Source organism: Virgibacillus alimentarius, from assembly GCF_017874635.1.
GTDB lineage: Bacteria > Bacillota > Bacilli > Bacillales > Amphibacillaceae > Virgibacillus_B > Virgibacillus_B alimentarius.
In genome coordinates this window covers 1-57,671 of record NZ_JAGIKX010000011.1, presented here as the reverse complement: position 1 = coordinate 57,671, position 57,671 = coordinate 1, and the positions used below count along the sequence as shown (strand labels likewise).

At 39.4% G+C, this 57,671-nt stretch carries 62 protein-coding genes and 5 pseudogenes (1 of these 67 running past the window's edge); 57 read left to right on the top strand and 10 right to left on the bottom strand.

Features of this window, described 5'->3' with window-relative positions:
- A pseudogene (locus J2Z81_RS07990) lies at positions 1–160 on the top strand (SDR family NAD(P)-dependent oxidoreductase) (its annotated part extends 26 nt beyond the left edge of the window); the annotation flags it as partial.
- A gap of 345 nt (positions 161–505) precedes the next feature.
- Entirely contained in the window at positions 506–2,344 is a 1,839-nt protein-coding gene (locus J2Z81_RS07985; RefSeq protein WP_029270301.1) for an alpha/beta hydrolase family protein, read from the top strand.
- A 487-nt stretch (positions 2,345–2,831) separates the two neighbouring features.
- Here the strand turns inward: J2Z81_RS07985 and J2Z81_RS07980 are convergent, their stop codons facing one another.
- A complete protein-coding gene (locus J2Z81_RS07980) occupies positions 2,832–3,278 on the bottom strand; it encodes a MarR family winged helix-turn-helix transcriptional regulator (RefSeq protein WP_029270303.1) in 447 nt (148 codons plus the stop codon).
- Between the two features lie 146 nt (positions 3,279–3,424).
- Between J2Z81_RS07980 and J2Z81_RS07975 the strand changes: the two genes are divergently transcribed.
- From J2Z81_RS07975 to J2Z81_RS07905, 15 genes are all read left to right on the top strand, one after another.
- On the top strand, positions 3,425–3,853 hold the full coding sequence (locus tag J2Z81_RS07975) for an organic hydroperoxide resistance protein (RefSeq protein ID WP_226371088.1): 429 nt from the start codon (positions 3,425–3,427) through the stop codon (positions 3,851–3,853).
- Positions 3,853–4,878, top strand: a complete 1,026-nt coding sequence (locus J2Z81_RS07970) for an NADP-dependent oxidoreductase (RefSeq protein WP_226371087.1) — start codon at positions 3,853–3,855, stop codon at positions 4,876–4,878. The genes J2Z81_RS07975 and J2Z81_RS07970 overlap by 1 nt, the downstream gene beginning before the upstream one ends.
- Before the next feature lie 42 nt (positions 4,879–4,920).
- Positions 4,921–5,850, top strand: coding sequence for an NADP-dependent oxidoreductase (locus J2Z81_RS07965; RefSeq protein ID WP_029270309.1), 930 nt, complete (start codon positions 4,921–4,923; stop codon positions 5,848–5,850).
- 237 nt (positions 5,851–6,087) lie between these two features.
- Positions 6,088–6,726, top strand: coding sequence for an SDR family oxidoreductase (locus tag J2Z81_RS07960; RefSeq protein WP_226371086.1), 639 nt, complete (start codon positions 6,088–6,090; stop codon positions 6,724–6,726).
- Positions 6,727–6,850: 124 nt separating this feature from the next.
- Positions 6,851–7,972 (top strand): NADH-dependent flavin oxidoreductase, encoded by a 1,122-nt coding sequence (locus J2Z81_RS07955; protein WP_226371085.1) that lies wholly within the window; start codon positions 6,851–6,853, stop codon positions 7,970–7,972.
- 681 nt (positions 7,973–8,653) lie between these two features.
- Positions 8,654–9,103: a DUF4181 domain-containing protein gene (locus tag J2Z81_RS07950; RefSeq protein WP_319023829.1), complete on the top strand. Its 450-nt coding sequence runs from the start codon at positions 8,654–8,656 to the stop codon at positions 9,101–9,103.
- Positions 9,104–9,299: 196 nt separating this feature from the next.
- Positions 9,300–9,557 carry a GNAT family N-acetyltransferase gene (locus tag J2Z81_RS07945; protein WP_226371094.1) on the top strand — a complete coding sequence of 86 codons (258 nt, stop codon included), beginning with the start codon at positions 9,300–9,302 and terminating at the stop codon, positions 9,555–9,557.
- A gap of 28 nt (positions 9,558–9,585) precedes the next feature.
- Positions 9,586–10,875 (top strand): WD40/YVTN/BNR-like repeat-containing protein, encoded by a 1,290-nt coding sequence (locus tag J2Z81_RS07940; RefSeq protein WP_226371084.1) that lies wholly within the window; start codon positions 9,586–9,588, stop codon positions 10,873–10,875.
- 279 nt (positions 10,876–11,154) lie between these two features.
- Positions 11,155–11,385: a hypothetical protein gene (locus tag J2Z81_RS07935; RefSeq protein ID WP_029270915.1), complete on the top strand. Its 231-nt coding sequence runs from the start codon at positions 11,155–11,157 to the stop codon at positions 11,383–11,385.
- Positions 11,386–11,539: 154 nt separating this feature from the next.
- Positions 11,540–12,610 carry a DUF1835 domain-containing protein gene (locus J2Z81_RS07930; protein WP_226371083.1) on the top strand — a complete coding sequence of 357 codons (1,071 nt, stop codon included), beginning with the start codon at positions 11,540–11,542 and terminating at the stop codon, positions 12,608–12,610.
- A gap of 32 nt (positions 12,611–12,642) precedes the next feature.
- Positions 12,643–13,149, top strand: a complete 507-nt coding sequence (locus tag J2Z81_RS07925) for a hypothetical protein (RefSeq protein WP_226371082.1) — start codon at positions 12,643–12,645, stop codon at positions 13,147–13,149.
- A 96-nt stretch (positions 13,150–13,245) separates the two neighbouring features.
- Entirely contained in the window at positions 13,246–13,392 is a 147-nt protein-coding gene (locus J2Z81_RS07920) for a hypothetical protein (RefSeq protein WP_226371081.1), read from the top strand.
- Positions 13,393–13,486: 94 nt separating this feature from the next.
- Entirely contained in the window at positions 13,487–13,684 is a 198-nt protein-coding gene (locus J2Z81_RS07915) for a hypothetical protein (RefSeq protein ID WP_226371080.1), read from the top strand.
- 224 nt (positions 13,685–13,908) lie between these two features.
- Positions 13,909–14,229, top strand: a complete 321-nt coding sequence (locus J2Z81_RS07910; RefSeq protein ID WP_029265659.1) for an ArsR/SmtB family transcription factor — start codon at positions 13,909–13,911, stop codon at positions 14,227–14,229.
- A gap of 11 nt (positions 14,230–14,240) precedes the next feature.
- The gene (locus J2Z81_RS07905) at positions 14,241–16,832 is read left to right on the top strand and encodes a heavy metal translocating P-type ATPase (protein WP_226371079.1); all 2,592 of its coding nucleotides are present in this window, start codon (positions 14,241–14,243) and stop codon (positions 16,830–16,832) included.
- A 125-nt stretch (positions 16,833–16,957) separates the two neighbouring features.
- On the opposite strand, the pseudogene J2Z81_RS16065 reads toward J2Z81_RS07905, so the two are convergent.
- Positions 16,958–17,110 (bottom strand): annotated as a pseudogene (locus tag J2Z81_RS16065) (arsenic resistance protein); the annotation flags it as partial.
- A 556-nt stretch (positions 17,111–17,666) separates the two neighbouring features.
- On the opposite strand from J2Z81_RS16065, the gene J2Z81_RS07900 reads away from it, so the two are divergent.
- The 14 genes and pseudogenes from J2Z81_RS07900 to J2Z81_RS07835 all read left to right on the top strand — a co-directional run bounded on the left by J2Z81_RS07900 (position 17,667) and on the right by J2Z81_RS07835 (position 25,120).
- The gene (locus J2Z81_RS07900; protein ID WP_029270891.1) at positions 17,667–17,954 is read left to right on the top strand and encodes a TIGR04104 family putative zinc finger protein; all 288 of its coding nucleotides are present in this window, start codon (positions 17,667–17,669) and stop codon (positions 17,952–17,954) included.
- Positions 17,955–18,129: 175 nt separating this feature from the next.
- A complete protein-coding gene (locus J2Z81_RS07895) occupies positions 18,130–18,444 on the top strand; it encodes a YfzA family protein (RefSeq protein WP_226371078.1) in 315 nt (104 codons plus the stop codon).
- An 85-nt stretch (positions 18,445–18,529) separates the two neighbouring features.
- Complete coding sequence (locus tag J2Z81_RS07890; protein ID WP_029270894.1) at positions 18,530–18,757, top strand: hypothetical protein; 228 nt, start codon at positions 18,530–18,532, stop codon at positions 18,755–18,757.
- Positions 18,753–18,959 (top strand): annotated as a pseudogene (locus tag J2Z81_RS07885) (GNAT family N-acetyltransferase); the annotation flags it as partial. The gene J2Z81_RS07890 and the pseudogene J2Z81_RS07885, both read left to right, overlap by 5 nt.
- A gap of 158 nt (positions 18,960–19,117) precedes the next feature.
- Positions 19,118–20,152, top strand: coding sequence for a flavin-containing monooxygenase (locus J2Z81_RS07880; protein WP_029270896.1), 1,035 nt, complete (start codon positions 19,118–19,120; stop codon positions 20,150–20,152).
- A 67-nt stretch (positions 20,153–20,219) separates the two neighbouring features.
- Positions 20,220–20,417 carry a hypothetical protein gene (locus tag J2Z81_RS07875; protein ID WP_029270898.1) on the top strand — a complete coding sequence of 66 codons (198 nt, stop codon included), beginning with the start codon at positions 20,220–20,222 and terminating at the stop codon, positions 20,415–20,417.
- Between the two features lie 99 nt (positions 20,418–20,516).
- On the top strand, positions 20,517–20,687 hold the full coding sequence (locus J2Z81_RS07870; protein WP_156947745.1) for a hypothetical protein: 171 nt from the start codon (positions 20,517–20,519) through the stop codon (positions 20,685–20,687).
- Positions 20,688–20,853: 166 nt separating this feature from the next.
- Positions 20,854–21,702 (top strand): aminoglycoside phosphotransferase family protein, encoded by an 849-nt coding sequence (locus J2Z81_RS07865; RefSeq protein ID WP_226371077.1) that lies wholly within the window; start codon positions 20,854–20,856, stop codon positions 21,700–21,702.
- A gap of 334 nt (positions 21,703–22,036) precedes the next feature.
- Positions 22,037–22,234 (top strand): DUF2281 domain-containing protein, encoded by a 198-nt coding sequence (locus J2Z81_RS07860; RefSeq protein ID WP_226371076.1) that lies wholly within the window; start codon positions 22,037–22,039, stop codon positions 22,232–22,234.
- Positions 22,200–22,352 (top strand): type II toxin-antitoxin system PemK/MazF family toxin, encoded by a 153-nt coding sequence (locus J2Z81_RS07855; protein ID WP_319023827.1) that lies wholly within the window; start codon positions 22,200–22,202, stop codon positions 22,350–22,352. The genes J2Z81_RS07860 and J2Z81_RS07855 overlap by 35 nt, the downstream gene beginning before the upstream one ends.
- A gap of 88 nt (positions 22,353–22,440) precedes the next feature.
- Positions 22,441–22,626 carry a hypothetical protein gene (locus J2Z81_RS07850; RefSeq protein WP_226981283.1) on the top strand — a complete coding sequence of 62 codons (186 nt, stop codon included), beginning with the start codon at positions 22,441–22,443 and terminating at the stop codon, positions 22,624–22,626.
- A 322-nt stretch (positions 22,627–22,948) separates the two neighbouring features.
- The gene (locus J2Z81_RS07845; protein WP_029270904.1) at positions 22,949–23,383 is read left to right on the top strand and encodes an SMI1/KNR4 family protein; all 435 of its coding nucleotides are present in this window, start codon (positions 22,949–22,951) and stop codon (positions 23,381–23,383) included.
- A 147-nt stretch (positions 23,384–23,530) separates the two neighbouring features.
- Positions 23,531–24,598 carry a serine hydrolase gene (locus J2Z81_RS07840; RefSeq protein ID WP_226371075.1) on the top strand — a complete coding sequence of 356 codons (1,068 nt, stop codon included), beginning with the start codon at positions 23,531–23,533 and terminating at the stop codon, positions 24,596–24,598.
- Positions 24,599–24,823: 225 nt separating this feature from the next.
- Entirely contained in the window at positions 24,824–25,120 is a 297-nt protein-coding gene (locus J2Z81_RS07835) for a hypothetical protein (protein WP_226371074.1), read from the top strand.
- Here J2Z81_RS07835 and J2Z81_RS07830 read toward each other — a convergent pair.
- Complete coding sequence (locus J2Z81_RS07830; RefSeq protein WP_226371073.1) at positions 25,117–25,293, bottom strand: hypothetical protein; 177 nt, start codon at positions 25,291–25,293, stop codon at positions 25,117–25,119. The two genes, J2Z81_RS07835 and J2Z81_RS07830, sit on opposite strands and share 4 nt — an antisense overlap.
- A gap of 222 nt (positions 25,294–25,515) precedes the next feature.
- Between J2Z81_RS07830 and J2Z81_RS16200 the strand changes: the two genes are divergently transcribed.
- The 8 genes from J2Z81_RS16200 (at position 25,516) to J2Z81_RS07790 (ending at position 31,438) form a co-directional block, all read left to right on the top strand.
- Positions 25,516–25,821 (top strand): TIGR04104 family putative zinc finger protein, encoded by a 306-nt coding sequence (locus tag J2Z81_RS16200; protein WP_226981282.1) that lies wholly within the window; start codon positions 25,516–25,518, stop codon positions 25,819–25,821.
- A 98-nt stretch (positions 25,822–25,919) separates the two neighbouring features.
- Positions 25,920–26,087 carry a hypothetical protein gene (locus J2Z81_RS07820; RefSeq protein ID WP_156947713.1) on the top strand — a complete coding sequence of 56 codons (168 nt, stop codon included), beginning with the start codon at positions 25,920–25,922 and terminating at the stop codon, positions 26,085–26,087.
- Between the two features lie 133 nt (positions 26,088–26,220).
- Positions 26,221–26,589, top strand: a complete 369-nt coding sequence (locus J2Z81_RS07815; protein WP_226371071.1) for a hypothetical protein — start codon at positions 26,221–26,223, stop codon at positions 26,587–26,589.
- 85 nt (positions 26,590–26,674) lie between these two features.
- Positions 26,675–26,989, top strand: coding sequence for a TIGR04104 family putative zinc finger protein (locus tag J2Z81_RS07810; protein ID WP_226981288.1), 315 nt, complete (start codon positions 26,675–26,677; stop codon positions 26,987–26,989).
- A gap of 184 nt (positions 26,990–27,173) precedes the next feature.
- Positions 27,174–29,054 carry a molecular chaperone HtpG gene (htpG, locus tag J2Z81_RS07805; protein WP_226371070.1) on the top strand — a complete coding sequence of 627 codons (1,881 nt, stop codon included), beginning with the start codon at positions 27,174–27,176 and terminating at the stop codon, positions 29,052–29,054.
- Positions 29,055–29,360: 306 nt separating this feature from the next.
- Positions 29,361–29,726: a hypothetical protein gene (locus J2Z81_RS07800; RefSeq protein ID WP_226371069.1), complete on the top strand. Its 366-nt coding sequence runs from the start codon at positions 29,361–29,363 to the stop codon at positions 29,724–29,726.
- Between the two features lie 503 nt (positions 29,727–30,229).
- On the top strand, positions 30,230–31,186 hold the full coding sequence (locus tag J2Z81_RS07795; protein WP_226371068.1) for a DMT family transporter: 957 nt from the start codon (positions 30,230–30,232) through the stop codon (positions 31,184–31,186).
- Between the two features lie 48 nt (positions 31,187–31,234).
- A complete protein-coding gene (locus J2Z81_RS07790; RefSeq protein ID WP_226371067.1) occupies positions 31,235–31,438 on the top strand; it encodes a hypothetical protein in 204 nt (67 codons plus the stop codon).
- 193 nt (positions 31,439–31,631) lie between these two features.
- Here J2Z81_RS07790 and J2Z81_RS07785 read toward each other — a convergent pair whose 3' ends face one another.
- Positions 31,632–31,946: a DUF378 domain-containing protein gene (locus tag J2Z81_RS07785; RefSeq protein ID WP_029268649.1), complete on the bottom strand. Its 315-nt coding sequence runs from the start codon at positions 31,944–31,946 to the stop codon at positions 31,632–31,634.
- 142 nt (positions 31,947–32,088) lie between these two features.
- Here J2Z81_RS07785 and J2Z81_RS07780 point away from each other — a divergent pair, with 142 nt between their 5' ends.
- From J2Z81_RS07780 to J2Z81_RS07765, 4 genes are all read left to right on the top strand, one after another.
- The gene (locus tag J2Z81_RS07780; protein ID WP_029268651.1) at positions 32,089–32,346 is read left to right on the top strand and encodes a transcriptional regulator SplA domain-containing protein; all 258 of its coding nucleotides are present in this window, start codon (positions 32,089–32,091) and stop codon (positions 32,344–32,346) included.
- Positions 32,339–33,367 carry a spore photoproduct lyase gene (splB, locus tag J2Z81_RS07775; protein WP_029268653.1) on the top strand — a complete coding sequence of 343 codons (1,029 nt, stop codon included), beginning with the start codon at positions 32,339–32,341 and terminating at the stop codon, positions 33,365–33,367. The genes J2Z81_RS07780 and splB overlap by 8 nt, the downstream gene beginning before the upstream one ends.
- Before the next feature lie 159 nt (positions 33,368–33,526).
- Positions 33,527–33,943 carry a YugN family protein gene (locus J2Z81_RS07770; protein WP_029268656.1) on the top strand — a complete coding sequence of 139 codons (417 nt, stop codon included), beginning with the start codon at positions 33,527–33,529 and terminating at the stop codon, positions 33,941–33,943.
- Between the two features lie 36 nt (positions 33,944–33,979).
- Positions 33,980–34,402, top strand: a complete 423-nt coding sequence (locus J2Z81_RS07765; protein WP_226371066.1) for a pyridoxamine 5'-phosphate oxidase family protein — start codon at positions 33,980–33,982, stop codon at positions 34,400–34,402.
- A 118-nt stretch (positions 34,403–34,520) separates the two neighbouring features.
- On the opposite strand, the gene J2Z81_RS16195 is transcribed toward J2Z81_RS07765, so the two are convergent.
- Positions 34,521–34,679: a pyrimidine dimer DNA glycosylase/endonuclease V gene (locus J2Z81_RS16195; protein WP_198020924.1), complete on the bottom strand. Its 159-nt coding sequence runs from the start codon at positions 34,677–34,679 to the stop codon at positions 34,521–34,523.
- A gap of 318 nt (positions 34,680–34,997) precedes the next feature.
- Here J2Z81_RS16195 and J2Z81_RS07755 point away from each other — a divergent pair, with 318 nt between their 5' ends.
- Both J2Z81_RS07755 and cudC read left to right on the top strand, forming a co-directional pair.
- A complete protein-coding gene (locus tag J2Z81_RS07755) occupies positions 34,998–35,579 on the top strand; it encodes a DUF4256 domain-containing protein (RefSeq protein WP_029268660.1) in 582 nt (193 codons plus the stop codon).
- 568 nt (positions 35,580–36,147) lie between these two features.
- The gene (cudC, locus tag J2Z81_RS07750; RefSeq protein WP_029268662.1) at positions 36,148–36,714 is read left to right on the top strand and encodes a choline uptake/conversion transcriptional regulator CudC; all 567 of its coding nucleotides are present in this window, start codon (positions 36,148–36,150) and stop codon (positions 36,712–36,714) included.
- 147 nt (positions 36,715–36,861) lie between these two features.
- On the opposite strand, the pseudogene J2Z81_RS16275 reads toward cudC, so the two are convergent.
- Positions 36,862–37,059: pseudogene (locus J2Z81_RS16275) on the bottom strand (transposase); the annotation flags it as partial.
- A 424-nt stretch (positions 37,060–37,483) separates the two neighbouring features.
- Positions 37,484–38,464, bottom strand: a complete 981-nt coding sequence (locus J2Z81_RS07740; protein ID WP_226371065.1) for an ornithine cyclodeaminase family protein — start codon at positions 38,462–38,464, stop codon at positions 37,484–37,486.
- Between the two features lie 459 nt (positions 38,465–38,923).
- Between J2Z81_RS07740 and J2Z81_RS07735 the strand changes: the two genes are divergently transcribed.
- The 6 genes from J2Z81_RS07735 (at position 38,924) to J2Z81_RS07710 (ending at position 47,234) form a co-directional block, all read left to right on the top strand.
- Entirely contained in the window at positions 38,924–40,102 is a 1,179-nt protein-coding gene (locus tag J2Z81_RS07735) for a CdaR family transcriptional regulator (protein WP_226371064.1), read from the top strand.
- Between the two features lie 194 nt (positions 40,103–40,296).
- Positions 40,297–41,466, top strand: a complete 1,170-nt coding sequence (locus J2Z81_RS07730) for an NAD(P)/FAD-dependent oxidoreductase (RefSeq protein WP_226371063.1) — start codon at positions 40,297–40,299, stop codon at positions 41,464–41,466.
- Between the two features lie 27 nt (positions 41,467–41,493).
- Entirely contained in the window at positions 41,494–42,828 is a 1,335-nt protein-coding gene (locus J2Z81_RS07725) for a sodium-dependent transporter (protein WP_226371062.1), read from the top strand.
- Between the two features lie 24 nt (positions 42,829–42,852).
- Entirely contained in the window at positions 42,853–44,025 is a 1,173-nt protein-coding gene (locus tag J2Z81_RS07720) for an aminotransferase class I/II-fold pyridoxal phosphate-dependent enzyme (RefSeq protein ID WP_226371061.1), read from the top strand.
- A complete protein-coding gene (locus J2Z81_RS07715; protein WP_226371060.1) occupies positions 44,022–45,683 on the top strand; it encodes a thiamine pyrophosphate-binding protein in 1,662 nt (553 codons plus the stop codon). The genes J2Z81_RS07720 and J2Z81_RS07715 overlap by 4 nt, the downstream gene beginning before the upstream one ends.
- A 54-nt stretch (positions 45,684–45,737) precedes the next feature.
- Positions 45,738–47,234 carry an aldehyde dehydrogenase family protein gene (locus J2Z81_RS07710; protein ID WP_226371059.1) on the top strand — a complete coding sequence of 499 codons (1,497 nt, stop codon included), beginning with the start codon at positions 45,738–45,740 and terminating at the stop codon, positions 47,232–47,234.
- 207 nt (positions 47,235–47,441) lie between these two features.
- Here J2Z81_RS07710 and J2Z81_RS07705 read toward each other — a convergent pair whose 3' ends face one another.
- On the bottom strand, positions 47,442–48,374 hold the full coding sequence (locus J2Z81_RS07705) for an AEC family transporter (protein WP_226371058.1): 933 nt from the start codon (positions 48,372–48,374) through the stop codon (positions 47,442–47,444).
- 193 nt (positions 48,375–48,567) lie between these two features.
- A pseudogene (locus tag J2Z81_RS07700) lies at positions 48,568–49,906 on the bottom strand (short-chain fatty acid transporter).
- A 291-nt stretch (positions 49,907–50,197) separates the two neighbouring features.
- On the opposite strand from J2Z81_RS07700, the gene J2Z81_RS07695 reads away from it, so the two are divergent.
- The 4 genes from J2Z81_RS07695 (at position 50,198) to J2Z81_RS07680 (ending at position 52,905) form a co-directional block, all read left to right on the top strand.
- Positions 50,198–50,959, top strand: a complete 762-nt coding sequence (locus J2Z81_RS07695) for a class I SAM-dependent methyltransferase (RefSeq protein WP_029268680.1) — start codon at positions 50,198–50,200, stop codon at positions 50,957–50,959.
- Between the two features lie 309 nt (positions 50,960–51,268).
- Complete coding sequence (locus J2Z81_RS07690) at positions 51,269–52,033, top strand: SDR family NAD(P)-dependent oxidoreductase (protein ID WP_029268682.1); 765 nt, start codon at positions 51,269–51,271, stop codon at positions 52,031–52,033.
- 24 nt (positions 52,034–52,057) lie between these two features.
- Positions 52,058–52,507, top strand: coding sequence for a MaoC family dehydratase N-terminal domain-containing protein (locus J2Z81_RS07685; RefSeq protein ID WP_226371057.1), 450 nt, complete (start codon positions 52,058–52,060; stop codon positions 52,505–52,507).
- Positions 52,504–52,905 carry a MaoC/PaaZ C-terminal domain-containing protein gene (locus tag J2Z81_RS07680; RefSeq protein ID WP_226371056.1) on the top strand — a complete coding sequence of 134 codons (402 nt, stop codon included), beginning with the start codon at positions 52,504–52,506 and terminating at the stop codon, positions 52,903–52,905. Before J2Z81_RS07685 ends, J2Z81_RS07680 begins: the two co-directional genes overlap by 4 nt.
- A gap of 273 nt (positions 52,906–53,178) precedes the next feature.
- On the opposite strand, the gene J2Z81_RS07675 is transcribed toward J2Z81_RS07680, so the two are convergent.
- Positions 53,179–54,624: a sodium/proline symporter gene (locus J2Z81_RS07675; RefSeq protein WP_226371055.1), complete on the bottom strand. Its 1,446-nt coding sequence runs from the start codon at positions 54,622–54,624 to the stop codon at positions 53,179–53,181.
- Between the two features lie 735 nt (positions 54,625–55,359).
- Here J2Z81_RS07675 and ahpC point away from each other — a divergent pair.
- Positions 55,360–55,929, top strand: a complete 570-nt coding sequence (gene ahpC / locus J2Z81_RS07670; RefSeq protein WP_226371054.1) for an alkyl hydroperoxide reductase subunit C — start codon at positions 55,360–55,362, stop codon at positions 55,927–55,929.
- 12 nt (positions 55,930–55,941) lie between these two features.
- Positions 55,942–57,501, top strand: a complete 1,560-nt coding sequence (gene ahpF, locus J2Z81_RS07665; RefSeq protein WP_226371091.1) for an alkyl hydroperoxide reductase subunit F — start codon at positions 55,942–55,944, stop codon at positions 57,499–57,501.
- Positions 57,502–57,671 lie beyond the last annotated feature (170 nt).

Sequence of the window (57,671 nt, the reverse complement as noted above, 5' to 3'; positions counted from 1 at the left end):
ACTTGCCAAAGAAGGTGTTAATGTTCTTATTAATGGCCGGAATTATGAAGAAGTAGAACGAATTGTAAATGAAATTAAATCAGATTTTCCGATTACCTCCGTATGGGAGAAATATTTCCGTACCAATGTTCTTGCTGCAAATGGTTTATCTAAATTTTATTTTACCTAAAATGTTTGGCTAGACTTAAAAATACTCAACAACAAGAGATAAATAGTAAAATCAGCAACCCGGACTAGATCCTTTTGAGAGATTGACAGCGTTTGCACAAAAGGCTATAATAAATTCGACAAGTTAAAGTAATGGTGGAGTTATGGAGACCCATGCTGTAATAGTACTTCTTTCCTGAAGTGCGTCTATTGCGGTGTGGGTTTTTGTCTTTTCACATACTTGTTTGTTTAATAGAAATTAAGTGAAGGAGGGGCACACGTCCGAAGTTTTAGCAGGTGACGGATCTTGGTGAGGACCATATAGACTAAGTTACAAATAAGGAGGAAAAGGGGAAACATGGAAAATGGAAAAAGAAAATCTAAGCTATATTTAATAATATCATTAATATTAGTTGTTGTTAGTATGATTGGCGCATCTTTGGTTCAGACTTCCGGTGGTGAAGTAGAGGTCAAAGAAATGCAATGGGAGACTCCATCTGGCCATATGATGAGTGCGTTTTTGTTTGTGCCTGATGGTGTGACTGAAGATAACCCTGCTCCGGGCATAGTTACTAGTCATGGCTGGTATAATAACAAGGAAATGCAGGATATGAATTTCGTTGAATATTCCAGAAGAGGCTATGTTGTTATGTCAATAGACATGTATGGACATGGGGAGTCCGAAGCTGTTAGGCCCGATGAGTGGCAAGAACGAGGAACAGGTATGTATGATGCTGTTGAATTAATGGCTGATCTCCCATATGTAGACACTTCAAAGATTGGAATAACAGGTCATTCTAACGGCGCTCGAGCTGCCAACTGGTCTATTGATGCGGACAATGAAAAAGAGAACCCATTGATCTCTTCGGTACTATTGGTAGCAAATGATGCGGACTATATAAACCCGGAAACTGGAAAATACTATAATAAATACGGAAGCAGAGATGTCGGAATTGTAGCAGCCCAATATGATGAATTCTTTTTCCGAACTGAAAATCCGGACGGTACAATGACTGCACCGAGAGATTTTATGGGCACGGATAATGCACAATCGTTTCTCCATTTTGGTGAATCCCCTGACAATATTGAATCAACTCGCTCCAGTTATGAGATGTATGAAGAAGAAATAAATGGAGAATCAGCTACACGCGTGATTTACAATCCGGCTCAAACACATCCGTGGAATCACTTTTCCGGTCATGTAGCAACACAGAGTATAAACTTTTTTGACGAAACACTGGGAAACCCAGAGCCGATACCAGCAGATAATCAAGTATGGCAATTCAAAGAGTTCTTTAACTTATTAGGCCTTATCGGTTTTGGGATGTTTCTCGTAAGCTTTACAAAGGTGTTGCTATTTACCCGGCCATTTGCAGGGCTCCGTGCATCACAAGACCCGTCACCAGCTGAACTCGCAACGAAGAAGCAAAAGGGGTGGTTTTGGGGAGGACTTGTGGCAAGTGCTATCTTTTCAGGAGTTTCCTACATCGCCTTATTTAACTGGGCGATGGTGAATCGTCCGGATTTCTTTCCACAGGCATATACATTTTATGTTGGAACATGGGCTGCATCGAATGGGTTATTTGCTATACTGCTAGTGTTCCTGTCCCGTAAATTTGCGGATAGTGAGCATAAATCCACGTTGAAAGATATAGGTGTATCCATTAGCTTAAAAGCACTTGGAAAAACGGTGCTTTTTGCTGTCATTGTAAGTGTAGCTGCGTTTGGTTTGGTTTTTGTCAGCGACTATTTGTTTAATACAGACTTTCGAATCTGGTTCATAGCGGTTACGGACTTTTCGCCGGATAAACTTATTATCGCATTAAAATACCTTCCATTTTTCTTAATATACTTTGTAGCCAATTCCGTAGTGGTAAACAGTTTCAATTATTACAGGAATGGAAAAAAAGAATGGATTAATACCGCTTTACTAGCTCTTTTTAACACACTCGGGCCAATAGTAGTACTCGCTATTCAATACATCACATTCTTTATTACGGGACATGTATTTTTTGAAAATGTATCGGCTATCGTAGGCATTTGGCTAATTAGTTTCCTGGTCATCTTACCTGTAGCTGCGATAATTTCAAGGAAAATTTTCAGAGCAAGCTTGAACCCTTATTTAGGAGGGATAATTATTGCCATAGTCGTTACATTGATTTCTGTGACTAATACTTTAACACAACTTCCAAACTAATTAGTAAGAGTGAATATTTGCAATAGCCTGCCGCACTTGGCGGTAGGCTATTTTTCTGTAGCTCACAGGATTTGCGGTATGCTGACGGATATGCCGCGCGGCTGAAAAACTGGAGATAACTTTAAAGGCTTAACTATTGCTAATAGTTATCGAATAAGAGCTGTGCCCGTCTTGCTCATAAAGGCCAAATAGTTGAATAAGATATGTTAAAAATAAACGGATTGGTATTTTAATGGAATGCATAAAAAAACAATACGCTAAATAGAGAGAATGATAAGCTTTTAACGATAGCTGAGGAAGAAAAGTAGTTTAACCTTAGTAAGGAAGGAGGGGTTGTCACCTTTTTTTTATTGTTGATTTTGGATTTTTTTCAGGAGCATCAGCCATCCCGGATACAAGAATTTTCTAGTAAGCGAAAGATATTGAAACTGTGGAAAGGAAAGAGGGGCCTGTTGCCTTTTCTTTCCTTTTTGCTGAGGCACATGATTTACTCTGTATTCGCTTGCTGAATTTGCTGTAATAAATTTGTGAAGTCAAAAAGGGTCTTCGAAAATTCCTCTTCACTAAGACCACTCTTGTTAATAAGCTTACCGGGAATCTCCGCTGCCGTTTCCTTTAATTGTTTTCCTTCTTCAGTTAAGGAAATTAAAACACGCCTTTCATCATCGGGATCTCGTTTTCGGTATGTTAACGCTCTTTTTGTAAGGCGCTTGAGCACTGGGGAAAGTGTTCCGGAATCGAGAAAAAGACTGTCTCCCAACTCCTTCATTGTACAGGAGTCTTTTTCCCACAAAACAAGCATGACAAGATACTGTGTATAAGTTAAATTGAGTTCTTCCAAAAACGGACGATACAATTTATTTATTTCTCTTGATAATGAATAGATAGAAAAACACAGTTGGTTGTTTAATTTTATTGCTTCATCTTTCTCCATTAATATTCATCCTTTCAGTACTTCCCTACTTTAAACTATATGGAAGTTCATAAAATGTCAAACTTATTTTTTGACGAGAAGAACTTTCTATGTTTCAATAAGTTTTGCGCAATTGAATTGTGTAAAATTAAATTGAGGTGATAAACTTGAATCCTTTATATACTGCTTCATCCACTGTCAGAGGTGGACGTAATGGACGTGTGATTTCAGATGATAAGATAATTGATATGCCATTAGTAATGCCTAAATCACTTGGCGGTGGAGGGGGAGAAGGAACCAATCCGGAACAATTATTTTCTGCTGGGTATGCGGCCTGCTTTGACAGTGCGTTGAATCTGGCTGCCAGAAAACAACGAATTAAGATTGACGAAACAGCGGTGAAAGCGCAAGTATCGATCGGAAAAGATACCGATGGAGGTTTCGCTCTTACTGTTGCATTGGATGTTAAAATTCCAGGGGTTGAACAAGAAGTAGCTGAACAACTTGTTGAATCCGCCCATCAAATCTGTCCATACTCCAAAGCAACCAGGGGTAATATTGCAGTCGACTTGAAAGCTAAAGGGGTGGAAAGATAATGACATTAAAAGAAAAATTGAAAAATAGTCAGATTCTATTGGCAAAGCGCCCAAAAGGGATGCCAACAAAAGAGAATTTTACATTTAAAGACAGTCCAGTACCACAACCGGAAGAAGGACAGGTTCTTGTTAGAACAATCTATTTATCTGTTGATCCGTATATGAGGGGGAGGATGGATGATGCAAAATCGTATGTGAAACCTTTCGAATTAAATGAGATGATCTGTGGCGGAATTGTTGGAGAGGTCATTTTGTCTGATTCAGATCAGTTAAGCGTCGGTGATAAGGTAGTCGGGACGCTTGGATGGCAGCGATATAACGTTATTAAGGAATCCAAGGTACGTAAAATTGATGAAACAATCGCTCCTCTGAGCGCATACCTCAGTGTCCTTGGCTTAACTGGTTTGACTGCTTATTTTGGTCTGCTTGATATTGGTCAGCCAAAAGAAGGGGAAACAGTTGTTGTATCCGGTGCAGCGGGAGCGGTTGGTATGATCGTTGGACAGATTGCCAAAATTAAAGGAGCTCGAGTTGTTGGAGTTGCTGGCTCCGATGAAAAGACAACCTATTTAAAGCAGGAGCTTGGTTTTGACGAAACGATTAACTATAAAACCTCTCCAAATATGGAACAGGCGCTTGAGAAAGCCTGTCCAGATGGAATAGATATATATTTTGACAATGTCGGCGGACCAATTTCTGACGCAGCGATAAATCTATTAAATGAATTTGCACGCATCCCTCTTTGCGGTGCGATTTCGTCTTATAACCGGACTGACGGTGATCTAGGTCCGAGAATTCAGACAAAACTCATTAAGAGCCGTGGATTGATCAAAGGCTTTCTCATTGGTGACTATGCTGACCGTTTCAGTGAAGGTATCCGAGATCTTTCAAGCTGGTTAGCCGAGGGGAAACTGAAATATGAAGAAAATATTGTGGAAGGATTTGAGAACGTACCAGAGGCTTTTCTCGGTTTGTTTAAAGGTGAGAATCTTGGCAAGCAACTTATAAAAGTTGATGAGGAATAACGAATTAGAAATAAGGAAATGTATAATGAAGGAGGACCTAAATTGAAAGCAGTTATGATTGAAAATTACGGCGGGATTGATGAGTTAAAGTATACGGAAATAGACAAACCAAGTTTGAAAGACAATGATGTTTTGATTGAGATAGCAGCTACGTCCGTAAACCCCGTTGATTGGAAAATACGTGAGGGGTATCTAAAAGGAATGCTGCAATATGATTTTCCATTTGTTCTAGGTTTGGATGCTGCAGGAACAATAAAAGAGGTAGGAAAAAAAGTGACGAAATTCAGGGTCGGAGACAAGGTATTTACCCGGCCGGATATAACCCGTAATGGAACTTATGCGGAATATGTAGCTGTTGATGAAAACCTTGTTGCAAAAAAACCGGAAAATCTATCTTTTGAAGAAGCTGCATCCATTCCGCTCGTTGGATTAACATCGTGGCAATCTCTTTTTGACTTTGCTGACATCAAACAAGGTGACAAAGTGTTAATTCACGCTGGATCAGGGGGAGTTGGAAGTTTTGCCATTCAACTCGCAAAATCCTTGGGTGCCTGGGTGGCAACGACATGCAGCACGAAAAATGTTGAATTTGTTAAATCGTTGGGGGCAGATAAAGTTATTGATTACCGCAACGAAGATTTCAGACAGGTTCTTGCCGATATGGACATTGTGTTTGATACGCTTGGCGGTGACATCCAGAAGCAAAGTTATGATGTTTTAAAAGAAGAAGGTGTTCTGGTTTCTATTGCTGATCAGCCTAATCAGCAATTAGCCCAAACGAAAAAGGTGAAAGCGGGCTTTGTTTTCCTTGAGCCTGATGGTGAACAGCTTGCTGAGATTGGGGAAATGATTGAACAAGGAAAGATCCGCGCAAATGTAGGGACAGTGATGAACCTTGAGGAGATTCAAGAAGCACACCGATTAAGTGAAACACATCATGCCAAAGGAAAAATTGTCCTCCGTGTGAGGTAAGGAAAGTGGACGAATCTTACTAACGATTTTTTCAGCAAAGGAGTGACAACGCTGGTCCTTATTTTGAATAGGGGCTAACGCGTAAAATAGTGCAAAAGTTCAGTGCCGCATCCATACTTGATAAATTCGGTATTGATTCGATTGTTTAATCTTTTTGGAAAAGACAAAATGAAATATTGGGAATGAAAAATAATCATCAGTTAGGGCTGTGAATTTATTAGATGAGGAGTTGTTTGCATGAAAGTATTAGTGATTGGTGCATATGGACAAATTGGACAACATATTTTATCTCTCCTGAACAAGAGTGAACATCAAGCGAAGGCGATGATTCGCAACGAAAATCAGGCGAGTGAACTAAAACATTTAGGGGCGGAGATTGTTGTTGGTGATTTAGAACAGGATTTTTCTTATGCATTTGAAGGTTGCGATGCGGTGATTTTCACCGCTGGTTCCGGTGGCCATACCGGTCCTGAAAAAACGGAATTGGTGGATCGCCTAGGTGCTATGAAGGCGGTGAAAGAGGCAGAAAATAATCATGTAAAGCGTTTTATCATGGTCAGTTCAATGAATGCCGATACTCCTGATAATGGTCCGGAGTCTATGAAGCATTATTTCAAAGCAAAAGGCGATGCGGACAAAAACTTGCAAGCCAGCCATTTGAATTATACCATTCTCCGTCCTGGAAGGTTATTAAACGAACCTGCCAATGGGACCATTACCGCGGCGGAACATATCGAAGACCGTTCCAGTGGCATTCCGCGTGCTGATGTAGCGCAAGTTGCTGTCACTTCACTAGATACAGAAAATACATTCCACCGGGTGTTTGAAATTCTCTCAGGCGATGTTCTGATTGAAGAGGCACTAAGGAATGTTTAAGGAATTTGCAGGTAATGCAAGTATTTATATGATATGCGATTGGTTGTTTTTATGATAGGAAGGTACATTGATTTTTGTAAAATAATCTTTTTTAAGGTGAAGTTATAAAGGGGTGGCAAAAACGTTGAATGAAAAATACCAGCCATTATTTGAATCCTTTTCTTTTCCGAATGGTACCCGATTGAAGAATCGTGTGGTCATGGCCCCCATGACCAACTGGTCCTCAAATTCGGACGGAACGGTTTCTGATGATGAAGTGAAATATTATAAACGTCGTTCAAAAGGGGTCAGCATGGTCGTCACAGCCTGTGCCAATGTGACAGCAGGTGGCAAAGGATTCTCCGGCGAAATTGGTGTGCACAATGATGATATGATCCCGGGATTAAGGAGGTTGGCGACAACGATTCAAGAGCAAGGCGCCAAAGCGGTCTTGCAAATTTATCATGGCGGACGGTTGTGTCCACCGGATTTAGTCCCAAATGGGGACATTGTCAGTGCTAGTGCAGTTCCACCGGGAGAGAACGGACCGGTTCCCCGTGCATTAGAGGATGGGGAAATTAAGGGAATCATTCATGCGTATGGGGAGGGCACCCGTCGAGCTATTCAAGCCGGATTCGACGGTGTTGAAATCCATGGAGCGAATGGCTACCTGATCCATCAGTTCTTTTCTCCCCATTCAAATCGTCGTGACGACCACTGGGGTGGAAGCCTGAAAAAACGAATGAACTTTCCACTGGCTGTCATCAATGAAATCCAGAAAACCGTGAATGACCACGCAAAAGATCCATTCATCGTAGGTCACCGGCTTTCTCCGGAAGAACCTCAAACTCCGGGTATTACAATGGCGGACACGTTGGAATTCGTTGATGTGTTATCCGATAAGGAACTGGATTACATTCATGTTTCACAAATGAATTTTTGGTCTCGCTCTAGACGTGGTGTGGAAGATACACGTTCACGCATAGAAATCATCCAAGATCGTATAGGGAACAAAGTCCCAGTTATCGGAGTAGGCTCCATCTACTCAGCCGAGGATGCCCAATCCGCAATCCAAAGCGATGTACCTTTGCTAGCTTTAGGACGCGAACTTATTATAGATCCTGACTGGGTAGGCAAAATCGAACAAGGAAAGGCTTCCGACATTGAGACCATTTTAGATACAAATGGTCAAGAACGGCTGGTCGTACCAAATCCTCTTTGGAAAGCGATTATCCACACCCCTGGATGGTTCCCTGGTGTCGATTAACAAATTTAAATTCTTTCTTCAAAAAGCCACCTACAAAAGGTGGCTTTTTATACGATTAATTCCAATAATAATGGTTACAGACTTCTTAAAAACCTTTCATAACATCATTATACTCACAAACTGTATATCTTACTGGTATTCTGGTAGATTGCCTACCCAGTTTTTCAGCCGTTCAAGATATCCGTCGACATACCTTCTCTCGAAGAGCGGCTTCATCCCTCAGGCATTGATGTACTCAGGATTGTTGACGAGATGAATTCGGGAAACGTAGCTTCGGCATTTCGCGTTTCAAAGTGTTTATAGCAGAACTTGTCGCGTCGCCCGTTGCAGAAGATAGGTAATTAATTTCAGTATTATTGTAAGGCTACCAACTTTGTTGTTAAATGACTGAAAGGGGCAGATTGTTTGATGATACTATGCTAAAATGGCACCAGATAAAAATTGTTTTAGAGGTGGGGATTGAAAATGCAGCGAGGTAATGCATAAAAAATGGATATTGTTGTTCATACAGTACTTTTAATGCTTGGTTTAGCAATGATCATATTATCCGCTTTTGATATTTTTACTGCGGATCATTCTACGATTTGGATTATATGAGGGATTCTGTTTTGATTGATGGTGTATCCCGGTTTTTTTACATAAAAAAAACATAAACGAGACGAACAGTATATATGTTAAGCGATCGGACGCGATTATGAAACAAACAATTGCCATTTACGCTTTGAATCAGGGGAATGGCTTACAACAAGGAGGGTATTTAAGATTCTAACCCTTATTATCATTCTAGTATCTATTCTAGTTTTAGATCAATTTATCAATCGAAAACTAATAATGAAATTGAATATAGAGGAATCTGACTTAGGTAAAAAATACGTAAATAAACTACATAAATATGGTGAAGGAATACTCTATTGGATTAGTTTAATTGTGATAATTATAGCAGTAAATGAATTCCCACATCTCAGAATACTTATTTTTGTTGGTATGACTGCTGTGTTCGCTTTTCGTACCATAATGAAATGGATTTATGCAAGAGAAAGTAAAACATACCTCTTAAGTGCTATAACTTGTGTTTTATTCATTTTAGGATCGGTTATTTATGGGGTGACAGATTACTCTAATTTAATTTAATACGAACGGGCGCCTTCCCCTAATAAAGTTAGGCGCCTGTCTTGCTATATAAGGGCCATGGGAAAACATGCAAAGAAGATATCACGTCTTACCGAAAACAAATCGGGTATATACCTAAGCAGCCGATATTGTATGATAAACTAACACTTCACGAATATTTGAGATTAACGGCAATGGTTTATGACGATGCGGAGTTATATCTATAAAGGCAGACAATTGTATAATCGATATACATCGGCTAATGGTGCATCCGAAGCATTTCAGAAAAGGAATTGCCCGGAGGTTATTAAATTGTATTGAAGGCAAAATGGAAAACTTTGTAGCAGTAGTAGCGTCAACCGGGACTAAAAATGCACCAGCAGTAGCCTTCTATTTGAAAAATGGACTTTTAAAGACAGTAGAAACAAGAATAACCGAGCACCTATCTCTAACTTTTTTTAAAAAGCAACGATAATAACAAGTCTGGTAAAAGGAGAAACTGGATGATTTTCACTAAAAAAAGAACCGCAATAACTGGCGTTGTGCTTATTCTCTTATTGGCGGCAATTGCATTGATTTATTACTATTCCTATTATGAAGAAGACCTGAACAAACCGCTGCCGATGACTATCACGGTAGATGGGGAAGACGATCAAGAACCGGAAACCATTGCTTATCGCTTCTGGTTTGATTATATGAATCAGTATCAGGGGGATGATGTGAGTTCCTGGAAACGGTTGACGGACGTACGTTATAACGACTTTCAATTATTGGCTGGTGATGAAAAAGAATTTGCTGTTGAGGTAGCATTCTGGGTACAGTTGGAAAAGGGAAAGTGGTCCACCCATCATCGTTGGGGAGAAGTGCAAGAGGACGGTAAGGTAAAAAATCTCCAGTGGACCTTTCGGATCAGGAAAACAGGCGAAAACGAGTATACGCTACTTAGAATTGATGACATATCTAAGGCCACTGGCGACTTACCTCCGTTAGAAGATACCTATCAAAAAGAGGCTGGAATAGAAGTTCCCGATGAGAACAATCGTTACCGGATCGGAAATGACACGCTCGAAGTCACATATAATAACGGTGAAAATTGGACGGCAGTTCCAGTAGACATTGATCAATTATTTGAAGGCGATTATAACGGGCCAAAAGATGAATTGATTGATGACAGTTATCTGATAACACCAGAAAGGACAGCTTTCGTTGTCGGCGGTCATCAGGATATAAAAGTATTGCAATCAACGGATCAGGGAGAAACCTGGGATACAGCAACGATCCCTAGCCCATTCCAAGCAGTACGGATGCGTATGCTTGATTTTGTATCTGAGAACAACGGCTTTTTGATTCTAACTGGAGGCCGTACGATGAGCTGGGAAGGCAATATGATTTTCAAAACAAATGATGGTGGCACAACTTGGGATGAAGTCGGAAATGTACCGTTAGAACGACAAGTAACAAGCGGCGGATTTATCAATGAAAAGCTCGGATTCGTGTCATTTGGGGCAATTTCCAGGAACAGTAATCCGGAAGTGCCTGACTTATATCGGACAGCAGATGGCGGCAAAACATGGACACAGGTGGAAGTGCCAATCCCAACAGAGTATAAGGGGATTTTCACTGTTGCGGAAATTCCAACATTTGACGGATCCCAGGGCACATTGCTTGTGAAACAGGGCCAAAACGGCGATTATCAAGGGGGAAAAGTTATGGCTAAGTTTGTCTCTGTTGATGATGGTGTAACGTGGTCATTTGCGAATTTAGTTGATCCGGATGATGTGATGGAAAGGTGATTAGGGGGGAATGGAAAAAGGCTTGAACCTGGCATTCCTCTTTGACGATATCCAGGCCGATAAAAGGGTCCATATGTGATCACCACTTCTTTCATCGATTTGCCGATGCGCCCCTTGCATCACTCATAATTTCATAGCTTCGCTTGTTATACGGAATCGGTGCCACGCCGGCCAAATCGTCCTCCCCCGGCTACCTTAAGCATCAAACTTATTAAAATAGATCAACCAGAAATGACTGGCTAACCTTATAAAAAATGAACGAAAGGGATGAATTTTTCGATGTTATGGATTGCTACACAAGATAAACAAAGTTTGGTGAATGTAAAAGAAGTTACTGTAAATGGGAAAAAAATAGAAGGTGTTATTGGTAGTGCAACGTTAGATGAATGGAGCAAAGTTTTGGGGAAGTACGAATCAAATGAAAGAGCATTAGACATTCTTCATGAAATATTTATGAAAATGGAAGAAAGCAGTGGTATTTCTGTGACATACATGATGCCTAAAAAATAAGTATCAACTGCTGAGTAATCATTGTATCTGCCGTTACCAGTCGCTTTTCACCTAATTGACAGAATAGTTTGAGTGAAGTCATAGACTTTGAATTTGATCGCCTGTTCCGGCCTTTCATACAAAAAAGCAATCAATGAAGAGGAGTGTTCCATAAATGAAATTAAACGCAGATAAAATATTGCAATCTCTAAACGAGGAAGAAGTTTACTCCTTTATGCGAAATGTCCTATTTCGGTTGGATTATTTAGATACTACTGCATACCCAGAGAAACAATTCATAACAGATGTAAGGGATTTGAAAAAGAGATATTGGCAGTTACATCAACAACGTACCAACCCGAATAGAGAATATGAAGAACAACAAGTCAGCAAAGTGCATATTGTCTTCGATCTTTCTAGTAGTGGGTCTTTAAAAATTGCGCTACGGGAAATTCTAGCAGCAGAGGGAGAAAAGGTTATCGCTTTTTCCGATATATTTTCAGTGGGTCCGATTTGGCGGTTACATACGGAAGAAGGTTTGAAAAAACGAAAAGAATGGTTGTTCTATCATATTAATCTAGAGGAAGAATATATCGATGACTTTGGAGAAGAGTTTGTAAAGATTCGTTCGCAAATTGATGCCATTCCAGATGCTATTCCGATTCACATTTGGTACGGGGATAATGCCCACGAACAAACGGGTCTGCGGGTAGCGCTTTATTTATTGAGAGAAAAGTTGAATCCAGTCAAGCTAATCAATACCACCAAAGCGTTTCGTACTGTTTTTGCAGAGAAAAAAACAGACGATTATCCAAGGAATACAGCCGAAATCGCATCGGAACAATTAGCAGCTATCTATCAAGAGACATCAGCTAAAGAATTAACACCTGTGCAGCGCAGGGAACTAGCGAAAGAATGGGTCACTCTATCAAAAGGTGATAAAAAGCTTCGATTATGGGAAAATGGTCACATCCATTCTGTGTCGGAGGACTACCTGGATGATTGTATCATTCGATCATTGCAAAAGCTTAATAAAGAACGGGGAAGTAATGATTTTATCAAATCGGCTAGATTAATCGGTGAGGTCATTGGCCACTCTTTGCATGTTGTAGGTGATGGATTTATAGAATACAGAGTCAGGGAGCTTATCGTAAACGGGATATTTGATATAAAAGGTGTACCCAAAGCGATGAGATACTACGAAGTTAAGTTTCGGTCTCCCCAGATGCTGACTGGTATAGATTAATGAATGCTTGAAGTATAACAGGGAGTATGTTTATGAAAATAGTTGTATCGTTCGTAACTGTATTTATTATTTCGTTTTTATTGATCTTTAAATTAGTTTATAACGGAAATAAACAAGAACCCGAGGGAGAAAAAATAGGTTTCTTCATGGTTATTTTTGTTACAGTAATGCTTGCCTTACTTCCTACGGCTGCAGTAGGACTGATGTTATTTCTTTTACTTGGTTCCGCAAATGCTGTAAACATGATTTTTTCTTTAAATCTAAGCGTGGATCAGTTAGTTGTTTTAGCCATTTGTTTTTTGGTTTATTCATTTATCATTGAAAGCATTATTGAAATAATAGTGAAGTATATATTAGGAGAAAATGTATTTTATCATAGTACTGTACTACTTATACGGATAGGCGTTTTTTATGTTATTGGAAAAGGTATTGGTCTGAATCCAAAAGTTAGTTTCTTCATTGCAGCAGGAGTTGCAATCATGATCCTTTTGATTGAAACCTTATATAATTGGAGAGAAAAAATAAACAAAAGGATTTAAAAGACGAATAAACCGGTCTTCAACGATCGGGCTAATCGAATCGTACGTCTTTCTGAAAACGGCCATTTTAATGGAATCATTAAGGGAGGATGTATCATGAACGAACATAAGATTTATACAATGCGTGTCGCAAAAGTCTATCCTGTGAGTTGGCAAGGGGAAAGCGATGAAGAAGATTTTGCGGAAATAATAATGAAAAACGACGAAACACCGATTTCATGTTATAGCTTTCATTTTAAGTAATGATTAAACAATCGGGTGCTCTTCCAAAAGAGCCCTTTCTTGGTTCATCGGGCCAGATTGTAGGGAATGAATTTTAAGAAAGAGGTGGACAGAATTGATTCTTTTAGCAGAAATTTTAAAGGCAGTAGCTAGCTTTATGCTTATTTTAAGTTCTGGTTTTTATTTAAGGCATCTAGAGAAAACTAAGAAAAAAAGAAAGCTTTCAGGTCCTGAATTTGCAATGTATCTATTCGTACAAATTGCGTTTGCTTTCTTTGCAATCGGTTTACTGATTGGAGTGTTTTTTAGATAGAAAAGCAACTCAAACTTTATCATCATTTACCAATTTGAAGGTGGAAGACAATGAAGAAGTTAACAACTTTTCTCGCCATTATCTGCTCACCGATTATTCTGACTGCATGTAGTGATGAAGTGGCTCTTTCGATTGGATATTTTTTTTGACACACATATTAGATAATGCTAATATGATGTAAATAAAACATATTAGTTTATTCTAATATATAAGGGGAGAAATACATGTCAAAAATAGATCTTGATACGAAGGTGAAGTTTATTCATGGGTTTTCCCACAAAACAAGGATACAAATTCTTGACAGCATAAAAGACAACGAAAAAACTGTATCGCAAATTGTTGATGAGATAGAAGGTAATCAATCAAGTGTATCACAACACTTAGCTTGTCTCAGAGGTTGTGGTCTTATTGTTAGTAGACAAGAGGGGAAATTTGTCTATTATCAATTACGAAATGAAAAAGTACGTCAATTGCTAGCTATGTTTGATGACGTTCTAATAGACATCCATATGGATATAGGTACGTGTAAAAATCACATAATTTAGGGGGTGATATGATGAGCTGTTGTTCTAATAGTCAAGAAAAAATAGTAACAAATAGCAGTTGTTGTGGTGCAGAGGGTGCTAAAGAAAGTACTAATACACATAGCTGTAGTACTGAAGCGGATAAAGCCACAGCGTCGTGTTGTAGTAGTGAAGAAGGATCAAAAGGGATTGGTGGATCCAGTTCTAAATCAGATACAGTCAACAAGAGTTGCTGCAGTACAGTAGAAGAGAAAACATCTTGCTGTAGCAATCCTAAAGGGGCGACTGTTGGCGTGGATTCAGCACAGGAAGGGGAGGAAATTGAATACAGAGTTTATGGTATGGATTGCCCTTCATGTGCATCAACCATTGAGAAAGGGTTACAACGCCTAAAAAATGTCATTAGTGCAAAAGTTAATTATAACACCGAAAAATTACAAGTTGTTGCAAATGGAAACTATTCATCCGCACAATTAGAGAGCACAGTGCAAAATCTCGGATTTACCGTTGAACGGATATTTCAAAATAACAAGATGCGGATTTATGATGTTCAAGGGATGGATTGTGGTAGTTGTGCGAAAAGCATAGAAAACCATTTAATTAAAATTCAGGGAGTAAGTGATGTTCAGGTAAGTTTTGCTGCTGGAAATATGAGAATAGAACATACAAATCCAGTAGATGACATTTTAAAAGAAGTTTCTAAAATTGGATTTCATGCATCCTTACAAACGAGAGACAGAAAGCCTGTGGAGAATAAACGAAATAAACATGAATTATTAAATACAATTATTTCGGGGGCATTTATTGCGATTGGCTTTGTCGGTTCTTATATTGGTTTTCCAACGTTTGTTTCTACTATTCTATTTGCTAATGCTATTGTAATCAATGGTTATCAACCAATTAAAAGTGCTTACTATGCAGTGAAAAGTCGTTCTCTTGATATGAATGTATTAATGTCTTCGGCTGCTATTGGTGCGGCAATTATTGGTGAATGGTTCGAAGGGGCAACAGTCGTTTGGTTGTACTCTTTGGGAATTTACTTGCAAAACCGTTCAATGGATCAAACGAGAAAGTCTATACGAAACTTAATGAATATGGCCCCTTCAATGGCATGGATTCGAGTAGACAATGATTTAATAGAAAAACCTGTAGAAGAAGTTTCAGTTGGCGATACAATTGTTATAAAACCTGGTGATAAAATACCTTTAGATGGAAACATTATACAAGGTGAATCAAGTGTTAATCAAGCACCTATTACGGGAGAATCCCTTCCGGTGGATAAAATTATCGGGGATGCTGTTTATGCGGGTACGATGAATGAAAGTGGCTCATTAGAAGTTGAGGTAACTAAATTAATTGAAGATACAACGCTATCTAAAATCATTCACTTAGTAGAGGAGGCCCAAGAGCAAAAAGCACCAACAGAAGCATTTATTGATCGATTTGCAAGTATTTATACACCGATTGTATTTGTTCTTGCCATATCGGTTATTGTCATTCCACCGTTATTTGGATTTGGCTTATGGAGTGAATGGATATACAAAGGGTTAGCTTTATTAGTTGTCGCTTGCCCGTGTGCGCTCGTTATATCAACACCAGTTGCTATTGTTTCCGCTATAGGTAATGCTGCCAAAAACGGTGTTCTCATCAAAGGTGGCACGTTTTTAGAAATTGCTGGTAAAATTAATGCTGTAGCCTTTGACAAAACTGGCACACTGACGGAAGGGAAACCAAGAGTATCTGAAATTCATCCGATAAATACTTCTGAGACGGAGCTATTGTCCGTCGCTTATGCATTAGAAAGTCACTCGACACATCCAATTGCAAAAACGATTGTACAATATGCTCAGGACCGAAACATTTTACAAGCTGAAGGATCACTATTCAAAAACATTGTCGGTAGAGGGGTTAAAGCGACAATTAATAACAAAGTTTATTATGCTGGGAATCATCGGTTATTTGAAGAAATGAATATTTCGCTTAGTAGTGTGGACCATATAATTCAGTCGGTACAACAATACGGATCAACGATTGTAATCATTGGAAATAGGGAAAAGGTTTTAGGAGTTATCAGTGTAACAGATACCTTACGCACTACGACTGTAAAAACATTAGATCATTTACGTAAGGTTGGGATGGAGCAAATTGTTATGCTAACAGGTGATAACGATGGAACGGCAAAACGAATTTCAGGACAAACGAGTATTAATCGTTATTTTACCGAATTACTGCCTGAAGATAAGGTGACAGCATTGAAACAACTACAAAGAGAGGGTAATAAAGTTGCTATGGTTGGTGATGGAATTAATGATGCACCAGCTCTTGCAACGGCAGACTTAGGGATTGCAATGGGTGGAACAGGAACAGACACAGCGATGGAAACAGCAGATGTTGTTTTAATGGCCGATAACCTTGATAAATTACCGTATACGATTAAATTAAGTAGAAAAGCTTTAACAATTATCAAACAAAATATTTGGTTTTCTTTAATTATTAAATTTATTGCATTAGGATTGATTTTCCCAGGGTGGTTAACCTTATGGATGGCGGTATTGAGCGATACAGGTGCAGCAATTATAGTAATCTTAAATGCATTACGCCTTTTAAAGTCGCCAAATCATTAAATGATAGTGCCTATTCTATGGATAGTTCTAAATAACAAACATTCTGTAAGAAAATAGTATTAAACTAAATATTGTTTATTTAGCAAACTTGTAAGGTTTGTTGGATTAGATAAGGTTATCTTGGTTTATATAGGATAGCCTTTATTTTTACTCTTTTTCCTTGTGAAAAGCAGCATTTGGGAGACAACGGAATGTACGGGTAATTCAATCAAAGGTCCAGTTACTAAAGCTCAAGCAATGAGAGGCAGATGAGGAAATGCCGTCACAGCTATAGCTAAACCATTTATCTTATCCGCAGCAGCATTTATAGGTGTCATGTACCTTCCCTCACGCTTTACAGCAATTCTTGTTGATAAAATTGGTCGTCCTGCTATAGCGGTTGCTTCTGGAGTTACATTTTTTCGGTATGGAGCCAGGAAATTGAATAATAATTTAAATGAAAGGAAATTTTCAATTTCCATTTTGTGTTAAAATGAAGGTGCTTCCATAACCTCATCAATCCAAAGGGGTGATGGTAATCACATTTTCATTAATATTTGGATTTCATATGGGGCTTTGGGTCTGTTGGTTATAATTGGTTGCTTTTCTTGCCTGGATCCTACACATTGTTACCTACGAATATTGCAGACTTAATATTTATCCCTGTATGGTTCGTGTTATGTGCGGCCTGTTACTGGATTAATAACCATTAGTTTCTAATTTGGCTTTTTGGCTAGTGGAACTCTGCAGATGTAAACAACTTACCCGTAGTGAACAGTCTTGTGTGAACGGACGTAATAATTGAATCGTGTGCATTCTTCTAATAGGGTTATATTGCTGAAGGAGGGTTATTGAATGCCGATTTGTCAGAATTGTGGTGAAAAATGGACTTGGACACAAACGATTAAAACGATATTTAGGTTAGAATGTCCTTATTGCGCTAAAAAACAATACGAATCCGCATCATCAAGAATACGCAGTGGTATGTTTTGGCTAATCCCGTTCATATTTCTTCCTATTAATGCTGGATTCGAATTCTCAGTTGATTTGTCCCTATTAATTGCGGTCCTACTGGGTTTCGTAATACTTGGTTTATACCCATTTATTTTAAAATTATCTAATGAGGAAGAACCCTATTGGTAATTTTATCGACTTTTCCATTATCGGGCGTACGCATTGGAAAGCCAGTTGACACAATAAATGGTGTTTCAATCTAAATAGAATTCATTAGGCGTCCAAACTGAATAGAAGGGCCATTAGATGGAAAAACGCCTTGGCGTGATAACAGAATGAAATGAAAAAAAGGGGAAATGGTCAAATGACAGACGAACAAAAAAAGGGACGTCTCCATCGGATAAGATGGTGGATTATTGCCCTCGGCGTATTTTTCATTGTGCAATTAATTTTTTTTACTATTGACGGAACATCTTTGGAACCAAACTTAAATGATTCGGACAACATAGTTGGTAAGTACGCAGATTGGCTTTTAGAATCGAGACTTTTTAATGAATGGATCACTCTATATAGCTTCCCATGGTTTAACTTAGCTACAATCCTTTTTGTCATTTTTTTACTTGCAAATGCAGTAACAGATATATTTTCTATAAAGGAAATTAAACAGTGCCGAGGTTAACACAAATCTTAATTTAACCTACGACACAAAAATATGAAGGTTTATAATACAATCGGCCAGATTGTGAGGTTAGGGAAGTGATGTTATGAAATTATTCAAGTCGATGAATGAAAGAGAATCACTTCATTGGAAAAAGGGGGCTTTTTTTGGTTTTTATACTTACTTGCTGATATCAGCGGTAAATTATTTTTATTATTTAGCAACGGAAAATGTTTTATTTTCTCCCACCTTTGTTTTTTGGAGTGGTTTATTAGGTGCCTTTGTATTTGAACTAATTTTTAATCTTAAATATAAATATCGATCCGATAATTGATTTTCTTTTCGAATCTACTGGGATACATCGATTGGGTATGTCTACCTTGTCGGGAAATGTAAGAATGATGAAGGTAGCCGAAATGATTGGAATGCAGGAAGAGGCGCGAATAAGGAATGCGAGAACGATAGATGGTGAATACTTTGATGCAATTAAGATGGGAATATTACGAGAAGAATGGGAAGGGTTAAAAAGTAAATAATGGTCATTTTTCAGCTATCAATCGTTGTGCCAGAATCGGGCGAGATTGTTTAATAAATTATCGTGTGGAACTGATGAATGATGCATAAGGGTAGCCCTCGATAACTTAATAATGTATATTAAAATTAATACCACGTGGGGGTATGTCAATTGGGAAATATATATGATGTTATTATTATTGGGGCTGGTCAAGCTGGAATTGCAATGAGTTACCAATTAAAACAAAAAGGTATTAATAATTGTCTTATGATAGATGCACAAAAACGTATCGGAGACTCTTGGCGTTTCCGTTATAAATCACTTGTACTATTCACTCCAAAATCATATTCTGCTCTTCCAGGATTAGAAATGAAAGGTGATTCCAATTCTTATCCAACAAAAGATGAAATGGCTGATTATTTGGAGGGGTACGTAGCTTACTTTAATTTGCCAAACAAAATGGATACCGTCGTTACAAGCATTGAAAAGAGGAATAATTATTTTAGCGTATTTACATCGGAAGAGAAGTATCAATCAAAGAAGGTAATTGTTGCTTCAGGTGCTTTTCAAAAACCATATGTACCACACGTGATTAAAAATGAGGGTAATGTAGTATCACATATGCATTCCTCTTTATACACTGAACCAAAAGACCTTAATAATGGAACCTCATTGGTTGTAGGAGGAGGCAACTCGGGAGCGCAAATTGCGGTTGAGCTGTCGAAGGATAGAGAGGTTATCCTTGCTATATCACACAAGCTAAAATTCCTCCCTTTGGAGATATTTCGGAAAAGTATTTTTTATTGGTTAGAGAAACTTCAACTTTTGTATGCTGGTACAGATACAATTAGGGGCAGACTCTTTCAAAAAAGAAATGATCCCATCTTTGGAAAAGAGTTAAAACAAGCCATTGAAAGTCGGAAAGTAAAAATTAGACCAAGGGTAACAGAGGTTGACGGCAAAAGAGTAACTTTTTCCGGTGGTAGTTCACTTGAGGTAAGTCAGATTATTTGGGCTACTGGCTTCGTTCCATTGTATGAAATAATTCGTATTGATGGGGCGATTGATAAAAAAGGCAATCCTATACATAATCGAGGTATTAGTCCAATTAATGGATTATATTATATTGGGTTGCCTTGGCAGCATAGCCGTGGTTCTGCTCTCATTTGTGGTGTTGGAAGAGATGCTGTGTTCTTGGCAGATAAACTTTTTTGATTACAGCAATCGGGCCATTTAATCGAACAACTATGTCCCAGAATAGGATTATAGGAGATGAAAACTATTGAAGAAGATTCATATTTACCACATTACATTAACAAACGGTGAACTACTTAAGGATATTAAAATCAAGGGATCGCTTGAACGAAAACTTTCTGGTGTTGGAGTAAATTTTATCTCCGCAGAGGATGCTGACGGAAAAACAGTTACGCTTAGTAAATTTCATATCATCAAAGCAGAACTTGTTAAAATCGAGGAGTAATCACGTAACTGCAACAATAGGGCGCAGTTGTGGAACATAGGCTTTCAGGAATCAGTCTATATTGTTGAAGGTTATTCGCTTTTGGGGGAGGGGAATCAAATGAAAAAAATACACATATTCAATATTGTTTCAGGGGTAATTGTGTTATTAATTTTGGGTTCAGCGATAGCAACAGGTAGCAATTTATTACCGTATGCTTTAATAGCTTTGTTTTTTATTATTTACAAGTTCAAAACAGAATTAGAGCAATCGCCTTGTTGGGAAACATAATCATCCTTCTTTTTTCGCTAGCGACCTTATTGCCCTTCCTATTGGCTCCTTAGCTAATAAAAGATTATGCCGTAATCGGGCGCAATTGTTTATTAAATGATTACGCCGATATTGAACAAAAGGACCATTTTGCTGCATAACGCTTTAAAGAAAAAGGAGGGGTTGGATGTTAAATCGTGTCATTCAACAATTTGGATTGAATGTGTTATCAATTAATGAGGTTGAAGATTCCCATAGTTCCACAGTCTATAAATGCAATTTGCTTAACGGGGAAAATATTTTTTTAAAAATACCTTACACGAAGCTGAAGTGTCAGCGAGAGTTAAAAGCCTATGAAATCTTAAAAGAAAGAGTTTCCATTCCTAAAATGTTGGATTATTGGTCTGGTGATGAGGAGTGTCCTGGCGCATTTTTATTATCTGAATTAAAAGGACAACCGTTAACAACAGTAGCGTTTCAGGTTGGGGTCCTTCATGCCTCGATGCATCAAATTCAACCGCCTACCACGCCGAAGTTAACCGGTATACAAAATGAATTTCCGAACTGGTCTAATTTTGTTGAACGTCAATTTTATAGTTTTGCTGAGGATGTAAGAGAAGTTTTGGATGAAAATTTATACAAACAAGCCGTTGAAAAGTTTGAGAAAATGAAACTACAGCTACCTCCTTCAGATGGTCCAAGCTTTATACATATGGATTTTCGTCCAGCAAATATAATTGTTGATGAAAATAAAGTTTCAGGCATGATAGATTTTGAAAGTGTACGATTTGGTTCAACAGAAATCGACTTCACCAAACTGTACCGGGATTTTTTACGTTTCGATTTTACCTTGTATCAGTCCTATCAAGAAGGCTATAACACTATAAGGTCATTAATTGATTTGGAAGTTGTATTGCCTTTTTATCGATTTACAGATGCCTTTAATAGTATTGGCTGGTGTAAACGACGTGGAATTGAAAAAAACGCTTCATTTCTTGAAGAAAATTTATCAAGCCTAAAAAAAATGTTACTATAAACCGCAATCGGGCGGTTGTTTAACAAGTATTATCTCCAATTTTAATCAGAGAGGATGATAAGTAGTGGGTAGAAATAAATTAATGGTGTTATATCCTAACATTAATCGGAATATTTGGATTGGTAGCAATGGTTTTAGGATATACTGAACCATCTTTAATAAAAGCTGTCTTATTCATTGTCGGAATCACTTTGTTAGTTATTTCTTTGTTTAAAGAAAAAACGAAGCTAAAAAATATCTAATAAAGTTCTTTCAACAACGGGCAGATTGTCTTTTGGTTTTGCATAGATAGTGAATCGTAACTGAAGTGATATAATGGAAGAGGTGTTATTACATGGATACAGCTAAGGATCGTTTACTTAAAATTATTGTTGAAATACCTGAACAAGAAGTGGATAAAATTTTGGGTTTTGCAGAGTATTTAAAGGCTAAAAGAGATAAAAGAATGTCTGAGGATTTAACAAAAAATAGTGGGAGTAGCTTGGGTTTTTGGGATAATGACATCGATGACGAGGTTTGGAACAATGTATAAACAAGGTGATATTGTTTTAATACCAGTTCCATTCAGTGATTTAAAAACCCACAAGCAACGTCCAGTACTTATTATTTCAAATGATAGTTATAACATAATAAGACGGTGTTTAAAATGAGTATTAACCGTGAAGAACTTAAAACGGCTAATTGACTTTATTCACGAAGAGGACGGCTGAGGTATATGACTTTATTGGTTATTTAAATATGAACCGTGAAAGAAAAGCCATTGATCAAATGGATTTAGACCTTTTTTCTAAGGATAAGGAACTCATCCAGCAAGTACAGAAAAGTCGGGAAGATCGTGAAAGAGGACGTATTTATGACCAAGAGCAGGGACTAAAATATCTTCAGCATAAAATCAGGGAGTTTGAAAGTGAACAAAACTTATAATGTCTATTGGTCACAAACTGCCTTGATGAATTAAGCAATATTTTTGCATATCCACCAGAAGTTAAGGAACGGATATATTTGGATGCTTATAAGCGATTATCATATATGCCTGTTTTGACTGCAAAGCAAATACCCTATGGGACTTTAAAAGGTATTGAGTAAGACTTGGTTTATATCAAGAAATTCTAATATTTGAGGTTAATGAAGAAGCATCTGTCCTTTACCGGGGCATCGGCCTATTTTGTTGAGTCATGATTTCGAGTAAAAATGGTTGAAAGCAGAATGATTATTCATATGAATTTAATAGGTGATAGCATTGATTATGTGGAAAGATTATATAAACAGCATTTCAAAAGAATGTCAGTTTAAAGCACCTGCGACTGCAACAGCGTTGTTATCAATTAAAACTGAATTGAATATTAAATTACCTAAAAAGTTAACCGATTTATATAATGAAACAAATGGTGTATATGGTAACTATGGCATCTCTTTTATTTGGCCAACAGAACAGGTGATCAAAGAAAATATATTTTTTTGGACTATTAACGAACATAGAGATTCTATGGAGCTATTAGATACTTTTTTATTTTTTTCTGATGCTGGTAATGGTGATTTATTTGGATATTCAATAAAAAATGGAAGTATCCAGAATGAAGATATTTATGTCTGGAATCATGAAGATGATAGTCGAAGTCTAATTGCATCATCGTTAGAAGAGTTCCTCAGAGGTTGGATTATTGGGGAGATTTCTATCTAATTTTTTAATATTAAAAATGGATTAACCGAAATGACTGGCTGAGCCTATAATACGATGCGCAATTGTTTATTAAATGATTACGCCGATATTGAACAACAAGGCCATTATGTTGAAGTAATTTTATTAAAATAATACCAAGGAGTTAAAATGAAAGTTATTATAGTAAGTATTGCAGTAGTATTAATATTATTTCTTGTATTTATTGCCTTGGGAATTGCAGTAAATAAGCGAAATATGAAGAAAGATAAGTATGATCTATTAAATTATTTCAAAAAAAATAAAGATAAATTATCTATTACTCTAAAAGAGAACGGCCAAGATACCTTGGTTTTAAATTCAGAAAGGAATTTTCCATTAGCAAGTACATTGAAAATAATAATAGCGTTTAATTTCGTTAAAAGTGTAGCAAATAACAAATTTTCTATTACCGATAATGTGGAGTTAAATGAACTTGAAAAGTTTTATATTCCAAATACAGATGGAGGGGCGCATCCTAAGTGGAAAAAGTCAATTGATAATCCTACAGAAGTTTCTTTATTAGAAATCGCTAAAGGAATGATGCAATTTAGCTCTAATGCTTGTACAGATTTTTTAATTAATAAAATTGGCCCGGATATTATTAACGAGAGCATTGAAGTACTTAATCTAAATCACGATAAAATTGCTTATTTAACACCACCTATCTTAATCCCAGGATATTTATCAGATAAACGAAGTTTGGCTATAAATAAGCTAGAAGCAATGGACAAACAATCTTATCAAGAATTATCACATAAAATATTTGAGAAAATGAAAGCCAATGAAACTACAGATCTCGAAGAAAAGGCACCTAAGATGTTAAATCAGAAAATGCAACTTTTAATCACGAACAAAACGGCTTCTTCAACAACAAAACAATATGCAGATTTAATGTTTAGATTAGGAAAAGAACTTTTCACCAAAAAAGAAAAAGAATTATTTAGTGAAATTCTTATAGGAGAAAATGTTAAAGATGATGGGGATGATTATTTTTGGTATAAAGGTGGATCTACTATGTTTGTTTTAACTTCTGCCTTATATAAAGAATCTAAGGATAGCACTGTATCTGTTTCTCTATTTATTAAAGATGATACAGGCGGAGAATTGTACTGGATAAGAAATATATTTAGCGATTTTGTTAAAAGTGTTGCGACAAATATGGAGTTTAGAAAAATGGTAAAGGAAAGACTAAATTAAAATGTGCAGCAATCGGGCGATATTCTTTCATATGGATTGGCGCCTTTCAGTAATTCAGCTATTTTGTTGAAATGAGAATGACATTTTGAAGAAATATACTTAAACAAACGAGCCGCTTTGTTCAATAAGAATTTTCATTCGTTCGTTCATATTCGTAGAAAACAGTGAAACAGATGGATTACTTTATTATGTGACTCGGTGAGTCAAAATGAAAGGAGAATGTTCATGTTAAATTTAGGAAGTTTGCTACTTGGGATAATTGCTTGGGTTGTTCCCTTTTTAGCTATGAAACACCCTTCAAAAGAATGTTTTAACTTCATTATTTTTAGTTTTAGTGCTTGTATAGCATCGTTGTGTTTGCAGCTATTCGAAATTAATAATAGAGTGCAATTGGAAGATTGGTCTGCACTCATGGATACTATTGGAACGTTAATATGGGTTGCTGTTATACTTGCTGTAATAACAATCATACTTAATATAATAGCGGTAGTTATATGCACCCAAAAGGAAACAAAAATTTAGTAACCTGCTACATACATTTTGTGTTCTTCTAATCCCACTGTAAATACTCGTTGTGCCTTGTTTTTCGCTTTACTAATCAGTGTATCAGAATCCTTAAATATTTTTTCGTGTAGAATTAAAATTTTGTTTAATAAATTGGAATCGGGAAATCCTTCCATATTCACGAACTCCAAAAAGCACTCCTCCTTCTCTTTTTCCAGAAAATAACCCGATATAGGAGCATTCTTATTCGGTTCACCAATAGCAATAATTTGTGAAAATATTTTTCAATCGGGCGCTTTTCCCTAATAAGTATAGCGCCATACCTCGTATAAACCTAGATTCTAGAAAAAGAACGGAATAAATTAACTTATTGCTTTTTATGGCCGTAAACGAAACGAAGGCAAACCGCACAAATGAGGGGGTTTTCTACGTTGCAAAAGTGTGAAAGCTGCAACTCACAATTTAGCTGGAGTAAGATTTATAAATCATTCTGGTGGAGTTATAAACCAATTAAATGTGACAGTTGTGGGGCAAAAAATAATATAACAATTTCTGGTAGACTCACATTTGTTTCATTGACTATTTTACCAATGCTCATATTTGGTCAGTTCTTTTCGCCGTTTAGCAACAGTCTTTTAACCCTTGGAATATCACTTATCATATTTTTAGTTGGCTCATTATTGGTACCTTTTTTTGTTACGTACAAAGCTTCATTGTAAAGAACTTTACTCTTAAACTACGGGTGCATTAATCGAACAATTAAGTGACAGAATCGGGCCAAATTATTTAATAATATATTTAAAGGAGTAGATGACTTATGAAGATAAATTGGACATTGTTTTATTCATATCTTCTTGTATGGATAGTTGTAGGAGCAGTGATATTTGATAATATAGCTCCAATGATTATTTTTATAATTTGTGGTGGAGTATGCGGTGGTTTGATACTTGCTGTAGGAAAAAAGAAAAGAAAAGCTTGTAGTTGAATTATTAAACAATCGGGTGCTTTTCCCTAATAAGGAATAGTGCCAATATCGCCTAGAAGGACCATGTTACGGAATGAAATTATGTTAAAATTGAATCAATGATTCACTTATAGAAGATAAGGGGTGCTTTCCTATGTTTAAAAGGTTTTTGATGGTTTTTTTAACTTTAATTATAGCTGTTGGAGCGGTTTTACTGGCTGCTAAACATCCAACAGGCCCTAACACTGTTTCATATGATGAACCAGCTGGTTTGTGGATATCTATTGGAATGATCATCGTTCTTTTTTTACCGCCTCTGATTTTATCGCTATTTAGCAAACATGTTGTGCGAATAATATCTGCAGTGTATCAAACGTTTGTAGTAATTTCTTTTTTAGGAATGATACCAATCGGATTTCTTTCTCCTCATCATGTTGGGGCAAGCGTTATTGCAATTTTAGGAGCTTTCGTTAGTATAGCTAGTGTTATTGTAACCTTAAAAGTGGATTCGAATAAAAAATAAAATGTTGATTAATCGTGCGCTTTAGCAGAATAAGAAGTAGGCATTACATTTGCATGATCGATCATTTTATGTGGAATTAGGAGTGATGAAAATACCCACTTGCGAGAATTGCCATAATAAGTGGAGCTGGAAACAAACGATTAAAAAGACTTTTACATTGGATCCTGCAATGACATGTCCTTATTGCGGGAAAAAGCAATATCAAACACAAAAATCAAAAACGAAAAGTAGCTTTTTTAACGCTATCATTTTATTACCACTACTGATTAACGCTTTCTTTGATATGCCCGGAATCCTCTTATTAAGTCTATTTCCCGTTTTATTCGTTTTGATTATGTCATTTTCCCCGTTCTTTGTGGAGATAAGCAGCAGAGAAGAATATATTAACTTTTTTAAATAATAGGTTGTTAGAAAAAGGAAAGTATCAGAGAGAAGATACATGAAAGATTTCGTAAGGGGCTAAGTAGGGAAAACGATACATATCAATTGACAATGTTTTAAAAATATAGTATCTAAGAATTGGGATTAGCACTCTCGAACATTAAGTGCTAAAATGAATGATAGAAAAAAGGAGAGTTTATAAAATGGCAAAGAAAGAATTTAAAGCTGAATCCAAGCGTTTATTGGACATTATGATTAACTCAATCTACTCACAAAAAGAAGTGTTTTTGCGTGAACTTATATCTAACGCTAGTGATGCCATCGATAAAATGTATTATCAGGCGTTGACAGATGATTCGATGACGTTTCATAAAGACGATTATTACATAGAAGTGATTCCAAATAAAGAAGAGCGTACATTAACTGTAAAAGATACAGGAATTGGGATGACAGAGGAAGAACTGGAAACAAATCTTGGGGTTATCGCTAAGAGTGGCTCACTTGCATTTAGAAAAGAGAACGAAATTGAAGATGGCCATGACATTATTGGTCAGTTTGGTGTTGGTTTTTATGCAGCTTTTATGGTTGCTGATAAAGTGACAGTAAAGACCCGCTCCCTTAGCAATGAACAAGCCTATAAATGGGAATCAACGGGGGCAGATGGTTACGCGATTGAAAAGGATGACAAGGAAGATATCGGTACAGAAATTATTTTGAATCTGAAAGAAAACACGGATGATGAGGATTATGACCAATTTCTTGAAGAACACCGTCTGCAAACCATTATTAAAAAATACTCTGATTTTATTCGCTATCCGATTAAAATGACGGTGACGAAAAGCAAACCACAGGATGAAGACAGTGATGAATATGTTGAATATCAGGAAGAAGAAACTGTCAATAGTATGGTTCCCATTTGGCGAAAAAATAAAGAGGAACTGACAGATGAAGATTACGAGAATTTTTATAAGGAAAAACACTATGGCTTTGACAAACCGCTAAAATATATCCATACGAAAGTGGATGGAACGATCCGTTATAACGCCATTTTATATATTCCTGAAAATGCACCTTTTGATTATTACTCACCAGAATATGAAAAAGGGCTTGAACTGTATTCCAATGGCATTTTAATTATGGAAAAAAGTCCGGAACTCCTTCCAGACTACTTCAGCTTTGTTAAAGGAATGGTAGATTCTGAGGATTTATCGTTGAATATTTCCCGCGAAATGTTGCAGCACGATCGTCAGTTGAAACTGATCGAAAAAAATATTACGAAAAAAATTAAGCAGGAACTTAAGAAGCTCCTTCGCAATGAACGTGAAACATATGAAAAATTTTATGATGCTTTCGGTCGTCAGTTGAAATTTGGTGTGTATAACAATTTTGGGGCAAATAAAGAAACGTTAAAAGATTTACTCTTATTTTATTCGTCAACAGAGAAAAAACTTGTTTCCTTACATGAATATGTTGCAAGAATGCCAGAAGAGCAGAAATACATTTATTATGCTGCAGGGGAATCCAACGAGCGGATTGAAAAATTACCACAAACTGAACTTGTTGCTGATAAAGGGTATGAGATTTTATATTTCACGGATGAAGTTGATGAATTTGCCATCAAAATGCTGAATGAGTACGAAGGGAAGGAATTCCGCTCCGTTTCCAGTGGCGATTTAGGGATCGATACAGAAGAAGAAAATCAAAAGGCGAAAGAAGAAGAAAACGAGCATCAGGACATGTTTGTAAAAATGAAAGAGATTCTTTCTGGTAAAGTTTCTGACGTTAAAGTATCAAAACGGTTAAAGTCCCATCCTGTCTGCCTTTCTACGGAAGGTGAGATTTCTTTAGAAATGGAAAAAGTCATTAACGCTATGCCGAACAATCAGCAAATTCAAGCGGATAAAGTGCTTGAAATGAATATCGACCACGACGTGTATCATTCATTAAAAGCAGCTTTTGATAAAGACGAAGAAACATTCAAGCTTTATACGAACCTACTATATAATCAGGCGTTATTAATTGAGGGTCTTCCAGTAAATGATCCAGTTGAATTTACAAATGATATCTGTAAAGTAATGATTTAACAAATACAGAAAATAACTATTATAAAGGGTGTACATCAGACTAAGATTTATGCCCTTTAGGATGAAAGCTGAAAATATTACATTTAGCCGACTGGCTCTCAAAAGTATAGCAGGTGCATGGCGGTTTTCTAAAGAAGATAACACGATTGATCATTGATCGTCTGTTATCTTCTTTTCCGCTTTGAAATAATATCAGTAGCACGCAAACGAAACCCATTTTTTCTAATCCAATTTTCATCTTCTTCACATTGGGATTTAACTTGGCGGCTTTAAGATAAAAGTAATTAAAGCAAAGGGGAGAAAAAAATGAAAACATTCGTACTTACAACAGCAAGCGCACTACTTCTAATAAGCGGAGGTATTGGCTACGCGGCTCACGCAAATTCAGACACACCACCTGTATCAGAGAACAGCACTTCAATGAATTACCAAAAATATCAAATTGACGCAGAAAACGTTGACGATCTCCTTGAATACGACACACTTGATGATGTAGTTGACGCTGATGACTTCCATGCTCAAATTGTGGAAAACAACAATCACAAACGTGTGATTCTATTAAAAGATGATAACGGTCAGCTACAATTCAAAAGCATCTACGTTAAAGATACAAATAGACTGAAAATCATTAACCTGCACGAAGGCCTTGTATATAACGAAATCCTCCCATAAATATTTTCTCCCTGATAATGAACAATCATTGTCGTTTACAGGGGTGTCACGAAACATTACGAAAAATAAAGAGATAAATTAAATATGGAAAGTTCGTATGGAAGCCACCTCCTATGAAGGGTGGCTTTTAAAATATTGAAATTTAACAAAGGAGAGATTATGGCTGAGATGCTAGACAATGTGTTGATTGAAGGGTTTGATCGAGAACAGTTTCAGGATGAAGATGTATGTACAATAGATAGGTAGAAAATAATCAAAATTCTTTCAACGGTTCTTTTATTTAGTGTAAAATGCGGGGTAGTCCAGGAGTTACATGAGATTAAGGAAAACTTTAAGAAACAAGAAAAATTTAATTAAGCTTTGTTACAGAAATTAGATGAAATCATTGGTTGGTTTACTTTCTTATTTACAGAAATAGTTTTCGATGCATTTATAAAAATATTTGCACAAAATGCCTTGTCAATCTGATACAATAAACCAATAGTCTAATTAGGGGTGATGTGATGAAAGCTATTCTAATCGGCATATTAGCTGCACTGTTTTTTTCAGTAACATTTATTTTAAACCGTTCTATGGAGCTGGAGGGCGGAAGCTGGATATGGAGTGCATCACTCCGCTTTATGTTTATGCTGCCGATACTGTTCCTCGTTGTTGGCTGGCAGCATAATGTCACACCGGTAATGAAGCATATAAAAGATAATCCGGTCGCATGGATGGTATGGAGTACAATCGGTTTTGGAATGTTTTATGCGCCGCTTACCTTTGCGACAATTTACGGACCGGGATGGCTTGTGGCTGCAACCTTTCAGATAACGATTATAGCAGGGTCTTTACTTGTGCCATTTTTGAGTAAAGGTAAAAAACAGCGCATTCCGATACAAAGTATTTTCATATCACTGATTATTCTTTCCGGCGTATTTATTATGCAACTTGAGCATGCATCCTCGGTTCCGGTCATTTATGTCATTCTATGTGTTATTCCATTAATTATTTCTGCATTCGCCTACCCGCTTGGGAACCGGAAAATGATGAAGGTGGTGAATGGGGAATTAAATACATTTCAGCGGCTCCTCGGCATGACCATTGCCTCGATGCCGTTCTGGTTCATCCTTTCGATTTATGGCCTGGCCGCTCACGGCGCACCAAGTACAAGCCAGGTATGGCAGACATTCATTGTAGCCGTTTTCTCTGGGATTATCGCCACGGTCTTGTTTTTCTATGCGACCGAGCTTGTTCGTCATGATAACCAGAAATTAGCCGGTGTGGAAGCAACCCAATCAGGCGAGGTCGTTTTCGCGCTAGTTGGTGAATTGTTATTTCTAAGTGCAGGTATACCGAGCATCCTTTCTTTTGTCGGGATGGGACTCGTTATCATTGGGATGATTCTGCATAGTGTCGTTTCCGCTTTGGGGAACCGGAAAAAGATGATGATTACGCGGAAAGTGTCCGGGGAAAAGTAAGTTGCTGTTAACAGGAAGATCGTTCAAACTTTGAAGAAGTAATTTCCTATGTTGAGGGAGGAAATTGAAGCTGAACATGGCGGAATAACTTGGAAAATGTGTATCGGTGAGAATTTACAAAGCAATGTTTTAGGAAAGGATCATTTACAATTGCAAGAATATGCTAATAAGCAAGCCTTAATGAGCAGTAAAATGAAACAGGGTGATGTTTGGTTGACAGATGTTCTTTTTAAAAGGAACACGTCAAACTAAACAGCACCCTGTTATTATTGTGGGAATGAGTTAGCCCTGGATGTAGATGTCATTATTGCACCAGTTACTAGCCAGAAACCAAGAAATCAATTTGACGTTGTTCTGGAGTATTGGAAAGAAGCCAGATTGTTGAAGCTATTGTATAGGGTTAATAGATGGTGACACATCTTCAGTCATTTGGGACACATTTTCCTTAATTCTTATTATTATATTTTTGTTTCTCTGTCTCAGAAAGGTCAGTTTCTTCTCCAAGTTCAGTACTGTAATTTAGATTTCTGGTATCAATGGAATTATTACTTCTAACGTTTTCTTCATTCATAGGACGAAACAATAGGGTTAAGCAAAATAACCCACTTAAACCGACAAGTGCATAGACAATCCTTGCCAGTCCAGCTTCTTGCCCACCGAAAAGAGTGGCAACTAAATCAAATTGAAAAAATCCAATCAGTCCCCAGTTAATGGCGCCTATAATCACCAACCCAAGTGCTATTCGTTTTAATGTTTCCACGCCTGAATCACCTCCATTTTTGCTTGTTTTTCTGACATATTTATCTTTCCCTAAGATATTTTCGCTATACGGTGAAAGCTGTCATAATTACATAAAAGATTGTAATAATAAGGAGTAATTCTTAAAGAAATAAGGTGAAAATATGGATATCAATCAACAATTTACCCCCGGTCAGGTGGTGTATATGATTATTCGTAATCCACATGCACAGGATGTGGCTAATGTACAGCAAGCGGCAGTTGTCCAAAATCCGGATAACCCTGATGAACTGGCATTGTTTTTACATGAAACATACTTTCCTTTATCGGAGGAATTTGCGATCTTTGAAACAGAAGAAGAAGCGGAACAGACTTTTTGTGAGGCGTTCGGATCACCGGAGGATAGTGATTATTATGGTTAAACCATTTGTTCCACAGTTAATTTATGTTGAACCCCGGGCACTAACGTATCCGCTGGGTAAGAAACTGGTGGACAAGTTCCAAGATATGGGGATTGAAATCAGGGAGACTACCTCACATAACCATATTCGCAACCTTCCCGGTGATAATCATTTTCAAAAATATCGGAACGCGAAATCAACACTTGTAGTGGGCGTACGCAAGACACTAAAATTTGACACTTCAAAACCATCTGCCGAATATGCCATTCCTTTTGCTACTGGCTGTATGGGGCATTGCCATTATTGCTACCTGCAAACGACAATGGGAACTAAACCATATATTCGGACATACGTAAATACGGATGAAATCTTTGAAGCTGCAGAAGCATATATGGAAGAGCGTGCCCCGGAAATAACACGTTTTGAGGCATCATGCACCTCAGATATCGTTGGGATTGACCATTTGACTCACACACTTAAAAAAGCCATTGAATTTTTTGGGAGGTCTGATTATGGCAAATTGCGCTTTGTCACAAAGTTTGAGCATGTTGACCACCTTTTAGATGCAGAGCATCATGGGAGAACTCGCTTTCGATTTAGTATCAATGATGATTATGTCATAAAATATTTTGAACCGGGCACGTCAAGATTGAATGAGCGGATTAATGCCGCTGTGAAAGTTGCGGAAGCTGGTTATCCTTTAGGTTTTATCGTTGCCCCTATTTATTTACATGATGATTGGAAAGATGGCTATCACGAAATGTTCGAAAAACTGAAGGATGCACTACCCGGATTTGCGAAGAAAGATCTGACATTCGAGATGATTCAGCACCGATTTACTAAGCCTGCTAAACGTGTCATTCAAGAGAATTACCCGATGACAAAGCTTGAGCTTGATGAAGCGAAACGAAAATGGAAATGGGGCAGGTATGGAATCGGTAAGTATGTATATACCAGTGAGGAACAGGAAGACATCAAGGACACACTGGGGAACTATATCCACCAATATTTCCCTGAGTCAAAAATTGAGTATTTTACTTGATAGCGGAAAATCAACAAACCTTTAAGTTACTTGGCTAAGTGAGGAAGAATGAAAAAAATGGAGTAAGAACAAAATATTCATCATAATCTACGTGCTTTTGGTATTATTTTCTTTCCTAAGTAAATAATACGGATAAACACTTTAAAGGAGGGCACATAGATGATTGAGTTGCAAACAGAACTTGAAGGAAAAAGAACCTATTATCGTGATATGGAAAAGCACGCTAAAAAACTTGGTTATTGTCTCGGAGAATGCTGGGACTATCATAAGGGATGCCTGGATGGACTACTCTGGCGCGAAGCAGGTGAATCCATCTATTTAAGAATGCCATTTAAAGTGCTGGAGGGGGAACTTGATCGTCCAAATGCCTATATTCAGTTTGAAACACCGTATGTAATCAAACATGTTGTCAATACAGGGCTGGACAAAAGTGCAAATGCACTGGGCGCTGCTACAGGCTTCAGCCAATTTCAGAAGCCACTAGACAAAGATGGCTTGATTAGGGATAAAAATGAATGGGAAGACTTGGGCGAGCGAACAGTCAATACAATAGTGGAATATGTCCGTTTTGCATAACTATACAATTGGCAAGTAATGAAAGGAGTAACTCGATTGGATCAGCAGGAAATGAAAAGGACTGTAGAGAAAATTATAGGTGAAAGCGCTGTTGGTACGATGGCGACAGTTAAACAGAACAAACCGCATTCAAGATACATGACTTTTATTCGAAACGATTTAAAGCTTATTACCGCAACCAGTTTGGAGACACATAAAGCTGAAGAAATAAAAGCAAACCCATACACCCACATCTTGTTGGGCTATGAAGGAGAAGGGTTTGGTGATCAATATGTGGAATATGAAGGAAAAGCTGTGATATATAGCACTGCTGATCTGAAAAATGAATTATGGAATTCCTACATGGAGCATTGGTTTCATGGGCCGGATGATCCGAATTACATCCTACTGGAAATTACACCGGTTCGAATAAGAATCATGAACAAAACAGGTGCTGAACCAAAATTATTGGAATTTTAACAGGAACCGGGTAGCTTTTATATCCGATATTTTGGTTCGTAGATAAAGTGAAAATTCTTCGCATCTGCATAAGTGTAGCAAGGCATTCGCCGAAAGGTTGGCGAATGCCAAGTTTTCATTATACATTTACAGGTTGATTCCCTTTTGATTTTTCCGCGGTACAATGGATTTCTCCACAGAGATTATTTTTATAACCCCTTCGTTTCATTTCGTTTATGACCTTCATGTGGTACTGGTACAATTTATAGAGAGAATGACTGCATACATAGTTAACCATTTCATGCTTTTTTCCCAGCCGTTTCCCCCCAGTGCGCAACATTCTCTGTGCTGTTCAAGTAGCTACTGACGGAGAATTTTGGGCAACAGATTATCATGTCTCCGTTTAAATAGGTTAATCGATTTTTGGGGCTGTTTCTTAATGAATTGGGATACAGCCCTTTTTAGGAATGGGAAAGTGGACAAAGTTTTAAAATGGGGAATTTACTTGATCCTATTCATTATTGTAAACTAAGTGCAAGCAAATGATTGGATCGATTTAGGATAAAACAAATTTGTATATACTAATCCTATTTTAAACAATAAGGAGAGAAATTACATGACAAAGGGAAATGAAATCAGCAATAATAAGGAACTGTCACCAGAACAAGGTGAAGCATTACTTCGTGTGTTGAGAGCCCGTTTTGAAAAAAATAAGCACCGTCATAAAGGTCTAACATGGGCTAAAGTTCAGGCAAAGTTGCAAACTCATACAGACAAACTGTGGTCACTCCATGAAATGGAAAGAACTGGCGGTGAACCGGATGTGGTAGGTTATGATAAGGAGAAGGATGCATACACTTTTTATGATTGTGCAGCGGAAAGTCCCAAAGGCCGCAGAAGTGTTTGTTACGACCGTGAAGGGTTGGAGTCGAGGAAAAAACATAAACCAGAAAATAATGCGATTGATATGGCAACTGCCATGGGCATTGAACTTTTAACGGAAGAACAATACCGAGCATTACAGAAACTGGAAAATGTCGATATGAAAACGTCGAGTTGGGTGCAAACACCATCTGCTATTAGAGAACTTGGTGGTGCTCTTTTTTGCGATTATCGCTACGGGCACGTCTTTGTGTATCACAACGGTGCGTCCTCTTACTATAGTGCCAGAGGGTTCCGCGGCTCACTAAAGATCTAAATGTTGTACGAATAGCTACTATATTTGCATTTGAAAACGGATTTACCTAGGGAAAGGCATTCCTTTCAAAGAGGGCTCCCGCTTCCATTTTGTGCATGGCATAGCCCAAAAATAAGTAGCAAAACATGCGTTTGCATGGTATCATATTCCCATGCAGATTGCTCTTTGAAAACGGAAGCGATAAGGTTGTTGCAGAAAAAACGTCTGCAACGTAAAATTTTCAACGTTCTTTCGTCTCACACTTACCGATGGATTCAAAACCAAGCAAAGTAGGACATGTGGCGAGTCCAGCGTACAAGATAGGAAGCGATAATCGTCGGTGCAACGGGGTTAGCCTGCTAAGTGGTCGGTAGTTCAATACGGGTTCTTTTCGGATGTTTATAGTCTTTGCTATTTTTGTGCTAAGAAAATAGAAAGTGTAATGATATACTTAAGTATAGGGTATAGGGATTACAACATGGTATGAACCTAAGTAGAAAACATGAGAATTACATATGTTGGATTTGAGGTACTTACTAAACTGACAGGAAATCTGTACCACGTAAAGACAAGGGAAAGGGGGAGGACTATGGACGAAAAAGGACAACTGTCCGCTGAATCAAAAATTAATCATGCTGAGGGAGAAGTCATTAACGCAATTGCCGAAACGATGGATTTGTATGGTGTAACTCCGTCCATTGGCCGGCTTTATGCCACCATGTATTTTAAACATCATCCAATGACCCTTGATGAGATGAAGGACGAGCTTGAAATGACTAAACCTAGTATGAGCACAGCGGTCCGCAATTTACAGGATATCAATATTGTCCGTAAAGTATGGAAAAAAGGCTCAAGGAAGGATCACTTTGTCGCAGAAAAAAACTTCTTCAATTATTTTGGCCAATTTTTCGGAAGTAAATGGAGAAGAGAAGCTGAATTAAATCTTTTCGCTATCAAACAAGCGGAATCTCAACTACAAGAGGTCATACAAGGTGAAGAAGTCGAAGAATATTTAATCGAAAGAGCCAAGCAAGACCTTGAACAGCTAAAGGACTACAAGAAATATTGTTACTGGCTTCAACAGCTCGCAGATTCCATCGACTCGGGTGAAATTTTTGACCTTTTACCAGTGGACAATTCAAATGCAAAGGCATAATTTCAAGTGGCGAAATGTACCGTACCAAGTCGTTATTTCCAGCACTCTCTTTTTGTACGCTTTTCTCAAAATCCCGTTCTCCCTAGGGAGTGTCGGTTCGACCCCGACCACCGGTATCAGAATATCAAGAAACGTTATCATATCATAGCCTTGAGTGAATAAAATCTTTGCTCTTAGGGCTTCAAATGAGTAACCACGACCAACATGATTCATTGTCATAATTAAACGATTTAGGGACTCTGTATAGACATTTGTGATGGGGGAATTGAAATAGTTGAATATTTACTCTTCCCAATTATTCATTGCTTTAATAAGGTCTTCAAAAAATGTCATTAATTCCTCAGGGACATTCAAAAGCCAGTTTTTGTACAGTTTCTAGGCTTCGTTGATTCATTCAGCTTCGTAAAGTGAAGAGGAAATAAATAAATAAAACCTGATAACAAACGTTAGTAAGTCAATGGTGCTGATAGTTCCTTAATCGAATCGGACTCCGGCTACCGCGCTGTCACCCTGCATGTTTTCGTCACGTTCCAAAAATGGGAACCTATCAAAAACATGCAGGGTATTACCTAAACCTCTTCATCAAGTTGCTTATCGGTGATGCATGTGTTGCATTTGCCTGTACCTCTTCTGCAAAAGTCACCCGTCGGCTTCGTTGTCATGATGACATATTGATTTCGCAGGGTTCCCCCACTTCAAGCAACATGGAATGGTGCTAAATGGTGGGTAATTTTAAATCGAAGCATCTCCCATTCCCTTCACATGCCATTCATAAATTTCCATCCAGCCAAGTTCCCTCACTCTTTTGGATGGCCGCTTGATAAATTACTGCCGCTACAACCGCGTCAAATAGGGCCATGCCGGTTGTTTTAAAAATAATCGCCTCATCTTTATGATGGGGAAGTTCGGTCTGTTTACGGATCAAAGTGGATAATGTTTGCACGTCTTTTTCCTGAATCCATCCTTTCTTCAGAGGTTCTGCGATATCACCGGATTCTTCGATAGCGTCATGTGTATCGACGATGATGGTGGATGCTAGATTGTATAAGGCCTTGGGGAACTCGCGCATGTCTGGTTGAAAGGAGCCGACGCCGATCACTAATTTTCCTTTTAATAATGCTTTTTTATCTGGCAAGACAGGTTCGGAGGATGTGGTTGCTGTGATAACGATTTCTGCTTGGCTAACTGCTTTTTCAGCGGACTTTGCAGCACAAATGGTAATGCCAGGAGCAATTGCTGCTTTTAATCGATCAATAAAGGATGCTACTTTTTCACCTTGTGTCCGGTTATAAACAATAATTTTGTTGATGGGGCGTTCTTCGCATGCAGCGATGGCTTGATAAAAGCCTTGTACGCCTGTACCGATAATCGTGAGTGTGGATGCATCTTGCTTAGCCAAATGGCGAACGGCGGAGCCGCCAACTGCACCGGTGCGAAGGCCTGTTAAGTAGGCGCCGTCCATCAGTGCTTTTACTTTGCCGGTTTGATTGCAGTTTAATACAACAAGCCCTTCGATGGTCGGTTGATGGATCCACTTATTATTTGGATATACGGTAACGAGTTTTGTTGTAATATATTCTTCGGTGAAGCAGGGCATCAGAAGGAGTGTGTTACCGCTTTCACTCACTTGGAATCTTGTGGGCATATGGAAGGTTTCATCCTCATAGATCATATAGGCTTGATCAATCCCGTCGATGATTTCTTTCATGGATACAGCTTTGTTGATCGCATGTTCATCTAAGTACAACATATAACATTCTCTCCTCTCTATTCTTATTTATAGTGGATCGTTTGTATTTTATGATGCATAGATGCAGTAGAAGGTTTGCTGCGGCAGCGGAAAACCAACCTAAGGCAAGTTGTTGCGCGCATTTGGCTTGTTTTCGCTCGACTTTTCTACTTTATTACTCGAGTTGGCCGTGCTGTTGCTCGAGTTGCCTATCTTATTGCGCGACTTTACCATATGATTGCTCGTCCTAGAGCCTTTATCGCGCGACTTTTTTCAAAGCGATAGAAATACTTGCTGCTATCATCATGTGATTACGAGTCATTGCTTATCTCCCGACGTTTATCAAATTTCCTTAAGTACAGTTCCTCATTTATAATTTATCATTTTTATTATATGATAAAAATAGGCAATATAACCAATTATCTGAAAAAATAATAGGGTTTTTACAAGCATACCGTATGGTAGGGGGGACGTAAGCGAATGAGAGAATTGGTACAAATAGCACAAAGGTTGGTGAAAGCGGTTTCGGTGACGCTGCCATTTTCGATTAGTTTAAGTGATGCAGATGGCTGTATTGTTGGTGCAACGGATTCAAAGCGAATTGGTACGTTTCATCCGGTATATAAGCGGGTGATCGAAAGCAAGGATGTGATTGCTTTTAGTGATTCGGAGGCTTCTAAATTTGACAATGTCTTACCGGGACTAGCGATGCCGCTGAATTTTCAGGAAGAAACGGTTGGTGTCTTAGGGATCATCGGACCGCCGGAAGAAGTGAGGCCCCATGCGGAACTTACCAAACATTACGTTGAGTTATTATGGCAGGAGACATTTTATAAACAACTAGCTGATCTAAAGACCAAAATGGAAGAGACGTATTTGCAGTACATTTTAATGAATGACGCTAAAAATGAGGAGCAGATGATGCAGTATTGTGATGCACTGCACATCGACATGGATACGCAGATGTTTTGTGTTGTCATTCATGTGGAGGATTATTTGGTGAGGGAATTCGATGATCGGGTCTTTTCATTGACCGTAAATAATTTGAAGGAGCTTATTTTAAGAGAAATCAATCACATTTTTCATCAGAAACAACTCCTAAAGGTTCGTTTTTTAAATACGGATAAAATTGTGCTTTTATTTTCTGCTGCTTCGGTTCATGCATACGTTGCTTTTATGGATGCATTTAAACAAAAAAGTGCAAAACTCCTCAGGCGGCTTGCGAAATATCATCTTTCAGGTCCTTCGATTGCAGCCGGAAAGCTGGTTGATTCTGTGTTGACGATCCATGAATCTTACCAGGAAGCGGAGCAGCTCCTAAAGCAGAGTCATAGGCAGATTTTAAGTTATCATGACTGGGACGTTACTACGGAATTGCTTCCATCCAAGGTGGATCAGGCCTTCAAGGATAGAATGATGTTCCGGTTGCAGGATGTATGGGAAGATAAAAAATGCAAAGAAGTGATCAGCAGTTTCCAAGCGTACTGCCAGTATGGGATGAATATCACAGAAGCGGCGAAGGCTTTAGCGATTCATCGTAATACAGTTATTTACCGGTTGAAGAAAATGGAAGAAATCACGTCCATGGATACAAGAGATTTTCAGCATTGTGCACTTTTATATGTTATTTTAAAAAATATTTGCCCCCTTTTTGTATAGGATGACCAAATGGAAAAAAGATGCAGACAATAGTGATAGCGCTTACATAAATTGTGCGCCAGGGTTTTTCGTTTTTCTCTTTAGAGTTATTTATACATGATTCGACCTGGTGTCTTTATGCATGTTATCCATAGTATCCGAAAATGTCCTCCAGTAAGCTTGGATGTAACAACGATTCAAAGAGGGGGAGCGAGATGCAGAAGCAGACAGATATCATCATTGTTGGCGGTGGCGTGATTGGATCCAGTATTGCTTACCATTTACTAGAGGATGGCTATACCGGCGACATCACCATTTTTGAAAAGGATAAACGATATGAATTTTCCTCTACACCGCGAAGTGCAGGGGGAATCAGGCAATTGTTTACAACCGGCATTAATATCGAGATGGGCAAATATGCGGTTGAAAAGTATGCTGCATTTCCCGAAGAGATGAAGGTTGACGGAGAACGGGCGGAAATTGATTTTCAGCAGCATGGCTATCTTTTTTTAGTAAGCGATGAGCAGGAGATGAAGCAGCTGGAGAGACAGGCGAAGTTGCAGGAACAATACGGTGTTCGTTCTAAGATGTTAGGGAAAGCTGACCTGTTAAATGTGATTCCGGAGTTAAATCTGGAAGATATTGCTGGCGGGTTGTATTCCAGCGAGGATGGTTATTTAGATCCTTATTCGGTGATGCAAGGGTACGCGAAAAAAGCGAAGCAGCTCGGCGCAACTTTTGTTTATGAAGAAGTGCATGAAATTCTTAAAATCCGCAATCATGTAAGCGGTGTCAAAACAGCCGATGAGAATGTTTACCATGCACCGGTTGTGATTAATTGCGCTGGTCCTTGGGCTCCTTATTTAAGTGAGACCGTTGACTTGCCAATCCCAGTTACTCCATTAAAACGGCAAATCATTCAATTCAATGCAGCAGAACCGCTGGAGAAGAAATTGCCATTAACCGTTGACCCGAGTGGCGTGTATTTTCGCCATGAAGGGAGTTCGATTATTTCCGGCTATTCAGAAGATGTAAAGCCTGGCATTGATTTTTCCTGGAAACGTTCTTTCTTTATGGACTTTCTCTGGCCTATTTTGGCGAACCGAGTGCCAAATTTCGAAAAGGCAAAAATTCAGAGTGGCTGGGCCGGCATTTACAGTCATAATACAGTTGATCAAAATGCCATTATCGGCGAACACCCGGACTTAAAAGGCTATCACTTGGCTGTTGGGTTCAGCGGGCACGGGATGCAGCAGGCACCGGCTGTCGGGAAAGGATTATCAGAATATATTCGAACCGGTGCTTATGAAACGATTGATTTTACGCCACTTAGGTTTGAGCGATTTTATGAAAAGGATTTCGTGATCGAGGAGGCCATTGTGTAATTAACCTTTTGAGAGGGGCTGTATAACATGAGAGAGAACTGGGCGGGACGGATTGGTTTTATTATGGCAACCGCAGGATTTGCTATTGGTTTAGGGAACATTTGGCGTTTTTCGTATGTGGCAGGGGACAATGGCGGCGGAGCTTTTCTATTTGTCTATCTCCTTATTATTGTTCTTGTCGGTATTCCTTTATTTTATGTAGAAGCAGCGCTTGGGAGGAAGACACAGTCTGGGATTATCAAAGGGTTACGGAAACTGACGCGAAAAGGAAGTCCGTGGGTATCGATTGGCTGGCTTGGCACACTGGCGGCGACCTTGATTATGTCTTATTATCTCATGATCATGGGCTGGTTATTTGCTTACTTTTTTAAAATTAGTACGGGAACATTCTCCGGTATGACGACAGCCCAAATCGAAACGACATATGAAAATTTGGTGTCGAGTCCAATGGAAGTATTTCTTTATTCATTGATTCCAGTTGCCTTGATTCTATTTATTGTAGGGCGCGGACTTAAAAACGGCATTGAGCGCTTTTCCCGATTTTTCATGCCAGTTCTTGTCATGATGTTAGTAGTCCTTGCTATTTTCTCCGTGACACTTCCTGGTGCAATGGAGGGGATTGTCTGGTATCTGAAGCCTGATTTTTCGCAAGTTACGATGAGCACGATCTTAGAAGCTTTAGGGCAGGCATTCTTCTCCATCGGGATCGGCCTGGCAGCAGCATTTACGTATGGTAGTTATTTGAAAAAAGAGGATTCGAATTTAGTGACAGATGGTTCCTGGGTGATTGCGCTTGATACCTTTATTGCGTTTATTTCCGGTCTGGTTATTTTCCCCGCGCTTTTTGCTTATGGGATTGCTCCGACTTCTGGTCCGGGATTACTTTTTATCGCCATCCCAAATCTCTTTGATCCAATCCCAGGGGGCATCTTCTTTGGTTTAGTCTTTTTCTTCCTAGTGATTATCGCAGCGTTGATGACGGGGGTTGGTTTAGTAGAGGCAGTCGTTGCTAATGTGGAGGAAGTCTTTCATTTCAAACGCCGAACAAGTCTTTATCTTTCGATGGCGATCATGGTCATTTTATCGATTCCTTCGATTTTGTCGCATGGGCCTTGGTCCCATGTCACATTATTCGGGCAGACGCTTTTTGAATTCATTGATTATGTCTCAGGCAATGTTTTGCTGACGCTTGGCGGGCTGCTCATCTCTTTATATGTTGCTTTTGTCTGGAAGTTCGAAAATTATATGAAAGAAGTGAATCTTGGTGCGAAATTCCTTAAAGTAGGCCCTGTATTCAAGCCAGTAATTACATTATTTATTCCCGTCATGATTGTGGTGGTTTTTGTGTCGAATGTTATTTAAAGGATTCAAAGGTGGAGGTATCGAATGGATATAATAGCAGATCGGGTGAAACAAATTCCCCCGTATGTATTCGCAGATTTTCAACGAAAGAAACAGGAAATGGTCGCCAAGGGGGCGGATGTAATTGACTTAGGAATTGGGGCGCCGGATTTACCTGCCCCGTCAAGCATGATTGAAAAACTATCTAAAGAAGCAAAGAAAACAGCGAATCACAGGTATTCGAGTTTTCAAGGATGCAAGGAGTTTCGAGAAGCGGTAGCGGCCTTTTACAAAAAACAATACGACGCAGAAATCGATCCAGAGACGGAAGTTTTAACACTTATTGGATCCAAGGAAGGCCTTGTTCAGTTGATGCAAACGGTCATCAACCCTGGTGAAGGTGTCCTTGTTCCCAACCCCGGTTATCCGGCCTACCGGACAGCGGTGCGTTTAGTGAATGGGGTTGTTTATGATCTGCCTTTAGATGCTTCTTGCAATTACCGGCCAAAGTTGGATGAATTAAGTGAACAAGCAAAACAGGCGAAGCTGCTGTTACTAAATTATCCAAGTAACCCAACAGCTGCAACGGTTTCAGTGGATGTTTTCGAAGCGGCGATTGCATTTGGAAGAAAAAATAATACCTTTATTGCGCATGACAGTGCATATAATCTAATTCAATTTGGCAACTACAAGGCACCAAGTATCCTGCAAGTGGACGGTGCGAAGGAATTAGCGGTAGAGTTTGGCACCCTTTCGAAAAATTTTAATATGGCAGGGTGGCGCATCGGCTATGTGGTAGGGAACAAGAAAGTGATTCAGGCGCTAGCCGCACTGAAAAGCAATATGGACACATCGCAATTTTTACCTATTCAAAAAGCGGCAGCAAAAGCTCTAAATAGTGATTTAAGCAATCCGCGGGAAAATAGCCGGATTTATGAGGAACGGATGCATGTTTTATATGATGCATTGCATAGATTGGGATTGGAAGCGGAAAAGCCCCGCGGGACGATTTTTCTCTGGGTGAAAGTTCCCGGTCACTATACGTCCAGTGCATTTGCTGATTTACTTCTGGAACAGGCGCATATCATTGTAACACCAGGTCACTTTTTTGGTAGCGCTGGGGAGGGGTTTATCCGAATTGCTTTAACCGTTCCACTTGACCGGATCCAAACTGTGATTGCACGACTGGAAAATGTAAAAGGGATGGAGAATGTATGAACCAATATATAAAAAGATTAACCGCTGCACAGGCGATTGTAGAATGTCTGAGGAATGCGGCAATTGATAAGGTGTTTTGTGTTCCAGGGGAAAGTTATCTTCCGGTATTAGACGCTTTATATGAAGAAAAATCCATGGACGTAATTGCAACACGGCATGAAGGGGGCGCCTCCTTTATGGCGGAAGGTTACGGGAAGGCAACAAAGAAGCCAGGGGTAGTGATGGCTACACGCGGCGTTGGCGCAGCGAATTTAGCAATTGGCGTCCATACAGCGTATCAAGATTCCACGCCAATGGTCGTTCTCTTAGGCCAGGTACACAGCAAGTTCCGGGGGCGTGAAGGATTTCAAGAAGTGGATTTGGACCGGTTTTTCCAGCCGATTACCAAATGGGCGACCGAAGTAAAAGACCCGGAACGCATGCCGGAAATCATGGAAAGAGCGCTGAGGACTGCGCAATCAGGCAGACCAGGACCTGTCGTTATTTCCCTACCTGAAGATGTTCTTAAGGAAGTACGTGAAATGCAATTTTATCAAGCGTTTCAAGTACCAAGGCCTGCTCCGTCTGCGGCTGAAATGAACCAGGTGGAAGAGGTCTTACGCACGGCTAAAAAGCCAGTGATTATTGCTGGTGGCGGGATTAAAAGTGCTGGCGCAGAAGCTGCGTTGCAGCAGTTTGCTGAGCAGTATCACCTTCCAGTAGCAGTTGCATTTCGCCGGCATGATGTTTTTCCAAATGATCACCCGCATTACATCGGACACCTTGGACTCGGGGCAAACAAAGATTTAGTACGCATCGTGCAGGCGGCAGATGTCATTCTCGTGCTTGGAAGCAGGCTTTCGGAAGTAACAACGCAGGACTATTCACTGCTTGGTCCTGAGCAAAAATTAATTCATATCGATATGGATGCCGCGACACTAGGGAAAGTTTATCCGGCGCATCTTGGTATTGTTGCAGATTGCAGGGAAGCGTTAAAGGTATTCCATCAGAGGGCGCCATCTTTTCAAATCCCGTGGAAGCAGTGGACGAAAGATGCGCATGCATTTTATGAGCAAAGCAGCGCATTAGACTATGACGAAAGCTGGGTCATTAATCAAAAGATTATTTATGAACTGCTTGCGCATCTGCCAGATTCCGCCATCATTACGAATGATGCAGGAAATTTTGCAAGCTGGATGCATCGATTTTACCGCTTTAAGCAAAAAGATACCTATATTGGACCGACGTCCGGTGCGATGGGATATGGGCTGCCTGCTGCCATTGGTGCAAAGCTTGCGCAACCAGATAAAGTCGTTGTTTCTTTATCCGGCGATGGTGGGTTTATGATGACGTCCCAGGAAATCGAGACGTCCGTTCGATGCGGAGTACCAATTGTCAGCATTGTCTTTAACAACAATATGTATGGCACAATTCGCATGCATCAGGAAATGCATTATCCAGAGCGAGTTGTAGCGACAGATCTTGGGAATGTTTCTTTTTCCAAATTGGCCCAGAGCATGGGGGCCGCGGGCGTTACCGTAGCTTCTGCGGCGGACTTTAAGACGGCTTTACAAAAAGCGTTAAATCGCGAAACAACAACCGTGATCGAAGTCATTACGGAGAAGGAAGAAATTTCAGCAGGAAAAACGATTCAGTCGATTCGCGATTCGAAAAAATAGCGTTAGGAAACATGATTTATTGATCGATAATTTTTTAAAAGGAGTGGATTTAGAATGGCAAACGCATTAGTAGACAAAGAGGTATTGATGAATCATATTAACGGACAGTGGGTGAAGCCAGAAGAAACACGGGATGTCATCAACCCGGCTAATGGCGAAGTAGTTGTAAAAGTGCCGCTTTCCACAAAAGAGGACGTAGACCAGGCAGTCCAAGCTGCGAAACAAGCGCAGAAAAAGTGGGCACTGGAACCAGCTCCTCAAAGAGCAGAGATATTGTATGAAGTCGGCCGGATAATGAAGGAGAGAAAAGAACATTTATCCAAACTGCTGACACTCGAAAATGGAAAAGTACTCGAAGAAGCACGCGGGGAAGTACAAGAAGGAATCGATATGGCCTTTTATATGGCAGGTGAGGGACGCCGCATGTTTGGCCAGACGACAAATGCCGAATTAAAGGATAAATTTGCGATGAGTGTGCGCGCGCCGATTGGTGTGGTTGGACTAATTACGCCATGGAATTTCCCAATTGCGATCGCGACTTGGAAATCCTTCCCGGCCATTGTTGCAGGAAATGCAGTGATTTGGAAACCAGCAACAGAAACGCCAATTATGGCAAACGAACTAATGAAAATTTTTGCGGAAGCAGGACTTCCTAAAGGTGTCGTTAATGTTGTTTTTGGAACTGGTGGATCGGTTGGTGATGCGATGGTGCACCATCCAGCTATTAAAGTGATTTCGTTTACCGGATCCAATGAAACAGGAAGCAATATCGCTGCGGAGTGCGGCCGTCAATTAAAGAAAGTATCGCTTGAAATGGGCGGGAAAAACGCAGTCATTGTGATGGATGATGCAGACCTTGATCTCGCAGCAGAAGGGGTTATCTGGAGTGCATTTGGAACAAGCGGCCAGCGCTGTACAGCGTGCAGTCGTGTCATCGTACATGAAAATGTCAAAGAAGAACTAGAATCCAAGGTATTACAAAAAATGAAAGGTCTAAAAATCGGAGACGGGCTGAACGAGGACGTGAAAGTTGGACCAATTATTAATCAGGCTGGTATGGATAAAATTAAAAAATACATCCAAATTGGCCAGGAAGAAGGCGCAAAGCTGCTCGCAGGAGGAAAGGAATTAACCGGCGGCGATCATGCGAACGGATTGTACTTTGAACCGACTGTGTTTACGGATGCGACGATGGATATGCGCATTGCACAGGAGGAAATATTCGGACCTGTCGTTTCTTTCATCCCTGTAGCATCGTTTGAAGAAGCAATTGACGTCAATAATCGTGTGGAATTCGGCTTATCCAGCTCCATTTTCACCCGCGACGTGAATCAAGTGTACAGGGCACAACGAGATTTAGATACAGGGATCGTCTATGTCAATGCAGGAACAACAGGTGCGGAGATTCACCTCCCATTTGGAGGAACGAAAGGAACAGGTAATGGACACCGAGATTCAGGTGTGCAGGCGCTGGATGTATTCACCGAATGGAAAGCCGTTTACGTAGATTATAGCGGTAAATTACAGCGTGCACAGATTGATGTGGAATAAGAAAGCATGGAGGATTTAATTTGTTTACGTTGATCTTCATTTAGTTGAGACTATACACGATTGTCGTTGTACAAATGACAACCGTGTATAGTTTATGTAATGGTTCCAGGTTTGCAAAAGCAACATTGCAGCCATAATTAACTAGATGTTATTTTTTGGCGATGCACTTATTAAAGTTTATACTGTCTATCCTATTTTCTTGTTTATTTAGAATAGATGCAAAAGCATATAAAGGAATGGAATAGTGAAAATGCACAGTACAGTCGTTAACAATACACCTAACGTTGCAAAATTCGTGTCGGCTCCAAATTTTTGTGAAAATAATGACGTTGTTGGTGCAGAGGGCATCCCGGAAACCAACATTGCAATGGCTAGCAATGGAAATGAGACAGGTAACAATAAAAATGGGAGCAATAACAATGGAATAATTAGAAGTCGAGCCACTGCAGACTTCCATAAATAAGGGTTTTTCAGCATGAAAGGAATATCTTTATATGTTGTGTTTGCCAGTAAACTTCCAATTAATATCATGGAAAGGGGGATCGTCATTTTTCCAACACTTTCTAATGCGCTTGAGAAAATTTCCGGAAAACGGAAAGGGGAAAATAAAACCATGAAGCCTGCAACGGTCGACAAAATTCCTGGATTCAGGAGAACACTTTTCCATTTTATCGTTGTTTTTCTTTTCGTAAATAAGAAAATACCGTAGGACCATATACATAGTAAATAAAACAAATTAAATAGGCTTAAATAAATAATGCCTTGTTCCTTAAAGAGGATAAAACATACTGCATATCCGATAAATCCCTGGTTTCCAAAGATAATCAGGCTTTCATAGACACTTTCTTGTTTCTTTGGAAGATGGGCGCGTTTTCTCATCCAAAAAGCTAAAAGGATTGCTAGTGTAAGTACATAAACAGACATGGACAGAAGCCAAAGAAATTCCTTGATGACAGTAAAAGAAAAGGGGATATCCAGCGAGAACAAAATAAGTGCGGGTAAGGTAATATAGAGGATCAGTTGTGTTAACACATCATTCGTATGCCTATTCAGAATATCTTTTTTTCTTACAACAAATCCTAAGATTCCAATGCAATAAAGCATTATCATTTCCTGTAAAAAATCTCCTGCCATGCTCATGATTATCCCTCCATGGTTTACAGTATGAAAAGGAAAGCAGGGGGGTTCCAAGGTTTGTTTGATAGATTAAAGCGTTTAGGTTAATCCGCATTTCTTGGGAGGGGCTGTAAATGTTGTTTCTCCTGAAATGGGAAAAAGCCTCTCTAAAAAGAAGAAATCCTTGCAGCGCGACATCCGTGCAAGGATCTTGTATCTAAAAGAATAATAATCCGATCGATATGGGAATGAAGCTCCATATTAAAATCATGACGCAAAAGCCCATGATATCTTTTACTTTCAGGCCGGCGATTGCAAGGAGAGGCAGTGCCCAAAATGGCTGGATCATATTTGTCCATGCATCTCCCCAAGCTACTGCGACAGCCGTTTTTGCTGTATCAACGCCAATTTCAAGTGCTGCAGGGATCATGATTGGCCCTTGAATCGCCCATTGACCGCCTCCGGATGGGACGAAAAAGTTGACGATGCCAGCGCTGATAAATGTAAACCATGGCAGTGTGAAATCATTTGAAATACTGACAAACCACAGTGACATTTGCTCGGATAAACCGGAAGCTACCATCATTCCCATAATCCCCGCATAAAATGGAAATTGGACAATGATCCCCCCGGCATTTTTAACGGCGCTTGTTACACTATCAAGAAAACGGCGCGGTGTCTGGTGAAAGATAATGCCTAAAAATAAAAAGATAAAATTAACGATGTTGATATTTAAATCAAGTCCATTTTGTATAAAAATGATAGATCACGTAGGCGAGCCCCAACAATCCTACGATCAGCGAAACGATTTTGCTGTTTTCCAAGCGTTCTGCAGGTGTGTGACTCTCGATTGGCTCTTCATTCCTCGCTTCAACTGCGGCGGTTGTTTGATTTTCCAGTAATTCCGGATCAATTTTCCCTGAACCATCACTAGATTTCATGAGCAATCGATTCAGCAATGGCAGGGAGAGGAGCAGTGTCATCACAATAAATAAATTAAAGTTACTTAGAAGCGTTTCGGTGATGGGAATGACTCCGATTACATCCGCCAAAAAGTGGTCCTCCGTGGCTATGGTTAACGGAATCGATCCCGATAATCCCCCGTGCCATAGCAAAAATCCGCTATAAGCACTCGCCATTAATATTCGGTAATCGACCGATGGCACTCTTCTCGTGACATGGATTGCCAGAAGCGCGCCTACAACTAACCCAAATCCATAGTTAATCAAACAAGCAATGGCAGCAACGAAACTAACGAGTACAACTGCTTGAGATGGTGTATTTGCGAGCTTACTTAATTTGGATAATAACTGTTTAACAATGGGAGTATTAGCCAGGATGTACCCCGTAATAACGATAAGCGACATCTGCATCGCAAAGTCCAGTAAATCCCAAAAGCCATCGCCCCAGTACTGAACCATATGGATAGGGGAGCTATCTGTAAAGCCAAGGCCTAAAATGAAAACAATAAAAGTTAGAATAATAGCAAATAGAAACGCATCGGGCAGGTATCGTTGTACCATCCGATCAAAAAACGCAGTGAGTGGCTTCAGCATTTTTTTCCTCCTTTCCTAGGTTAAAGCGCTTACATAAAGATAGCAAATGTTTCTGATTATTGCAACTCTCTCTTGGAGGGGACGTCTAGAAATCGATGTTGATAGACACCTATACTACCATATGTTTTGCATGTAGTTATGGTATATTTATATTAACATATTTTACACACGAGGAGGGTTCGGACGTGAAACGGTGTATCTACCTAAGTTTTGCATGTTTGTCTTGATTGGTTTTGAGCAGATGAGGAAGCGATGGTAAAAAATTTTAATGAATAACGAGGAAGTGAATACATGTTAGGTTATTATAGTAAGCTTTCTTCCCAAGTCTATGATATGGACAAATATATTGGTCTTTCCTATGGGGACGTGGCGTTTTATCGGGATCGATTAGCTTCTTGTACAGGGAATATTCTTGAACCAGGAGTTGGAACTGGTCGAATTCTCATTCCGCTTTTAGAAAAAGGGTTGAAGGTTGATGGCTTCGATGTTTCTAGGGAAATGTTAGAAATATGCCGTACGAACTGCAAAGCAAGAGGGTTACATCCAAATTTATTTGAAGGGAAAATGGAATCTGTTGCATTAGATAAAAGGTATGAAGCTATTATCGTCCCAACCGGAACATTTTTGTTGTTACATCAAAGGGAAGATTCTATGAAAGCATTAAAAAATTTCTATCATCATCTCAAAAGCGGTGGAAAATTAATGTTAGATATCTTTTTACAAACGGATTTCGCAATAGGCCAAGGAACAACAAGAACATGGGAATCTGAAAATGGCGATATGATTACATTAGAAAGTAAGGTAGTAGATGTGGATTATATCAACCAGTACACCATATCACACAATCGTTATGAAAAATGGCGTAACGGCGTATTAGTACAAACGGAATTAGAACGATTTCCGCTTCGTTGGTATGGAGTTGAGGAGTTTAAAATGATACTTGAACAAATAGGATTTGAAGATATTATCATTTCAGCAGATTATACGTACGGACAATATCCTACTAAATCAAATCAAACCATTACATTCGAAGCGGTTGTGCGTAAGGGGTAATGTTTTTTGCTACTGTGGGAGGGCGCACGGACTTAAATCCTCCCGAAAAATGGAGGAGACCCTCTTTAACACGCATTCGCGCAATAAAGCCGGGAACTCGCGCGATGTTGCTAGAAAGTAGCGCCATAACGCTATGGAGTCGCGCGATAACCATACAAATTCGAGTGATGTTCAAAAAAACTCGCGCAATCTTGTTATGAATTCGCGCAACCTCATCCATTGGTCAATTTACCAATGCAGAAGCAGTGGTTAAAAAGTCGTTTGAAAGTGAGAAATCGATTAAAATACTTGAATCAGGGGGAATGGATCATGACAGAACGATTCACGGGAAAAGTAGCTTTCGTAACTGGAGGCAGCAGAGGAATTGGCAAGGCAGTTGCCGAGCGATTTGCCCAAGAGGGAGCGAAGGTGGCAATTATTGATATCAACGAGGAAGCGCTCGGTGAAACGGAAAAAGAACTGCAAGACAAAGGCTACGCAGTTTTAGCGAAGAAGGCAAACGTGGCGAATGCTGAAGAAGTAGAGGCAGTTATGGAAGCGGTTGTCAGTAAATTTGGATCCCTGGACATTCTCGTTAATAATGCCGGTGTAATCCGAGATAATTTATTGTTTAAAATGACGGACAGTGACTGGGAGCAGGTGATGGATGTTCATTTAAAAGGCTCTTTTAACGCAGCGAGAGCAGCCCAAAACTATATGGTGGAGAATGAATACGGGCGCATTATTAATACATCATCAACATCTGCGCTCGGGAACCGCGGCCAGGCGAATTATGCGACAGCGAAGGCGGGACTGCAAGGGTTGACCAAAACGCTTGCCATCGAACTCGGTAAATTTGGCATCACGACAAATGCTGTGGCACCAGGCTTCATCGAAACGGAAATGACCCAGGAAACAGCCAGGCGCATTGGCGTTCCTTATGAGGACTTAGTCAAACATAGCGTAGCGTCCATTCCTGTTGGGAGAAGCGGAAAACCATCCGATATCGCCAATGCAGTCACATTTTTTGCAGATGAACGATCGTCATTCGTGAATGGTCAGGTAATTTACGTTGCCGGCGGTCCTAAGGATTAACAGACAATGAGGAGTGGTTTATGCATGTTTAAAGAGCATATCGGCAAGCAATCCAATAAAATTAAAAATGTAGTGGAGCGCGGGATGGTCAAACGGTTTGCTGAGGCAATCGGTGACATGCACCCCATTTTTGTCGATGAAGCCGTCGGAAGACAGTCAAGATATGGACAAAACATTGCTCCACCCACGTTCCCGAGAGTTTTCGATTACGGCGAAATAGAGGGATTGGATCTGCTCAGCGATGGGCTCATTCACGGCGAGCAAATCTATCATTACACGCGCCCTCTCTTGGTAGGGGAAACAGTCTACTGTTATACCAAAATAGAAAATTACTATGATAAAAAGAGCAGAAGCGGTCTGCTTGGATTCCTTATTGTAAAACGATTTGGGGAGGACGGCGAAGGTGAGACCATTTTTACCGAACAGCAATCCGTGATTATCACCGAAGCGGTCAGGAAGGAGCTGGTGAAATGAAGTCCCTTTCCGACTTACAAATAGGAGAATCGCTTGATCCGATCACACTTCAACCGGTTTCTCGACTTGATTTGATCCAATATGCAGGGGCCTCCGGCGATTTTAACCCCATTCATACGATTGACGCGGCTGCAGAAAAGGCGGGCCTCCCCGGCATTATTGCCCATGGCATGTGGACGATGGGGAACTTGTCCAAATTGTTTACCCCTTATTATGAAGAAGGTTTTATCCAAGATTATCAAATCCGGTTTTCCGGAATGGTTTTTCTTGATGATGTGATCACATTGGAAGCTGATTTACGGAAGAAGGATGCTAACCATCGGCTTTTTAATGTCAGAGCGGTGAACCAGGACGCGGAAAAAGTAATCAAAGGCAAAGTGAATGTTAAACTTTTTTAAGGAGGATTTTATTTATGGAACAAAAGAATGGCGTGATACATTCCTACGGCTCTTAAGCGAATGTCGAGCGAAAAAGTGAGTGACTCGAGCAATAAAGTGAGTGACTCGAGCAATAAAGTGAGCGACTCAAGCGATAAAGTAAGAAAGTCGCGCAATAAACGATAGAACTCGCGCAACACGCATGGCATCACTAGCAAGGTTCAAAGAGCCATTCTGCGCACGTAAAAAAGTTCCCTGCATTGCATGATGAATGCAGGGAACTTGTATTTTAACCTATTCCACAGCACTTCTGTCTTTCTTATCCGGAAACAGCAAACTGAACACAATGCCAAAGATGGCAGCAATGAAAAAGGTGGAGAAACGTGAAGTAATGATGGAATCAAGCGGTGTACTAATCCACAAAATCGTGAATACAAATCCGGAAATAATTGTGGCGATGGCACCTGTACTCGAATAACGCTTCCAGAAAAAGGTCATTAGAATAACTGGAGATAGTGTACCACCGACGCCTGCCCATGCCCAGCTCACGATGAGATACACGAGCGAATCGGAGGTTAATGCAATGACCATTCCTAAAATTCCGGAGATAAGGATCGTCATTTTGGATATCCAGACAAGCTGCCTGTCGGACAATTTAATTCCAAGTGCTCGGTGAATAATATCTTCACTAACGGAACTGGTCACAACAAGCAATTGTGAATTGGCAGTCGTAATAATCGCAGCCAATATCCCGGCAAGCAGCAGCCCGGCAATCCATGGAGGCATCAAGTCCATAATCATCACAGGCAAAATGGTTTCCACATCCGCAAACGATCCCTGATCGTACATCGCAATCGCTGCAAGCCCGATCAAAAAGGCACCGATATAGGCTAAAACGGTCCAAACAATGGCAACCGTCATTCCTTGTTTTACTTCTTTTTCATTTTTCAATGCCATGAAACGGGCGCTTAATTGCGGCTGACCGCCAAGGTATCCAAAGAACCATGAGAAGTTATTGAAAAAGAGTACCCCTAAGGCAAAGCCTGTTGCACCGCCAAACCAAGAGTGAAACGAATCCCCTGCTGTGCTAAGCGATTGACTGATGGATAAGTCATTTGCGCCGATGTAAACAAGTGCAACAATCGGCAAGACAACAAGCGTAACAAGCATCATGATACTTTGAATCATATCTGTCCATACGACAGAGATGAATCCGCCAAAAAAGGCAATGGATAACACAACAATGGTGGAAATAACAATCCCTAGAGCAGGGTCCATGTCAAAGGAAGTCAGAAATAATTTCCCAGCCCCAGCCAGTTGCGCACCAACATAAAACATAAAAAAGCTGGCGATTAATATCGTCGTAATCCACCGAATGATATTTGCCTTTTCCTTAAAGTTAACCGCAAAATAATCTGGTAAGGTCAATACTTTATGATGATCCGTTTCTTGCCTAAATTTCTTTGCTAAAACCAGCCAGGAAAAAATGATCCCGGAGGCAATCCCAGCGGCGACCCAAATTCCTGAAAGTCCTGTCGTAAACACAAAGCCTGTAAAACCAAGCAAGAGCCATGCCGATTCACCAGTTGCACGTTCAGAGAATGCCAACGCCCATCCCGGCAGCCTTTTCCCGCCAAGCAGAAATTCCGAATGGCTTAACTTCCCACGACTTGTTAGATAACCAATCCCAATAATGACAATAAAATATAAGATAAATACGGTAACAATGGTACTATTCATGATGTTCCCTCCCAGTAGCATATTAGTAAACGCTTACAATTCTATCGCTTTATTACTCATCCTATTGGTAAAAAAGGGAAAACATGCATGTTCATTTTTTGGAAACTTTTCAATCCTATTGACTGGAAATCATCCCAGTTATAGGATCTTGCTATTTTAAAAGAATAATAGGCAAAAAATGTGAAAGTCGCGCAATAAGGTAGGAGAGTCAAGCGAAAAAGTATAGAACTCGCGCGATATGGTGGTACACTCGAGCAATAAAGTGTGAAAGTTGTGCGATAAAGCAGGGAACTCGCGCAAAGGAGTCATTATCACGTGGAACGCAGGTTTTACGACTAGCGCTTGTGAAGGGATTTTCTCATTTGATTCTTCTATTCTGAGCATATTCTATCTTCCCTAAACACAGCATAATTGATAATGTTTAAAGATAATTGATAAAAATGAACATAAAAATCGATCATTTATTTTTAAAAATTATCAAAACATAGAATATGATCATGTGTCTATTAGCTAAAAGGATCAAAACCATTGACACAAATTGTTCAAAATAAATTACATTGAATCCCGAGCTTTTCGATTGACCAAAGTAACTTTCTATGTAATAATCATAATCGTATTAGAATTATTATAAATAAATAACGAAAATAAATTAATGAAGACCATTTAAACGAAAGAAGCGATGGTCCCAAATGATTTATGAATAATTCTAAAAAACATAGTAGGAGGAAATTTATTATGTCCTTAATTGGAAAAGAAGTACAACCATTCAAAGCATCCGCTTACGATAGCACAAAAGGTGAATTTATAGAGGTAACTGAAGAAAACCTGAAAGGACAGTGGAGTATTGTTTGCTTTTATCCAGCAGACTTCTCATTCGTTTGTCCGACAGAGCTTGAAGATCTTCAAGACCAATACGCGACATTGAAAGACCTTGGTGTAGAAGTTTACTCCGTTTCAACGGATACGCATTTTGTTCATAAGGCATGGCATGATTACTCAGATGCGATTAGCAAACTTGAATATATTATGATTGGTGACCCTTCCCAAACCATTTCCCGCAACTTCGATGTACTGGACGAAGCAGAGGGGCTTGCGCAACGCGGTACGTTCATTATTGACCCGGACGGTGTTGTACAAGCAGCTGAAATCAACGCAGACGGTATCGGCCGTGATGCAAGCACATTGATTGGCAAGGTGAAAACAGCACAGTATGTCCGTAATAACCCAGGCGAAGTTTGCCCGGCTAAATGGGAAGAAGGTTCCCAAACACTTGAACCAAGTCTTGATCTTGTAGGAAAAATTTAAGGAGTGCGATCAATCATGCTAAGTGCAGATATAAAAGCACAGCTCGCCCAATATCTAAAAATGATGGAAGGCGATGTGCTACTCAAAGTAAGTGCGGGATCGGATAACGTTTCCCGTGACATGGTGGAGCTCGTGGACGAATTAGCCGCCATATCATCCAATATCAAAGTGGAGAATACCAAGCTTAAGCGAACCCCAAGCTTTAGCGTGAACCGTATCGGTGAAGACACTGGAATAACATTTGCCGGTATCCCGCTTGGACATGAATTTACTTCTTTGGTACTGGCGTTGCTGCAAGTAAGTGGCAGAGCACCAAAGGCTGATGAGAAAGTAAAGGAACAAATTAAAGCCTTAGAAGGGGAGTACCACTTTGAATCATACGTTAGTCTGAGCTGTCAAAATTGTCCAGATGTTGTACAGGCACTCAATTTAATGAGCGTGCTTAACCCGAACATCACGCATACCATGATTGATGGTGCCGCATTTAAAGAAGAAGCAGAAAGCAACAACATCATGGCAGTACCGACTGTGTTTTTGAATGGAGAATCATTTGGAAGCGGCCGTATGACGCTCGATGAGATATTTGCTAAGCTTGGCGGTGATCCGGACGCTTCTGAATTTGAAAATAAAGATCCGTTTGATGTACTTGTTGTCGGAGGTGGACCGGCGAGTGCAAGTGCTGCAATCTATGCAGCGCGTAAAGGCATTCGTACAGGTATTGTCGCTGAACGCTTCGGCGGCCAGGTCAACGACACAGCAGCGATTGAAAACTTCATCGGTGTCAAGCGTACCGAAGGCCCTCAATTCGTAGCAAACCTAGGAGAACACGTGAAAGACTATGACATCGACGTGATGAATTTACAACGTGCCAAAAGTTTAGAAAGAAAGAAGGACTTCGTTGAAATTGAACTGGAAAACGGAGCCGTTCTCAATAGTAAATCCGTTATCCTTTCAACAGGTGCGCGCTGGCGCAAAGTTGGCGTACCCGGTGAGGATGAATTCCGAAATAAAGGCGTCGCATACTGTCCACACTGTGATGGTCCGCTGTTTGAAGGAAAAGACGTAGCTGTTATTGGCGGCGGAAATTCTGGTGTGGAAGCAGCCATTGACCTTGCAGGAATTGTAAAGCATGTAACGGTTCTTGAATTTGCACCGGAGCTCAAAGCCGATTCTGTACTACAGGATCGCCTCAAAAGCCTGCCAAACGTCACTGTTCTGCCAAACGCGCAAACCACAAAAATTACCGGAACAGACAACGTAAACGGTATTACCTATGTGGATCGTGGTACACAAACAGAACATCATATTGAACTTGCAGGCGTATTTGTCCAAATCGGTCTTCTGCCGAATACGGACTGGCTAGGCGACGCAGTTGAACGAAATAAATTTGGTGAGATCACCATTGATCGACATGGTGCAACAAACGTACCCGGCGTATTTGCTGCGGGGGACTGCACCGATGATCCAAACAAACAAATTATCATTTCCATGGGATCCGGCGCGAATGCGGCCTTAAATGCCTTCAACTATCTTATCCGAAATGAAGCCCCAGTAGAGATTGCTTCATCCTGACCCTGGTAATGAGAAAATCACTTTACGAACCATTTGGTAGTAAAGTGATTTTTTTTTGCAAAAAATGGGTGCGCTGATTAAGTCCATATAATTGTGTAAAAGAAAAGGATAAACAAAAAGGGTCATATTAACTCCTTGTGATACAATGTTTTCAACGACGAATACAAAGT

Coding starts and splice junctions, on each gene's coding strand:
- J2Z81_RS07795 (WP_226371068.1), top strand. CDS start 30,230: ATGAAAGCTATTCTAATCGGCATATTAGCTGCACTGTTTTTTTCAGTA.
- J2Z81_RS07850 (WP_226981283.1), top strand. CDS start 22,441: ATGAACCGTGAAAGAAAAGCCATTGATCAAATGGATTTAGACCTTTTT.
- J2Z81_RS07690 (WP_029268682.1), top strand. CDS start 51,269: ATGACAGAACGATTCACGGGAAAAGTAGCTTTCGTAACTGGAGGCAGC.
- J2Z81_RS16195 (WP_198020924.1), bottom strand. CDS start 34,679: ATGGTTAACTATGTATGCAGTCATTCTCTCTATAAATTGTACCAGTAC.
- J2Z81_RS07710 (WP_226371059.1), top strand. CDS start 45,738: ATGGCAAACGCATTAGTAGACAAAGAGGTATTGATGAATCATATTAAC.
- J2Z81_RS07970 (WP_226371087.1), top strand. CDS start 3,853: ATGACATTAAAAGAAAAATTGAAAAATAGTCAGATTCTATTGGCAAAG.
- ahpC (WP_226371054.1), top strand. CDS start 55,360: ATGTCCTTAATTGGAAAAGAAGTACAACCATTCAAAGCATCCGCTTAC.
- J2Z81_RS07770 (WP_029268656.1), top strand. CDS start 33,527: ATGATTGAGTTGCAAACAGAACTTGAAGGAAAAAGAACCTATTATCGT.
- J2Z81_RS07735 (WP_226371064.1), top strand. CDS start 38,924: ATGAGAGAATTGGTACAAATAGCACAAAGGTTGGTGAAAGCGGTTTCG.
- J2Z81_RS07900 (WP_029270891.1), top strand. CDS start 17,667: ATGCCGATTTGTCAGAATTGTGGTGAAAAATGGACTTGGACACAAACG.
- J2Z81_RS07780 (WP_029268651.1), top strand. CDS start 32,089: ATGGATATCAATCAACAATTTACCCCCGGTCAGGTGGTGTATATGATT.
- J2Z81_RS07695 (WP_029268680.1), top strand. CDS start 50,198: ATGTTAGGTTATTATAGTAAGCTTTCTTCCCAAGTCTATGATATGGAC.
- J2Z81_RS07865 (WP_226371077.1), top strand. CDS start 20,854: ATGTTAAATCGTGTCATTCAACAATTTGGATTGAATGTGTTATCAATT.
- J2Z81_RS07820 (WP_156947713.1), top strand. CDS start 25,920: ATGAAGATAAATTGGACATTGTTTTATTCATATCTTCTTGTATGGATA.
- J2Z81_RS07905 (WP_226371079.1), top strand. CDS start 14,241: ATGAGCTGTTGTTCTAATAGTCAAGAAAAAATAGTAACAAATAGCAGT.
- J2Z81_RS07980 (WP_029270303.1), bottom strand. CDS start 3,278: ATGGAGAAAGATGAAGCAATAAAATTAAACAACCAACTGTGTTTTTCT.
- J2Z81_RS07960 (WP_226371086.1), top strand. CDS start 6,088: ATGAAAGTATTAGTGATTGGTGCATATGGACAAATTGGACAACATATT.
- splB (WP_029268653.1), top strand. CDS start 32,339: ATGGTTAAACCATTTGTTCCACAGTTAATTTATGTTGAACCCCGGGCA.
- J2Z81_RS07890 (WP_029270894.1), top strand. CDS start 18,530: ATGAAATTATTCAAGTCGATGAATGAAAGAGAATCACTTCATTGGAAA.
- J2Z81_RS07930 (WP_226371083.1), top strand. CDS start 11,540: ATGAAATTAAACGCAGATAAAATATTGCAATCTCTAAACGAGGAAGAA.
- J2Z81_RS07835 (WP_226371074.1), top strand. CDS start 24,824: ATGTTAAATTTAGGAAGTTTGCTACTTGGGATAATTGCTTGGGTTGTT.
- J2Z81_RS07715 (WP_226371060.1), top strand. CDS start 44,022: ATGAACCAATATATAAAAAGATTAACCGCTGCACAGGCGATTGTAGAA.
- J2Z81_RS07680 (WP_226371056.1), top strand. CDS start 52,504: ATGAAGTCCCTTTCCGACTTACAAATAGGAGAATCGCTTGATCCGATC.
- J2Z81_RS07790 (WP_226371067.1), top strand. CDS start 31,235: ATGTTGAGGGAGGAAATTGAAGCTGAACATGGCGGAATAACTTGGAAA.
- cudC (WP_029268662.1), top strand. CDS start 36,148: ATGGACGAAAAAGGACAACTGTCCGCTGAATCAAAAATTAATCATGCT.
- J2Z81_RS07860 (WP_226371076.1), top strand. CDS start 22,037: ATGGATACAGCTAAGGATCGTTTACTTAAAATTATTGTTGAAATACCT.
- J2Z81_RS07920 (WP_226371081.1), top strand. CDS start 13,246: ATGAACGAACATAAGATTTATACAATGCGTGTCGCAAAAGTCTATCCT.
- J2Z81_RS07705 (WP_226371058.1), bottom strand. CDS start 48,374: ATGAGCATGGCAGGAGATTTTTTACAGGAAATGATAATGCTTTATTGC.
- J2Z81_RS07840 (WP_226371075.1), top strand. CDS start 23,531: ATGAAAGTTATTATAGTAAGTATTGCAGTAGTATTAATATTATTTCTT.
- J2Z81_RS07895 (WP_226371078.1), top strand. CDS start 18,130: ATGACAGACGAACAAAAAAAGGGACGTCTCCATCGGATAAGATGGTGG.
- J2Z81_RS07985 (WP_029270301.1), top strand. CDS start 506: ATGGAAAATGGAAAAAGAAAATCTAAGCTATATTTAATAATATCATTA.
- J2Z81_RS07730 (WP_226371063.1), top strand. CDS start 40,297: ATGCAGAAGCAGACAGATATCATCATTGTTGGCGGTGGCGTGATTGGA.
- J2Z81_RS07940 (WP_226371084.1), top strand. CDS start 9,586: ATGATTTTCACTAAAAAAAGAACCGCAATAACTGGCGTTGTGCTTATT.
- J2Z81_RS07685 (WP_226371057.1), top strand. CDS start 52,058: ATGTTTAAAGAGCATATCGGCAAGCAATCCAATAAAATTAAAAATGTA.
- J2Z81_RS07855 (WP_319023827.1), top strand. CDS start 22,200: ATGACATCGATGACGAGGTTTGGAACAATGTATAAACAAGGTGATATT.
- J2Z81_RS07720 (WP_226371061.1), top strand. CDS start 42,853: ATGGATATAATAGCAGATCGGGTGAAACAAATTCCCCCGTATGTATTC.
- J2Z81_RS07935 (WP_029270915.1), top strand. CDS start 11,155: ATGTTATGGATTGCTACACAAGATAAACAAAGTTTGGTGAATGTAAAA.
- J2Z81_RS07755 (WP_029268660.1), top strand. CDS start 34,998: ATGACAAAGGGAAATGAAATCAGCAATAATAAGGAACTGTCACCAGAA.
- J2Z81_RS07845 (WP_029270904.1), top strand. CDS start 22,949: ATGTGGAAAGATTATATAAACAGCATTTCAAAAGAATGTCAGTTTAAA.
- J2Z81_RS07725 (WP_226371062.1), top strand. CDS start 41,494: ATGAGAGAGAACTGGGCGGGACGGATTGGTTTTATTATGGCAACCGCA.
- J2Z81_RS07870 (WP_156947745.1), top strand. CDS start 20,517: ATGAAAAAAATACACATATTCAATATTGTTTCAGGGGTAATTGTGTTA.
- J2Z81_RS07800 (WP_226371069.1), top strand. CDS start 29,361: ATGAAAACATTCGTACTTACAACAGCAAGCGCACTACTTCTAATAAGC.
- J2Z81_RS07925 (WP_226371082.1), top strand. CDS start 12,643: ATGAAAATAGTTGTATCGTTCGTAACTGTATTTATTATTTCGTTTTTA.
- J2Z81_RS07810 (WP_226981288.1), top strand. CDS start 26,675: ATGAAAATACCCACTTGCGAGAATTGCCATAATAAGTGGAGCTGGAAA.
- htpG (WP_226371070.1), top strand. CDS start 27,174: ATGGCAAAGAAAGAATTTAAAGCTGAATCCAAGCGTTTATTGGACATT.
- J2Z81_RS16200 (WP_226981282.1), top strand. CDS start 25,516: ATGAGGGGGTTTTCTACGTTGCAAAAGTGTGAAAGCTGCAACTCACAA.
- J2Z81_RS07740 (WP_226371065.1), bottom strand. CDS start 38,464: ATGTTGTACTTAGATGAACATGCGATCAACAAAGCTGTATCCATGAAA.
- J2Z81_RS07675 (WP_226371055.1), bottom strand. CDS start 54,624: ATGAATAGTACCATTGTTACCGTATTTATCTTATATTTTATTGTCATT.
- J2Z81_RS07815 (WP_226371071.1), top strand. CDS start 26,221: ATGTTTAAAAGGTTTTTGATGGTTTTTTTAACTTTAATTATAGCTGTT.
- J2Z81_RS07910 (WP_029265659.1), top strand. CDS start 13,909: ATGTCAAAAATAGATCTTGATACGAAGGTGAAGTTTATTCATGGGTTT.